This window comes from Agrobacterium sp. NPDC058088, assembly GCF_042885035.1.
Lineage (GTDB): Bacteria > Pseudomonadota > Alphaproteobacteria > Rhizobiales > Rhizobiaceae > Agrobacterium.
In genome coordinates this window covers 1-57,671 of the sequence record NZ_JBHVSU010000012.1, presented here as the reverse complement: position 1 = coordinate 57,671, position 57,671 = coordinate 1, and the positions used below count along the sequence as shown (strand labels likewise).

At 59.6% G+C, this 57,671-nt stretch carries 50 protein-coding genes (1 of these 50 running past the window's edge); 31 read left to right on the top strand and 19 right to left on the bottom strand.

The window, feature by feature from the left end:
• The 3 genes from proP to ACFVTJ_RS22775 form a co-directional block, all read right to left on the bottom strand.
• Positions 1-528, bottom strand: partial view of a glycine betaine/L-proline transporter ProP gene (proP, locus tag ACFVTJ_RS22785; protein ID WP_386910846.1) — the 5' portion only. Its footprint begins 993 nt before the window's first position; only the first 528 of its 1,521 coding nucleotides appear in the window; the start codon lies at positions 526-528; its stop codon lies beyond the left edge, outside the window.
• A 159-nt stretch (positions 529-687) separates the two neighbouring features.
• On the bottom strand, positions 688-984 hold the full coding sequence (locus ACFVTJ_RS22780) for a PRC-barrel domain-containing protein (protein ID WP_386910845.1): 297 nt from the start codon (positions 982-984) through the stop codon (positions 688-690).
• Between the two features lie 154 nt (positions 985-1,138).
• Positions 1,139-3,082 (bottom strand): putative bifunctional diguanylate cyclase/phosphodiesterase, encoded by a 1,944-nt coding sequence (locus ACFVTJ_RS22775; RefSeq protein ID WP_386910844.1) that lies wholly within the window; start codon positions 3,080-3,082, stop codon positions 1,139-1,141.
• 260 nt (positions 3,083-3,342) lie between these two features.
• Between ACFVTJ_RS22775 and ACFVTJ_RS22770 the strand changes: the two genes are divergently transcribed.
• Positions 3,343-5,013, top strand: a complete 1,671-nt coding sequence (locus ACFVTJ_RS22770) for a metallophosphoesterase family protein (protein WP_386910843.1) — start codon at positions 3,343-3,345, stop codon at positions 5,011-5,013.
• 107 nt (positions 5,014-5,120) lie between these two features.
• On the opposite strand, the gene ACFVTJ_RS22765 is transcribed toward ACFVTJ_RS22770, so the two are convergent.
• Positions 5,121-6,680, bottom strand: a complete 1,560-nt coding sequence (locus ACFVTJ_RS22765) for a TerC family protein (RefSeq protein WP_386910842.1) — start codon at positions 6,678-6,680, stop codon at positions 5,121-5,123.
• Between the two features lie 376 nt (positions 6,681-7,056).
• Positions 7,057-8,073: a DUF1402 family protein gene (locus tag ACFVTJ_RS22760; RefSeq protein WP_386910841.1), complete on the bottom strand. Its 1,017-nt coding sequence runs from the start codon at positions 8,071-8,073 to the stop codon at positions 7,057-7,059.
• A 210-nt stretch (positions 8,074-8,283) separates the two neighbouring features.
• Between ACFVTJ_RS22760 and ACFVTJ_RS22755 the strand changes: the two genes are divergently transcribed.
• Complete coding sequence (locus ACFVTJ_RS22755) at positions 8,284-8,955, top strand: transglutaminase-like cysteine peptidase (RefSeq protein WP_386910840.1); 672 nt, start codon at positions 8,284-8,286, stop codon at positions 8,953-8,955.
• Positions 8,956-9,016: 61 nt separating this feature from the next.
• Here the strand turns inward: ACFVTJ_RS22755 and ACFVTJ_RS22750 are convergent, their stop codons facing one another.
• The 6 genes from ACFVTJ_RS22750 to ACFVTJ_RS22725 all read right to left on the bottom strand — a co-directional run bounded on the left by ACFVTJ_RS22750 (position 9,017) and on the right by ACFVTJ_RS22725 (position 15,182).
• Entirely contained in the window at positions 9,017-10,102 is a 1,086-nt protein-coding gene (locus ACFVTJ_RS22750) for an ABC transporter ATP-binding protein (protein ID WP_386910839.1), read from the bottom strand.
• A complete protein-coding gene (locus ACFVTJ_RS22745; protein ID WP_386910838.1) occupies positions 10,099-10,926 on the bottom strand; it encodes a carbohydrate ABC transporter permease in 828 nt (275 codons plus the stop codon). The genes ACFVTJ_RS22750 and ACFVTJ_RS22745 overlap by 4 nt, the downstream gene beginning before the upstream one ends.
• Entirely contained in the window at positions 10,923-11,825 is a 903-nt protein-coding gene (locus tag ACFVTJ_RS22740; protein ID WP_386910837.1) for a carbohydrate ABC transporter permease, read from the bottom strand. The genes ACFVTJ_RS22745 and ACFVTJ_RS22740 overlap by 4 nt, the downstream gene beginning before the upstream one ends.
• A 112-nt stretch (positions 11,826-11,937) precedes the next feature.
• Entirely contained in the window at positions 11,938-13,170 is a 1,233-nt protein-coding gene (locus tag ACFVTJ_RS22735) for an ABC transporter substrate-binding protein (protein ID WP_386910836.1), read from the bottom strand.
• A 62-nt stretch (positions 13,171-13,232) separates the two neighbouring features.
• Positions 13,233-14,135 carry a sugar phosphate isomerase/epimerase family protein gene (locus ACFVTJ_RS22730; RefSeq protein WP_386910835.1) on the bottom strand — a complete coding sequence of 301 codons (903 nt, stop codon included), beginning with the start codon at positions 14,133-14,135 and terminating at the stop codon, positions 13,233-13,235.
• Between the two features lie 12 nt (positions 14,136-14,147).
• Positions 14,148-15,182, bottom strand: coding sequence for a Gfo/Idh/MocA family protein (locus tag ACFVTJ_RS22725; RefSeq protein WP_386910834.1), 1,035 nt, complete (start codon positions 15,180-15,182; stop codon positions 14,148-14,150).
• Positions 15,183-15,321: 139 nt separating this feature from the next.
• On the opposite strand from ACFVTJ_RS22725, the gene ACFVTJ_RS22720 reads away from it, so the two are divergent.
• Positions 15,322-16,356, top strand: a complete 1,035-nt coding sequence (locus tag ACFVTJ_RS22720) for a LacI family DNA-binding transcriptional regulator (RefSeq protein ID WP_386910833.1) — start codon at positions 15,322-15,324, stop codon at positions 16,354-16,356.
• A gap of 18 nt (positions 16,357-16,374) precedes the next feature.
• Here ACFVTJ_RS22720 and ACFVTJ_RS22715 read toward each other — a convergent pair whose 3' ends face one another.
• The 4 genes from ACFVTJ_RS22715 to ACFVTJ_RS22700 form a co-directional block, all read right to left on the bottom strand.
• Positions 16,375-17,253 carry a hypothetical protein gene (locus ACFVTJ_RS22715; RefSeq protein WP_386910832.1) on the bottom strand — a complete coding sequence of 293 codons (879 nt, stop codon included), beginning with the start codon at positions 17,251-17,253 and terminating at the stop codon, positions 16,375-16,377.
• A 203-nt stretch (positions 17,254-17,456) separates the two neighbouring features.
• A complete protein-coding gene (locus ACFVTJ_RS22710) occupies positions 17,457-17,852 on the bottom strand; it encodes a cupin domain-containing protein (RefSeq protein ID WP_386910831.1) in 396 nt (131 codons plus the stop codon).
• Between the two features lie 357 nt (positions 17,853-18,209).
• Positions 18,210-18,926, bottom strand: coding sequence for a 4'-phosphopantetheinyl transferase (locus ACFVTJ_RS22705; protein WP_386910830.1), 717 nt, complete (start codon positions 18,924-18,926; stop codon positions 18,210-18,212).
• A gap of 304 nt (positions 18,927-19,230) precedes the next feature.
• A complete protein-coding gene (locus ACFVTJ_RS22700) occupies positions 19,231-20,418 on the bottom strand; it encodes an acyl-CoA dehydrogenase (protein WP_386910829.1) in 1,188 nt (395 codons plus the stop codon).
• A gap of 96 nt (positions 20,419-20,514) precedes the next feature.
• Between ACFVTJ_RS22700 and ACFVTJ_RS22695 the strand changes: the two genes are divergently transcribed.
• From ACFVTJ_RS22695 to cml, 9 genes are all read left to right on the top strand, one after another.
• Entirely contained in the window at positions 20,515-21,435 is a 921-nt protein-coding gene (locus tag ACFVTJ_RS22695; protein ID WP_386910828.1) for a LysR family transcriptional regulator, read from the top strand.
• Positions 21,436-21,569: 134 nt separating this feature from the next.
• Positions 21,570-22,631 carry a LacI family DNA-binding transcriptional regulator gene (locus tag ACFVTJ_RS22690; RefSeq protein ID WP_386910827.1) on the top strand — a complete coding sequence of 354 codons (1,062 nt, stop codon included), beginning with the start codon at positions 21,570-21,572 and terminating at the stop codon, positions 22,629-22,631.
• Positions 22,628-23,650, top strand: coding sequence for an ABC transporter substrate-binding protein (locus ACFVTJ_RS22685; RefSeq protein WP_386910826.1), 1,023 nt, complete (start codon positions 22,628-22,630; stop codon positions 23,648-23,650). The genes ACFVTJ_RS22690 and ACFVTJ_RS22685 overlap by 4 nt, the downstream gene beginning before the upstream one ends.
• A gap of 384 nt (positions 23,651-24,034) precedes the next feature.
• Positions 24,035-24,862: an ABC transporter permease gene (locus tag ACFVTJ_RS22680; RefSeq protein WP_386910825.1), complete on the top strand. Its 828-nt coding sequence runs from the start codon at positions 24,035-24,037 to the stop codon at positions 24,860-24,862.
• On the top strand, positions 24,859-25,638 hold the full coding sequence (locus ACFVTJ_RS22675) for an ABC transporter permease (RefSeq protein ID WP_006315562.1): 780 nt from the start codon (positions 24,859-24,861) through the stop codon (positions 25,636-25,638). The genes ACFVTJ_RS22680 and ACFVTJ_RS22675 overlap by 4 nt, the downstream gene beginning before the upstream one ends.
• Entirely contained in the window at positions 25,631-26,656 is a 1,026-nt protein-coding gene (locus tag ACFVTJ_RS22670) for an ABC transporter ATP-binding protein (protein WP_386910824.1), read from the top strand. The genes ACFVTJ_RS22675 and ACFVTJ_RS22670 overlap by 8 nt, the downstream gene beginning before the upstream one ends.
• A gap of 2 nt (positions 26,657-26,658) precedes the next feature.
• The gene (locus ACFVTJ_RS22665; protein ID WP_386910823.1) at positions 26,659-27,579 is read left to right on the top strand and encodes a nucleoside hydrolase; all 921 of its coding nucleotides are present in this window, start codon (positions 26,659-26,661) and stop codon (positions 27,577-27,579) included.
• Positions 27,576-29,369, top strand: a complete 1,794-nt coding sequence (locus ACFVTJ_RS22660) for an adenine deaminase (protein ID WP_386910822.1) — start codon at positions 27,576-27,578, stop codon at positions 29,367-29,369. The genes ACFVTJ_RS22665 and ACFVTJ_RS22660 overlap by 4 nt, the downstream gene beginning before the upstream one ends.
• 213 nt (positions 29,370-29,582) lie before the next feature.
• Positions 29,583-30,773 carry a CmlA/FloR family chloramphenicol efflux MFS transporter gene (cml, locus tag ACFVTJ_RS22655; protein ID WP_386910821.1) on the top strand — a complete coding sequence of 397 codons (1,191 nt, stop codon included), beginning with the start codon at positions 29,583-29,585 and terminating at the stop codon, positions 30,771-30,773.
• Between the two features lie 73 nt (positions 30,774-30,846).
• Here the strand turns inward: cml and ACFVTJ_RS22650 are convergent, their stop codons facing one another.
• Complete coding sequence (locus ACFVTJ_RS22650) at positions 30,847-32,019, bottom strand: M20 aminoacylase family protein (RefSeq protein ID WP_386910820.1); 1,173 nt, start codon at positions 32,017-32,019, stop codon at positions 30,847-30,849.
• Positions 32,020-32,230: 211 nt separating this feature from the next.
• On the opposite strand from ACFVTJ_RS22650, the gene ACFVTJ_RS22645 reads away from it, so the two are divergent.
• From ACFVTJ_RS22645 to ACFVTJ_RS22580, 14 genes are all read left to right on the top strand, one after another.
• Positions 32,231-32,941, top strand: a complete 711-nt coding sequence (locus ACFVTJ_RS22645; RefSeq protein WP_386910819.1) for a phosphoribosyltransferase — start codon at positions 32,231-32,233, stop codon at positions 32,939-32,941.
• A 205-nt stretch (positions 32,942-33,146) separates the two neighbouring features.
• Positions 33,147-34,202 (top strand): dipeptidase, encoded by a 1,056-nt coding sequence (locus tag ACFVTJ_RS22640; RefSeq protein ID WP_386910818.1) that lies wholly within the window; start codon positions 33,147-33,149, stop codon positions 34,200-34,202.
• A 50-nt stretch (positions 34,203-34,252) separates the two neighbouring features.
• Positions 34,253-35,893, top strand: coding sequence for an ABC transporter substrate-binding protein (locus ACFVTJ_RS22635; protein ID WP_386910817.1), 1,641 nt, complete (start codon positions 34,253-34,255; stop codon positions 35,891-35,893).
• A gap of 18 nt (positions 35,894-35,911) precedes the next feature.
• Positions 35,912-36,979 carry an ABC transporter permease gene (locus ACFVTJ_RS22630; RefSeq protein WP_386910816.1) on the top strand — a complete coding sequence of 356 codons (1,068 nt, stop codon included), beginning with the start codon at positions 35,912-35,914 and terminating at the stop codon, positions 36,977-36,979.
• Positions 36,976-37,908, top strand: coding sequence for an ABC transporter permease (locus ACFVTJ_RS22625; RefSeq protein ID WP_004445289.1), 933 nt, complete (start codon positions 36,976-36,978; stop codon positions 37,906-37,908). Before ACFVTJ_RS22630 ends, ACFVTJ_RS22625 begins: the two co-directional genes overlap by 4 nt.
• Entirely contained in the window at positions 37,905-38,741 is an 837-nt protein-coding gene (locus ACFVTJ_RS22620; RefSeq protein WP_386910815.1) for an ABC transporter ATP-binding protein, read from the top strand. Before ACFVTJ_RS22625 ends, ACFVTJ_RS22620 begins: the two co-directional genes overlap by 4 nt.
• Positions 38,738-39,487 carry an ABC transporter ATP-binding protein gene (locus tag ACFVTJ_RS22615; protein WP_386910814.1) on the top strand — a complete coding sequence of 250 codons (750 nt, stop codon included), beginning with the start codon at positions 38,738-38,740 and terminating at the stop codon, positions 39,485-39,487. Before ACFVTJ_RS22620 ends, ACFVTJ_RS22615 begins: the two co-directional genes overlap by 4 nt.
• Before the next feature lie 159 nt (positions 39,488-39,646).
• Positions 39,647-40,549, top strand: a complete 903-nt coding sequence (locus ACFVTJ_RS22610; protein WP_209091430.1) for a LysR family transcriptional regulator — start codon at positions 39,647-39,649, stop codon at positions 40,547-40,549.
• A gap of 186 nt (positions 40,550-40,735) precedes the next feature.
• On the top strand, positions 40,736-42,271 hold the full coding sequence (locus tag ACFVTJ_RS22605) for an ABC transporter substrate-binding protein (RefSeq protein WP_386910813.1): 1,536 nt from the start codon (positions 40,736-40,738) through the stop codon (positions 42,269-42,271).
• A 247-nt stretch (positions 42,272-42,518) separates the two neighbouring features.
• Entirely contained in the window at positions 42,519-43,469 is a 951-nt protein-coding gene (locus ACFVTJ_RS22600) for an ABC transporter permease (protein ID WP_386910812.1), read from the top strand.
• On the top strand, positions 43,466-44,287 hold the full coding sequence (locus ACFVTJ_RS22595; RefSeq protein ID WP_386910811.1) for an ABC transporter permease: 822 nt from the start codon (positions 43,466-43,468) through the stop codon (positions 44,285-44,287). Before ACFVTJ_RS22600 ends, ACFVTJ_RS22595 begins: the two co-directional genes overlap by 4 nt.
• 53 nt (positions 44,288-44,340) lie before the next feature.
• The gene (locus ACFVTJ_RS22590) at positions 44,341-45,735 is read left to right on the top strand and encodes an amidase (protein ID WP_386910810.1); all 1,395 of its coding nucleotides are present in this window, start codon (positions 44,341-44,343) and stop codon (positions 45,733-45,735) included.
• Positions 45,736-45,832: 97 nt separating this feature from the next.
• A complete protein-coding gene (locus ACFVTJ_RS22585) occupies positions 45,833-46,399 on the top strand; it encodes a DJ-1/PfpI family protein (protein ID WP_386910809.1) in 567 nt (188 codons plus the stop codon).
• Positions 46,400-46,470: 71 nt separating this feature from the next.
• Entirely contained in the window at positions 46,471-46,821 is a 351-nt protein-coding gene (locus tag ACFVTJ_RS22580) for a ribbon-helix-helix domain-containing protein (protein ID WP_386910808.1), read from the top strand.
• Positions 46,822-46,966: 145 nt separating this feature from the next.
• Here ACFVTJ_RS22580 and ACFVTJ_RS22575 read toward each other — a convergent pair whose 3' ends face one another.
• From ACFVTJ_RS22575 to ACFVTJ_RS22565, 3 genes are all read right to left on the bottom strand, one after another.
• Entirely contained in the window at positions 46,967-47,887 is a 921-nt protein-coding gene (locus ACFVTJ_RS22575; protein WP_386910807.1) for an ABC transporter permease, read from the bottom strand.
• On the bottom strand, positions 47,880-48,890 hold the full coding sequence (locus ACFVTJ_RS22570) for an ABC transporter permease (RefSeq protein WP_386910806.1): 1,011 nt from the start codon (positions 48,888-48,890) through the stop codon (positions 47,880-47,882). Before ACFVTJ_RS22570 ends, ACFVTJ_RS22575 begins: the two co-directional genes overlap by 8 nt.
• A gap of 140 nt (positions 48,891-49,030) precedes the next feature.
• Positions 49,031-50,740 (bottom strand): peptide ABC transporter substrate-binding protein, encoded by a 1,710-nt coding sequence (locus ACFVTJ_RS22565; RefSeq protein ID WP_386910805.1) that lies wholly within the window; start codon positions 50,738-50,740, stop codon positions 49,031-49,033.
• A 305-nt stretch (positions 50,741-51,045) separates the two neighbouring features.
• Between ACFVTJ_RS22565 and ACFVTJ_RS22560 the strand changes: the two genes are divergently transcribed.
• From ACFVTJ_RS22560 to ACFVTJ_RS22540, 5 genes are all read left to right on the top strand, one after another.
• The gene (locus ACFVTJ_RS22560; RefSeq protein WP_386910804.1) at positions 51,046-52,209 is read left to right on the top strand and encodes a M20 aminoacylase family protein; all 1,164 of its coding nucleotides are present in this window, start codon (positions 51,046-51,048) and stop codon (positions 52,207-52,209) included.
• 47 nt (positions 52,210-52,256) lie between these two features.
• Positions 52,257-54,107 carry an ABC transporter ATP-binding protein gene (locus ACFVTJ_RS22555; protein ID WP_386910803.1) on the top strand — a complete coding sequence of 617 codons (1,851 nt, stop codon included), beginning with the start codon at positions 52,257-52,259 and terminating at the stop codon, positions 54,105-54,107.
• 306 nt (positions 54,108-54,413) lie between these two features.
• Positions 54,414-55,367 (top strand): sugar-binding transcriptional regulator, encoded by a 954-nt coding sequence (locus tag ACFVTJ_RS22550; RefSeq protein WP_386910802.1) that lies wholly within the window; start codon positions 54,414-54,416, stop codon positions 55,365-55,367.
• A gap of 144 nt (positions 55,368-55,511) precedes the next feature.
• Positions 55,512-56,825, top strand: coding sequence for an ABC transporter substrate-binding protein (locus ACFVTJ_RS22545; protein WP_386910801.1), 1,314 nt, complete (start codon positions 55,512-55,514; stop codon positions 56,823-56,825).
• Between the two features lie 166 nt (positions 56,826-56,991).
• The coding region (locus ACFVTJ_RS22540) for a carbohydrate ABC transporter permease (RefSeq protein ID WP_386910067.1) at positions 56,992-57,671 on the top strand (680 nt) is incomplete at its 3' end.

Sequence of the window (57,671 nt, the reverse complement as noted above, 5' to 3'; positions counted from 1 at the left end):
GAATCCGGCGATCGAGCCGAAGTCCAGCCAGCTGCCGAGGTAACCGCGTTTGCGGTCCGGCGCATATTCCGCCACGAAGATGGCCGCGCCCGTATATTCGCCGCCGACGGAAAAGCCTTGGGCAAGCTTGCAGAGCAGCAAGAGGATGGGCGCCCAGATGCCGATTGTCGCATAACCCGGAATGAGGCCGATGCAGAAGGTGCTGGCCGCCATGATGATGATGGTAAGGGAGAGGACCTTCTGCCGCCCGAACTTGTCACCCATCGCACCGAAGAAGACGCCACCTAGCGGACGAATAAGAAACGGCACCGAAAAAGTCGCCAGTGCTGCAACCGTCTGAACAGCGGGAGCAGCCTCGGGAAAAAAGACCTTGCCGACAGCGTAAGCCACAAAACCGTAAACGCCGAAGTCGAACCACTCCATGGCATTGCCGAGGGCGGCTGCCGTCACGGCTTTTTTGACCTTCTCGTCGTCGATGACGGTCACGTCGTCAATGCTCAGCGGGCTGGCCTGAATCTGACTGTTCAATTATTGTCCCCTTGAATGGCGCACAACCAATTATTGCGCCATGAAAATGCCTGACGGGCGCAAGGGTTCCATTTGCCGGCGGAGGGGAGGGAAAGGCAGCGACGCATATAACAAACGCCCGGCGGATGCCGGGCGCTTGCGAAGTTTGGTGCGATGGGGTCAGTGATGATGCTCGGGCATCTCTTTCAGCTGATCCTTCGTCCAGGTGGTCACAGCGTGGACGTCGCCGTCTTCATCGCGCATGAAATCGAGGTCGCTGAGCGGGACTGCGACCGGCTTTGCGCCGATGCCCAGAAAGCCGCCGACATCGATGATCGCAGTGCTGCCGGCTCCAACACCGTGAACGTGGTCGACCTTGCCGACCTTATGGTCGTCCGCGCCGTAAACCGTTGCCCCTTCGAGCACCGAGGGGGTGAGTTCCGTCTCAACCAGGCGTACGTGATTGGTGTGGTCCATTGTTCTTCCTCCTGTCTTGGGTTGCACAAGACAAACTCCCGCACTGCAAAACCGTTCCATCCAATATTGTGGCTGGTGAACACAGGTTATTTATCATCAGTGCATCTTCGAGGTCCGCGCATGAGCGCTACGACGAAGGGCGTGGTCAGCCTGTTCACGCACGCTTTTCACGCGTCTGCTGCGACAGAAACGCCGCCACATCCCACTCACGAAGCGGGGGCGCATAAATATAGCCCTGCACCAGTGTGGCGCCGAGGCCTTTGAGCGTGGCAAGTTCTGCTGATGTCTCCACCCCTTCGACCACGCATTCCAGTTCCATGTCCCGGCTGAGGGCAAGAAGCGATTTCACGATTTTGTAGCTGGCCGGTTTTTCGTGCAGATCCGTGACGAAGCTGCGGTCGATCTTGATCTTGGTCAGCGGCAAGGCGTGCAGCCGGGTGAGGCTGGAATAACCGGTGCCGAAATCATCGAGTGAAATGCCGCAGCCGAGATGGCGCAGCATGTCGACCGATTGCCTCACCTGTTCGAAATCATGGGCAAAAGCCGTCTCGGTGATTTCAAGATCGAGACGCCGGGCGTCGAAACTGCTGGTTTCGATGATACCGATCAGGGATAGAACGCCTTCGTGGGAGTTGAGGTCCTGGGCCGAAAGATTGAAGGAAAGGCGCAGGGAAGGATCCCATGTCGATGCCGAGGCCAGCGCCATCCTCAGAAGCGGCCGCGTCAGCGAGCCCACGATACCGGCCCGTTCCGCGATGCCGAAGAATTGCGCGGGCGGCACATGCCCTAGAACCGGACTGTGCCAGCGCGCCAGCGCTTCAAACCCGGCCGTTTTTCCATCGCGTATATCGACGATCGGCTGGAACACGACCGAAAGTTCGTTTTTCATCTCGCTCTGCTTGAGCAGATGCTCGATGCGGGCTTCGATATTGATCTGCTTTTCGTGTTCCGCATCGAAGAGAACGGCATCGCCGCGCCGGTTTTTCTTGGCATGGTAAAGGGCATAATCCGCCCTGTCGAAAAGCTGCTCGAGCGTGGAGGCGAGGTGTGGAAAGACCGCTATTCCCATCGACGCGGAGACATGCACGGTTCCTTCCGGCATATGGTAAGGCGCCCTCAACGCTTCGGAAATCGCATTGGCGTTTGCGACGAGTTGCCGGTCATCAGGTATGATCGGGGCGACGATGGCAAATTCGTCACCGCCCAGTCGAAAGGCCTTGCTGGCTTTCAGATTCGCGGTGAGACGCTTGCTGACACTGATCAGCAGGCGGTCTCCCACCGAGTGCCCGTAGAGATCGTTGACCGGCTTGAAACCATCGAGATCGATGACACCTAACGCCAGCCGGGTGCCGTTGTTTTCGGCCTTTTCGAGCTCGGCCGCCAGATGAGCGAAAAAGGCGCGGCGGTTGGGCAGTCCCGTCAGGCTGTCCATATTGGCAAGCAGCAGGTTTTCGTTGCTGAGCGCCTCCGTGCGCTGCTGTGAAAGGACCATGCGCTCGAAATTGCGGTAATTGGTCAGCAGGATGGACATCATGCCGGCGCAGACCAGTAGTACGTTGATGGCGATGGCAATGAATGTCGGCTGCCGTGACGCCATAAAAAAGATGATGAAAGCGCCATTGACGATGACCGCCACCAAAAAGGCGGCGGACCGCACATACATCAGACAGAAGATGCAGGAAATGACGGTGATCGCCATGTAGAAGGCGACATGGGATTGCGTATAGGCATCTCCATGCGGCACCAGCAAAAAAGACCAGAGCGTGAAGGCGAGGGCGATGCCTGCGGCCAGACGGTTCGTGCGGCGAAGGGCGGCGAGTGCGACCTCCGGCCGGGGATCGATACCGCGTGTCCTCCACCAGAAAGCCATCCGAAGTGTGCAGCCGACGGTTAAAACGACGGGAACGCCAACGGTGAGCCAAAGCGGCGCCAATTGCATATGCGTGATGGCAAGCGCCCATGTGCTTGAGAGCAAAATGAAATACATCATCGGCATCTGCCGGGTGAAGGCTCTGTACTGCGCTTTCAGAAGGTCGGGATTGTCGGACCGGACGGATACGAAGTCGAGCAGTTTTTGTACGGCGATCAGTATTTTCATCTGTGACTCGTCAAATACGGGGCGTCACCAGTAGCATAGGTCCTGTTACATCATTGGAAATACATAGGGTTAACCTCTAGACAAGCGTATCAACCGCAAGATGCAGCTGCGTATATTCGCAACATGCCGCCATTGTTGCCTTTCGATGCTTTTTCGGCAGAAACTGGCTGACAATGTGGTTAGGCTTGAAAACTTGAAAACATGAAACGCGCCGCTCCGACAATTATCTTCAACTGACCAAGCAGAAAGACTGCTCTATCATGCTGACACCTGTGCTTCCCTCCGTTGCCGTCATCGCTGACGCACATTTTCATGACACGGCCGCGGATTTCGGATTTCCCGGTATCGAGATCGATGGTCAGCGCATGACAATGCGCAGCTGGTCGGAAACGCGCGACTCCACCCGGGTTTTTAACGAGAGCACTCACGCGCTGCATGCGGCGCTGGAAGAGGTGCGGCTGCGCGGCATTCGTCATGTGGTGCTGTTGGGCGATTATACCGATGACGGCCAACGCGCGACGGCGCAGACATTGAAAGGCATTCTGGAGCGTCATCGCGATGCCCATGGCACTGCCTTTTATGCGTTGCCCGGAAACCACGATATTTTCGGGCCGTGCGGCCGGCATCAAACCAAGGAGTTCCTGGCGGAGAATGGCGAGCGCCTCTCCGTCTCGAGCGACGCGAAGCGGGCGGGAGAACGGGTCGTTATCAGCGACCGCATGTATTGCGAGGGTTATCCGGAAGGTCTCGGCCCCATGGCGGCCTTCGGTTATTTCCGGCAGCCGGATTACCTGCATTGGGAAACACCCTTCGGCCTTTCCGATGCGCCGCAGGACCGGCTTTACGAGGTGCGCTCACCCGACGGCCACAATGTCTATACTCTGATGGATGCGTCCTATCTGGTCGAACCGGAGCCGGGCCTTTGGCTGATGATGATCGACGCCAATATTTTCGAACCGCGCGACGGCAGCTTTGGACGAGGTGAGGAGGCGGCCTTCATCGACAGCACCGCCGGCGGCTGGAACGCGCTTCTGCGCTGCAAGCCCTTTATTCTCGACTGGATCGCCGATGTACGCGGCAGGGCAGGGGCGCTCGGCAAGACATTGCTCGGCTTTTCCCACTATCCGGCGCTCGATCCCTTCGATGGTGCAATCGGTGTGGAAAGCGCCCTGTTCGGCGCAACCACCGCCGTGCGGCGCATGCCGTGCAAGGCGGTGGAGGATGCACTGATAAAGGCCGGGCTTGCCGTACATTTCAGCGGCCACCTGCATGTGGAAGGGGTTACACGGCGTGGGGAGGAGGAGAAGTCACTCACCAATATCGCCGTCCCGTCGCTGGTTGCTTTCCCGCCAGCCTTCAAGGTCGTCCACTCCTCGCGTCAGGAAGTCGCCGTGGAGACGGTGGAGATGGCCCATCTGCCGGTGAATGGCCGCATCTGCCGTGGGTACGTGCAGGAAATGGCGTCTGCCGGAGAAGCGCAGGACCCGGCCTTTGCGGCGCGCGATTATGGCGGCTTTCTGCGCGATCACCAGCGGGCATTGATCACACATCGTTATTTCCCCCGGGAATGGGATGCGGAAATCGTTAGGGCAATGGCCGGTAAAACGGTGCGGGATGTCGCCGGCCTGCTCGGAGAAAAGAGAATTGCCTCCGACCATGCGGATATGCCGATGATCGAGCTTATCACCGACTGGTATTGCCTGCGTCAGGGCGTGGGTCTGGCCCTGCCGCATATCGAGCCACAGCGGCTTGCCCTTTACCGGATGCTGGCGCGGCGTCATGGCCGCCAGGCTGATCGCCATGATGGTTCCGTTGAAGGTTTTCTAGAAATCTTCTTTGGTGCTCTCGGCCTGTTTCTTGATCGCGCCGAAGCAAGTCCGCGGCGCGTGGAGCTTTCGCTTGCGCGGCAAGATGAGCCCGTTTCCGTGTGAAACAGGGCCCGCAAGAACGCATTTTTGAGCGCGTGGCCACCGGACCAGAAAACGACCTCGATGGCTTCGATGGGAGGCGCGTCTGCCGGCCGCCTCCCATGATTAAGTCATTCCTCGGCAAGGCTGGTATTCCAGACCCGGATCTTTTCGATGTTTCTGTCTGAGCAGGAAACGATCTCGAACTCGAACCCGTCGCCGGAAACGCGTTCGCCGACTTCGGGAAGGCGGCTGAGGCGCCAGAGGATGTAGCCGGCAACAGTGGAATAACGGTCGGCATCATCGACCAGATCGATATCGAGGAGATAGGATACGCGTCTGACGTCGACCGTGCCGTCAAGCAGCCATGAGCCGTCCGCGGCCGGCCCCGAAATCTGCGATTCCTCGCCCTCGTCCGGGAACTCGCCTGCAATCGCTTCAAGAATATCCGTGGGCGTGGCGATACCTTGAAGCGTGCCGTATTCGTCGATGATGACGGCCATCTGGAGTGGCGATGTGCGCAGCTGTTCCATGACCTGCAACGCCGTGGCGCTTTCGTGCACCACAAGGGGTTCGCGCAGCGAGCGCTCAAGATTCAGTTTTCCGTCATGCAGAAGATCGCGCAGCAGATCCCTTGTTGCGGCGACACCCAGGAAGGAGTCCAGCTTGCCCTGTGCCAGCATTAGGCGGGAATGGTCGAGTTCCAGCAGACGTTGTCTCAGCGTGTCGTGGTCGGCGTCGATATCCAGCCAGTCGATCTCCGTTCGCGGCGTCATGATGGAGACGACGGGGCGTTCGGCAAGTGTGAGCACACCGCGGATCATGTCTTTCTCTTCCGATTTGAACAGATCGCTTTGCGCTGCCTGCGCGGCGATGAGGTCGGCGGTTTCGCCAAGGGATGGCTGTTCACCGACCCGGCCGCCCAGAAGCCGCAAAATGGCGTCGGAGGTGCGCTCACGCATATCACCGGCGGTGATGCGCTTTTCCCGGTTGCGCCGGCCGAGCTGGTTTGCCGCCTCGATGAGCACGGAAAAGCCGATGGCGGCATAAAGATAACCTTTGGGCAGATGGAAGCCGAAACCCTCGACGATCAGGCTGAAACCGATCATGAGGAGAAAACCGAGGCATAGAATGACCACGGTCGGGTGTTTCGACACGAAGGCCATCAGCGGCCGCGATGCCGCCATCATCACGGCCATGGCCACGCAGACGGCGGTGACCATCACCCAGAGATTATTGACCATGCCGACGGCGGTGATGACGCTGTCGAGCGAGAAGACGGCGTCGAGGACGACGATCTGCACGATAACCTGCCAGAAGACCGCATGAACCACCTTGCCCTGCTTCGGCTTCTGGTCACCTTCCAGCCGTTCGTGCAGTTCCATCGTTCCCTTGGCAAGAAGAAACGCGCCGCCGAGGATGAGGATGAGATCACGCCCCGAGAAGGAAAAATCGGCGACGGTGAAAAGCGGTCGCGTCAGCGTGACGATCCATGAGATCGAAAACAGGAGCAGGAGGCGCATGATGAGCGCGAGTGACAGGCCGACGATCCGCGCCCGGTGCCGCTGGTGCGGCGGCAGCTTGTCGGCAAGGATCGCGATAAAGACGAGATTGTCGATGCCGAGGACGACTTCGAGAACGATAAGGGTGACGAGGCCGATCCAGATGTTCGGATCTGCAAGGAATTCCATGTTCAGGAGCCTTTATGGGAATGGGTGCAAACGCGCAAAGCCCCGGATTGAGCATCCGAGGCTGGAAGTCGTCGCGTTGAGGAAAACAAGAAAATCCGAGGCTGGCTTTGCGTTGTGCAAGCCAGCCTCGTTCGGTGTCGACTACCGTCTGTACTGTCGCCTTCGTCAGGCATGGGGATGGTTTATCCTACCGTCAGTAAAATCTTGTGGTGGTCCAACTAGCAAATTTCCGGGAGTTGGAAAAGCGGTTTTCGCTTTTTTGCTGCCGAAAAGGGGGCGCTATCGCAATCTAGGCGCGTAAAATGGTGTTATTTGCTGAAATGACCTGAGCTTACGCAATCCGGGCGATTGCCGGCCTTTCGGCGGCAAAAAGTCCCTATTGCTTTTTCCCGCCAATATCAGAGGTCGTCCGCTGGTCGATGGCCTTGCCGTCTAGAATGCCTTTCAGGGTGTCGAGGCGGTCGTTGATCAGCCATCCATAATAGTTTTCCACCGGCAGCAGCTTTTTTGCACCTGCGTCCACGGCGGTTCGCAGGCGTTCGGCGCGGCGTCTTGGCTGGCCGACATTGTAGAGCGTGGCGGTAATGCCCGGGTTTCCGGAAATGTCGAAGCCCTTTTCCCGGTAAGCGTCGATGGAATCCCTGATGATGGCGGCGATGTAGATGATGCTACGATCGGGATCCATGACGTCGCGGTAGATGTCTTTCGGCCTGTCCGACGACAATTTCGGCAGGCCACTTGTCTTGTTCACGAGATCGGTGACCTGCAGCGCCGTCAACGGGCTGATCTGCCCAAGCCCGAAAGTCTGCCCCGCGTAAAAGGGCTGGAAGAAGGCCCGCTGGAAGGAGATCGCCTCATAGCTCGCGCCATCCACAACCTTGCCACGGAAGCTCTGGTCCCAGACGCTATCGCGGCAACTCCATTGTTGCGAGGTGGTGGCCAGTGCCTCGCAGGAGCGGAACTCCGGCCGCTGGAGAAATGTTTTCAGCGCAACGCCGTTATAGCTGAACTTGATATCGAGTTCGGCATAGGAAATGGCTTTGATGTAGTAAGTCTGCATGCGATCCACGGCCGAGACGTTGAACGTATGTTCCCCGACGATGGCGCCAACGATGTGGATCGGATCGATGCCATAGGCCGCGCCAGCCTTCTTGATCTTGCCCACGAGGCCAGGCTCAGTGTTCAGGAGATCGACCGTCTTGCGGAATTTTTCCTCATAGGTGGTGGAGAACGCTTTGGTTCTCATGGCCGAGGCCTGCGGTATCTCGGGCTGTTCTGTCGAGCGGTTGCCGGGTGGTACGATCACCATTTGCTGGGCCGCGGCATAAGAAGGGAGAATGGCCAGCGCCAGAAGGATGGCGGCCGCGCGGGTAGACTTCGCAAACAGGCTCATACAGCGTTCTCTATGATGGGGATCGTGTTGCGGTGAAGGCTCCTTCATAGGCAGGCCGCCCGCGCGTGGCAAGTTGCCGCCGCTCACTTTACCGTTGTTGCCCCTTCTCAAGCCATTCGCGCGGGAATTATCGGGGTCGTTAAAAGTCGAACATTTTGTTTCATGTGAACTCAAGCGGCCAAGGATAGCTCATGTCGTCAGGAGACGAACATGACCCATCTCATCAAATCGCTGCAAGCATGTTTCATTCTGACTGTCGTGGCTCTGGCCGCGCCGGCGCAGGCCTCTCCATCGATGCAGACGGGCCGGGTCACCTCACAGCCCATCGGGCATTACGACTTCTGTCAGCGGCATTCGGCTGAGTGTCAGCCGGTAAAGTCCATGCCGCCGCTCAATCTCACGCCTGATCTCTGGGCAACCATCGTCTCGGTCAACAACGCCGTCAATGTCGAGATCGATCAGCGAACCGACATGGAAGTGTGGGGTTACGAGGATTATTGGGAATATCCCTATAACGGCGCCGGCGATTGTGAAGATCTGGCGCTGGAGAAGCGCAGGCGCCTGATCCAGGCCGGCTTCGACGTTTCTGACCTGCTGATGACAGTGGTGCGGGACGAGAAGGGGGAGGGCCACGCCATTCTGACAGTCAGGACGGACAGGGGAGATTTCATCCTCGACAATATGCAGGCGAAGGTTTTGCGTTGGGATGAAACGCCCTACACCTATCTGAAACGCCAATCCACCGAGCATGCCGGTCGCTGGGTAGATATTGAAGGGCCCGCTGCTCCGGCGATTGCAGCCCGCGAGGTTGGCCGGGCTACCGCCACCTCAACGTCGGCAACAGCGCGCCGCAGCTTGTTTGATATTTTCAAATCACGCTAAAGCGACAAGCGCGGGCCGCCCTTACGCGGCCCGCAAGTACATACTTCCTAGGGGTAATGTCTTACCGGTTACCGAGACCGACGCCGGTTTCCTTATCGAAGAGGTGCATGTCGGCCGGGTTGATGTCGAGGCCGATGACCTCGCCGGACTTGACGGCGCTGCGTCCCTGCACCGCGATAACCAGCTCGGTGGTGGTGCCAAGGGTGAGGAAGGTGGCCGAGCCGGTCGTTTCCACGGCAGACACAGGCTGCGTCAACGCTGCATCCTGCGCTCCCGTGGGCCGGATATGCTCCGGCCGGATGCCGACGATCACATGTTTGCCGGGTGGCAGGGAAGCCGGAGCCCCGATCGACTGCGGCGGCTCTCCTTCGCCGAACTGCAACAGAAGCGACGCGCCGTCCGCGCTGACCACGGCCGGAATGAAATTCATCGCCGGTGAGCCGATGAAACCCGCGACGAAACGATTGACGGGGCGGTCGTATAGTTCGAGCGGCGTGCCCTGCTGTTCGATCACGCCATCGCGCATGACGACGACATGGTCGGCCATGGTCATTGCCTCGATCTGGTCATGGGTGACATAGACCGAAGTAGCATGCAGGCGATCGTGCAGAGCGCGGATTTCCTTGCGCATATGGACGCGCAGGGCGGCATCGAGGTTGGAAAGCGGCTCATCGAACAGGAAGGCTTGCGGATTGCGGATGATCGCCCGGCTCATGGCTACACGCTGGCGTTGGCCGCCGGAGAGTTCGCGCGGATAACGTTTCATCAGCTTTGAAAGTCCCGTCGTGGCGGCAACCTCTTCCGCCGCCTTTCGGGCTTCCGCCTTGGCGACGCCGCGCATGCGCAGCGAATAGGTGAGGTTTTCCTCCACCGTCATATGCGGATAGAGCGCGTAGGACTGGAACACCATCGCCACATCGCGCTTGCGCGGCGGCACGCCGTTCATGAGCGTGCCGGCTATGCGCATGTCGCCCGCCGATATGGTTTCCAGCCCGGCGAGCGAACGCAAAAGGGTGGACTTGCCGCAGCCGGAGGGGCCGACAAGTGCGACGAAGGTGCCTTTCTTGATGGAGAGGTCGATGTTTTTCAGGGCATGGAAGGCGCCATAATATTTGTTGACGCCGGATAGTTCGATCTGAAGGGTCATTTGAGCGCTCCTGATGTCAGGCCGGACACGATGCGGCGCTGCAAGAGAATGAAGAGGGCGAGAATGGGCGTCACATACATGGTCGCATAGGCCATGATGTTGTTCCATTCGCTGGTATTGGGGCCCATGAAGGAATTGAGGCCGACGCTGGCGGGCTGCAGTTCCGCCGCCTGGATCATCGATTTCGAATAAACGAACTCACCGAAGGCCTGCATGAAGATGAGAATGGCGCTGACGAGGATGCCGTTTCTGGCAAGCGGCAGGACGATATTGAAAAACGCGCCGACGCGGGAGTTACCGTCCACAAGTGCGGCCTCTTCCAGCTCCTGCGGCACCGCCATGAAGGTGGCACGCACCAGCACGACGAAGAAGGGCATGCTTTTGGCCGCAATGGCGAGGATGACCGACAGGCGTGGATAATCCAGAAGCCCGAATTGCGAGAAGCCGACGAATATCGGCGTGATCATCAATGATGCCGGCAGGACCTGCAGCATGAGGATGAGGAACAGGCCGATATCCACCCAGACATTGCGATACCGCGCCAGAACATAAGCGCAGCCGACACCGAGAATGGTGATCAGGAACACTGCGCTGGAGGCGATCAGCACCGAATTCCAGAGGTAACGCCCCATGTTGCGGCTTTCCCACACATAAGCATAGGTCTGCCATTGCGGGTCGCCGGGCCAGAAGGCGGGGGGGCTGGCGAACATTTCCGAACCGCTTTTGAGCGAGGTCAGATACATCCAGTACAGCGGAAAGAGGTAGATGATCGCGAGAATGATGGCGATGACCAGCATCAGCCGGTTTCTGTTCGTGATGCTCATCCGCGCACCTCATGCCGTGTCGAGCGCACATAAACGACCGAAGCCAGCATCACGAAAACGATCATGATGACCGATATCGTTGCGCCCCTGGCGAAATCATACTGCCGGAAGGAAAGATCCCAGGCCCAGTATTGCGCCACGTTGGAGCTGTTGTTCGGCCCGCCATCGGTAATGGCGGCGAAGAGATCGAATTGCTGCAAGGTGAAGATCAGGCCGAGCGAGACGATCGCGCCGATGGTGGAACGCATCATCGGCAGGGTGATGGTGTAGAAGCGCTGCCAGGCGCTGGCGCCATCCAGTTCCGCAGCCTCGTAGAGATCGCCGGGAATGGAGGCGAGGCCGACCGACAACAGGATCATGTTGAAGGAGGTGCCGAGCCAGATATTGGCGATGACGACCGCCCAGAGTGAAAAGTTGGCGTCCGATCGCCAGAAAATGTTGCCTGAGATCAGGCCGCTTTCCCGCAGGAAGAAATTAAGCACGCCGAAATCGCCCGAAAGGATCCAGTTCCAGATCGCGCCAACGACAAGGCCGGGCATGACCCATGAGACGAGGAAAAGGCCGCGCAACCAGGTTGCGCCCGGAAAATTCACCCAGAAGAACAGCGCCAGGCCAAAGCCGATGGCGAATTGCCCGGCAATGGAGGCGACGACGAAGGTCACGGTGTTCATCAGGATCGGCAGGGTTTCGGGCTGCCGGAACAGGTCGACATAGTTCTTGAAACCGACGAACGGGCGCACGAAGGTGCCCAGGCTGAACATGTCGACTTCCTGAAAACTCATGACGATGTTGTAGATGAGCGGCAGCCCTGCCATGACGAACAGGAACCCCAAGGGAAAGGCGACAAGGACGATATCGAAACCGCGACCGTCACTGACGCTGGAAAACAGTTTTTTCATGAAACATCCTCACAAGCTCCAGTCGGGGCCGCCGCCGCTTGTCGCGACAGGCAGCCCCACCGGGAGGAACCTTTGGATGGAGGCAGGAAGACCTACCGCCCGCCCGGATAGATCAGCCTTCGACCAGCTTTATCTTTTCAGCGGCCTGATCAAGTGCAGCCTTCGGCGTCATCTGACCCGACAGTGCACCCTGGATGGCGTCCTGAATGGCCTTGGAAATCTTCGGCCATTCCGGCGAAGGGCCACGCGGCTGGGCATATTTCAGCTGCTCGACAAAGGTCTTGAGCGCTTCGTCCTTCAGCGCGTTGCCGGTCGGCGGAACCGGAATATCGGAACGCGCCGGCAATTGGCCGAAATTCTTGAACATGTCCTTGTCCTGCGAGGCGAAGAACTCGATTGCCTTGAAGGCTTCGGCCGGGTGTTTGGTCTTGGAGAAAATCGCCCAGTTATAGTCGCCCATGGCCGAAGAGCGCGGCGCGTCCGGTGTCGGAACCGGCAGCAGCGCCACGCCCCAATCAAACTTGGCGTCCTTCAGCATGCGGTCGATTTCCCAGGGACCTGATATCGCCATGGCCGCGTTGCCGGCGTTGAAGGTGGCGGTGGAGTCCCACTGGCTACGTGTCAGCGTATCCGGCGATGCCAGCTTCTCGTCGAGCAGGGTTTTCCATGTTTCAAGTGCCTTCACCGCGCCATCGGTATTGATGTGCCTGTAGGTCGCGCCTGCCATCTGCGCCCAGGGCAGGAACTGGAAGGTGCCTTCCTCGTTGGCCTTGGCGCTGAAGCTGATGCCGTAGACATTCTTGGCGGGGTTGGTGAGCTTGCGGGCAGCGTCCACCAGTTCGTCCCAGGTCTGCGGCGGTTTTGCCGCATCGAGACCGGCGGCCTTGAACAGGTCCTTGTTGTAATAAAGCGCGATCGTATTCGTCGCTTTCGGAACGCCGAAATATTTGCCATCCCACGTCGCCGATTTCAGCGGACCCGGAAAATAGTTTTCCGTCTTGATGACATCCGACTTCGCGATCATGTCCGTCACGTCGAGAAACGCGCCGCGTGAGGCGAACATGGCGTGGTTGGGGTTGTCGATGGCGATGATGTCGGGCGCATTGCCGGTCGAGTAGGCGCGCATGGATTCGCTCACCACATCATCGAACTGCAATTGCCGGTATTCGATCTTGATACCGTTGTTGAGCGCGTTGAACTCCTTGATGAGGTTCGGCGCCGGCTGGATGTCCCGGTCCAGCGACCACAGCGTCAACGTCACATCCTCTGCCTGCGCTGCAATGGTGCTGGCGGACACGCCCGCTAGCAAAAAGGCGCCGGCCATCATGTATTTCGCGATACCCATAATCTCCTCCTCTTGGTTATCGTCTCTGCAATCTCTGGAAACCTTCTCCCGAAAGGTTTCCGTTATGTCGGGTCGACGACGAAATCGCCGCCGCGGCATTTTTTCAGATAGTTCAGGCCATGAACCTGCCCCGTCATCTCAAGCGCATCGCGATAGACGGGGTCATGCCAGCCTTCGATGTCGATCGAGCCGGACCACCCGGCGAGGCGCAGTTCGGAAATAATGTCCGTCCAGTTGCTGTCACCGAAGCCCGGCGTGCGCATGAAAACGAACTTCTCCTTGCCGAAAATGCCGTGCTCGCGGATGACGTCCCAGCGGATGGTCGCGTCCTTGCCGTGCACGTGGAAAATCTTGTCCGCCCATTTGCGGATCTGCGGCAGCGGGTCGATGAGATAGACCATCTGGTGGCAGGGTTCCCACTCGATGCCGATGTTCTCGTCCGGCGTTTCGTTGAACATTATCTCCCACGCGTCTGGGTTATGGGCAATGTTCCAGTCGCCGGTCTGCCAGTTGCCGTCCATGGCGCAGTTTTCAAAGGCGATCTTTATGCCCTTGTCGGCAGCGCGCTTGGCAAGCTCGCTCCATATCTCTTTGTACCGCGGCAGGCTTTCCGGCAGCGGTTTGCCGCGCAGGCGGCCGGTGAAACCCGCAACGCAGGTGGCGCCGAAATGATGTGCGTTGTCGATGCAGTCTTTCCAGCCCTGAAGGGTATCCAGATCGATCGCCGTTTCTTCCAGCGGATTACCGAACATGCCGAGCGTGCCGATGGTGATGTCGCGGTCGCCGATAGCGTCAAGGCAGCGCTTGCCAAGCTCGGCAAGGTCCTGACCGTTGGTCGTCTGCCAGAAGAACGGCTCGAAGCTTTCAAAGCCGAGATCGGCGATCTGGCCGATGCGCTCAGCCGCCTGTCCCTTGCTGGCGCTGACCATGGTGCCGATGCGGATGGATGTTGCCGGATTGCTCACGTCTTTCAGTCCTTATGCTGCAATGGAAACACGCTGGCCGAGGCGGGCGCTTTCAATCGCACCGATCACCATGGCAAGGCTGTTGATGTTGTCGAAAGAGGCCGTTTCCGGCATCTCGCCCGTGCGGATGGACTCAAGAAACGAGAGAATGACGCTGGCATGGCCGCGCGTATCCTTCTCGGAAACGTCTTCGGAAACGTTTACGGCCCTAAATCCACGCAGAAGCCCCTGGTCGTCACCGGCCACGGAGGCGGAGAAATTGTCTTCGCCGTCCCAGACGATCATGCCCTTGGAACCGATCAGCCGCCAGCGTGCTTCCCAGCTGGTCCGCTCGCCTTCGGCGCACCACGAACCGCGATAGGTGAAGACGACATCATTCGAGAACTCGAAAATGGCGTTGGCGCTCGCCCCATGGGCATACCAGGAGCCGGCCGGGTTCTTCTCCACACAGAAGACGGAGAGGGGCTTTTCATTAGCGACGAAACGGGCGGCATCGAAGGTGTGGATCGCCATGTCGAGAAGCAGGACGTTCTTCATTTCTTCACGGAAGCCGCCGAAATGCGGACCGAGGAAGAAATCGCAGTGGATGGCCGTCAAATCACCGATGATGCCGTCTTCCAGTGCACGGCGCAGACGCCGGATACCGGCAATAAACCGCCGATTTTGTACCACGGCATGAATTTTGCCGGCTTTTTTTGCCAGTTCTACCAGCGTCGCTGCTTCCTCCATCGAGGCGGCAAGCGGTTTTTCGCTGAGCACATGGCACCCGGCCGCGAGACCGGCTTCCACCACGGCAAAGCGCGCCTGGGGGATGACGATGTCAAAAAGAATGTCGGCTTTCGTTTCGGCAAGAACCGCGCGAAGATCGGTGCCGATGACCGCGTCGGTAAGGGCGAATTCTTCGGCAAGCGCGCGGGCCGTGTTCTCGTTCAGATCCACCAGGCCGACGATCTTGATCGCGCCAGCGATGTCTGGCGTCGATTGAATGGCGCGCAACCAGCCTTTGGCCATGGCTCCGCATCCGCATAAAACGGCATTAAAAGTCATCTCATCTCCCCGGGCTCTTTTGCAAACTCCTATTTGCGCAGAGCGTCGTAAACGTTTACGAGACTATGACGATGATGTTAGATATGTCAAGACCGTTAAGGGGCGCGTGGTTTGCGCGCCGGGCCTGGGAGGGGAGTGCATGAAAGGAATCCGTCAGCTTGCCGATTATCTCGAGATATCGATAGGCACCGTTTCCCGTGCCCTGAACGGCAAGCCCGATGTGAACGAAGAGACGCGGCGGCGTGTTCTGGAAGCAGCGGAAAAGCTGGGTTATGTCGCCAACCAGTCCGGCCGTAGCCTGCGGCAGGGCACCACGAATGTCATCGGCCTGATGACAGGCAGCGACGCGCAGACCGTTGAAAACTCCGACAACTTCTTCTTAGGCGTGACGGATGGTCTGCAAAGCGTGTTTTCCGGACATAATCTCGATCTCATCGTTCTGCCCTGCCCGGGGGAAGAGGACCCGGATGAATATCTGAAGCGAATGGTGGCGCGGCGCATGGTGGATGCGATGATCATTTCCGCCACCCGGCGCACCGACAAGCGCGTGGATTTCCTGAAGCAGACCCGCCTGCCTTTCGTGTCGCTCGGCCGCACGGCCTCGAGCGACAATCACGCCTGGATCGATCTCGATTTCGAAGGCGTCGCGAAAAACGCCGTGGATCGTCTTGTCGCCGCCGGGCATCGTTCGATCGCGGTTGCAGCGCCCGACAGCGATATCAATCTCGGCTACGTTTTTCTGGAGGGATACAGGCGTGCGCTGGAAGACAACGGCATCGCCTACGATTCCTCTCTGGTCATCCGGGCGAAATCGAGCGAGCAGGGCGGTTATCACGCCGCCAGCGAATGGCTGCAGATGCGTCCCCGGCCGACGGCGATCGTGCTGATCTACGAGCTGATGGCGGTCGGTCTTTATCGCAGGCTTGCGGAAGCTGGCCTGAAACCGGGGCGCGACCTCGCCGTCATCGGTTTCCGCGATGGTCCGCGCGGCCAGTTTCTGGAGCCCCGCCTCACCAGTTTCCGCATGTCTCTGCACGACCTCGGCGTGACGGTGGCCCAGACGTTACTGTCGACCATGCCGGCCTATGCGCCTTTTTATCCCGATCAGGCCCGCCATTACGTATGGCCCATGCTTCTGGTGCCCGGCGAGAGCGATCCGCCCCCCGCCCCGTAGCCATCGTAGCGCAGGACGTCAAAGCTTAAAGCCGTCAATGCTCATGACGCCGAAAGGATTGAATTTATACTCGTCTTCTTCGTACCGCTCGTCGTCGGTAAGGGTTGCGCGACGGTCCTTCAGGGTGGTTTCAACGCCGTCACGCGCCATTTGCCCGGCGATATCATCCATCAAGGCGGCGATCTTTAATTGCTCGGCGTTCGTTGATGGCTGATCTTCGTCTTTTTTGATGAAGCGCACCCGCACATCGGGCAAGCCGATCAGGTGAAACCCAATGCTGGTCATACCTTCGGCATCATCTCCTATGGGGCGGCGTGCGAAAGCCAGACGGCAGGTTCTGGCAAGCGCCATTCCATCATCGGCAGCAACTTCGCCACGCGACTGCTCGTAGAGCTGCTTCCAGCGCCTTGCTCCATGGGCGACGCCCGCACTTTCGCCTTTCACGGCGACAGCGCCGTTATCGAGCATATGCTGCACAAATCTGAGGGCGTTTACGGATGTCTTGACGGCTGTTTCTGCATCCATGGACGGGCCGAGCACATAAAGGACCGAGCCGTGTCCGGCCACCGCTTCTTCATCCTCCGACTGGTAGGCTTCCGGTTCGACGCGGTCCCAGCAGACATTGAAGGAACGTTGCATCCGGTCGTCCGGCTCATTCTGCGAGTAGTCTTCATCCAGGCTGAAATCCCCCGCAAAATCATCGACCGCGGCGCTGGCGCTCTTCTGGAGCGCCGCGAGGCCATTTTTTCCGCCGAGAAAACAAAGGACGTGTCGCGGCTGGTAGCTGGAGCGGGATACGGCGAAGGCAGGCGCCTTGCTTGATGCTGCGCTAAAAGATGGCCTTGCCAGCACAAGGCCGCCCAGAAATGCGAGAACTCCACGACGCTCTGAATTCATCCGACAACCCCGGTTTCCATCAACAGGATGACGGGTTTCTATACCCGGGCATGCAATTCAGGCTAGATGGCGTTCGGTATTTTCTGGCGTCGCAGTTCGCAAACCCGTCTCCTGCCTGATGGCATCGAGCCACCGGTGCAAACGCCGCGTCGTCTCGCTCGCTGCGTTACGGGCCATCCATCCGCCAGATCGGACGAGCGGCTTCATGCACCATATTGCTCATCCGTCACATGTTCCATCCAGTCCACCACCTTGCCGTCTTTCACCTCCTGAAGCGCAATATGGGTCATGGCGATATTGGGGGCGGCGCCATGCCAATGTCTCTCGCCCGGTGCGAACCAGACGATATCGCCGGGGCGAATCTCCTCCACCGGTCCACCCTCACGCTGCGCGCGGCCAAGGCCGGATACCACGATCAGGGTCTGGCCAAGGGGATGGGTGTGCCAGGCGGTGCGGGCGCCGGGTTCAAAGGTAACCTGGGCGCCCTGCACCCGCTCGGCATCGAAGGGGTTGAAGAGCGGATCAATGCGGACCATGCCGGTAAACCAGCCCTCCGGGCCTTTGGCGGATGCCCGTGTTCCCGAGCGCAATATTTCCATGGTCATTCTCCTGACGAGTCTCGTGCGGCGATTTGATGCGGGAATTCCTCTCTTGTCCACAGGGGAGTGAAAAGCCGATTGAACGGCCGACTATGGTAGGCACCGATTCCGGCAGGACCGTGCCGGAGGAAACGCAACGATCAACAGGTGCCGACAGTGTCCGCGAATATCGGGGCAATCAGGCCCGGCCGGCTTTCTCGATGAACCTGCGCACCAGCGGCAGATGGCGCCTTTCGGCAAGGCATGTCGCATATTCGTGGATGAGTTCGGTGGCGTCGCTGAGGCTTCGAGCTCCGAGGTGAAGGCGACATCGGCGTGAAATATGAGATCACAGGACCAGAATCGACAGATTTTCTCTTAATGCGTGAGAAGGACGCGGGTAAGCAGAAGGCCTTCGAAATGGCCAAAGCGGAAAGGAATATCCGTTCCTTTTCGCCATTTGCCGTTCAGGTCGGCGCTCAGTCGCAGGGCTCCCGAACCATTCTCATCGTAAGCGGACAATTCTGCCGCCTCGAAAAAGAAAAGCCGTCTGACCGTTGGATAAAGCGCCTTGAACAGGCTCTCCTTGGCCGAAAAAACCAACCCGGTCATGAATGGATCGATGACGTTGCCGAGGCTGTGAAGCTCATGTGCCGTCAGGGCCTGCGTTGCGATATCGTCGGCTTCCTCTTCGCTCAAAAGCTTCTCTATATCGATGCCGATGCCGAGAAACCGGCTGCCAACGCCGGCAAGGGCAATCGCCCGGTCGCCGCTGTGGGAAATCGCGCCGACCACGCCTTCAGGCCAGATCGGCGCACGATCTTCTCCCATCCCGGGAAATATTGCCTGCCCGGTGAGGCGGCGTATGGCTTCTGCGGCGCATCTGCGTCCCGCCAGAAACTCTGCCTTGCGTTTGGGCACCGCCCGCAGAAGCTGTGGCGGCAGGGAAGCGGCCATATCAGCGGCGGCTCCGCTGTCGGGACCGTAACGAAGGGTGAGGCAATGGCATTCGCCACTTTTATCCGGCCAGGGCCAGACGGCCTCCGGTGCATCGTCGAAAGCGGTTTCGTGGTGAGATGCCGGAACGATCACCATACTCTTTCCCTTGTTTTACCGGCCGATTCCGGCCGCAAACATCGCGCCGTCAGCCAGTGCCGGCTGCATCATCACCTGGCCAGCGTGACAGGAGGCGAGAAACAGCATCCTATCGGCCATATCATCCGGTCTTGCAATCCCCTTGCCAGGCGCGGGGAGCCTGGCGCTTCACGGTGCAGGCACAATTCGGGTCTCTTCAGCGAACCGGACTTTCGTTTGGGCATCCGAACTCGAAAAAAACAAAAGGCCTTCGAAGTGATCTCCGAAGGCCTGTTTTCTTGACGTAAACGATACGGGTAAGACCTCAGAAAAACGCCTGAATGCCCGTCTGCGCCCGGCCGAGGATCAGCGCGTGGACGTCGTGCGTGCCCTCATAGGTGTTGACCGTTTCCAGGTTCTGGGCATGGCGCATGACGTGATATTCGATCTGGATGCCGTTGCCGCCATGCATGTCGCGGGCCTGGCGAGCGATATCCAACGCCTTGCCACAATTGTTGCGCTTGACGATGGAGATCATTTCCGGCGCCATTTTATGCTCGTCCATCAGTCGGCCGACGCGCAGCGAAGCCTGAAGGCCAAGCGCGATTTCCGTCTGCATGTCAGCGAGCTTCTTCTGGTAAAGCTGTGTGCCGGCGAGCGGCTTGCCGAACTGCTTTCGGTCGAGGCCATATTGGCGGGCGCGGAACCAGCAATCTTCCGCAGCCCCCATTACGCCCCAGGAAATGCCGTAGCGGGCGCGGTTGAGGCAGCCGAACGGGCCTTTGAGCCCGGAGACATTCGGCAGCAGCGCGTCTTCGCCGACTTCCACGCCATCCATGACGATTTCGCCTGTTATGGAAGCGCGCAGCGAAAGCTTGCCGCCGATCTTGGGGGCGGAAAGGCCCTTCATGCCCTTTTCCAGCACGAAGCCGCGGATCTCATTGCCATGGGCTTCCGATTTCGCCCAGACCACGAAGACATCGGCGATCGGTGCGTTGGAAATCCACATTTTCGAACCGCGCAGGCGATAACCGCCCTCTATTTTCTCGGCGCGGGTCTTCATGCCACCCGGATCGGAGCCGGCATCCGGTTCGGTGAGGCCGAAACAGCCGATCAGCTCGCCGGAGACGAGGCCCGGCAGGTATTTCTTCTTCTGCTCATCCGAGCCGTAAGCGAAGATCGGGTGAATGACGAGCGAGGATTGCACGCTCATCATCGAGCGGTAACCGCTGTCGATCCGCTCCACCTCGCGGGCAACGAGACCATAGGCCACGTAGCTGGCATTGGCCGCGCCATATTCTTCCGGCAGGGTGACGCCAAGCAGGCCGGTGCGGCCCATCAGGCGGAAGAGTTCCGGCTCGGTGGTTTCGGAAAGATAGGCTTCCGAGATGCGCGGCAGCAGTTCGGATTTGCCGAAGGCCTCGGCACTGTCGCGGATCATCCGCTCATCATCGGTCAGTTGGTCTTCCAGCAGAAAAGGATCCTGCCAATTGAATGCTGCGCGTTCGCTCACTGTGTGCCTCCGGATTTGCTGGCCGGATTATTCGTATCCGAGCCCACGCGCGCAAGCCATGTTTACTCATTTTTGCATTACCTATAGTAATAGGTCATGACATCTCTCAGCCGCAAACTCCTGCCCTCCACCAGTGCGCTCGCCGCTTTCGATTCCGTTGCCCGGCTTGGCAGTTTTTCCGCTGCCGCCGATGAGCTGGCGCTAACGCAGGGCGCGATCAGCCGGCAGGTTATGTCACTGGAGGAACAGCTTGGGGTACGCCTTTTCGATCGCGGTGCGCGTGGCGTGGCGCTGACGGTGGAAGGCCGCACTTACGCAAAGTCCATCGCCTCGGCGCTTGGCGAAATACGCTCCGCCTCGCTGCAGATCATGACCAAAACGCATGGCAATACGCTGAACCTCGCCATGTTGCCCACCTTCGGCACGCGTTGGCTTTTGCCGCGCATCCCGGATTTTGTGGCGAACCATCCCGAGATCACCATCAATTTCGCCACCCGTATCGGCCAGTTTGATTTTGAGCGCGAGCAGCTGGATATGGCGATCCATATCGGCCAGGCCGATTGGCCGGGGGCGGAGAGCACCTTTCTCATGCATGAAATGGTCGCGCCGGTGTGCAGCCCGCAATTCCTCAGCGCCCACCCGGTGGAAAGGGGCGAGGATATAGCCGCCCTGCCGTTGCTGCACATGGCTTCGCGGCCAGGGGCTTGGGGACACTGGTTCGAAAGCCTGGGCCTGTCACTCGCTCTGCCGCAGGGCATGCGGTTCGAGCAGTTCTCCAGCGTGGCGCAGGCCTGTATCGCCGGGCTTGGCGTTGCGCTGATGCCGCTGTTCCTGATCGACAACGAGCTGAAATCCAAGCAGCTGGTCAAAGCCTTCGATCATCAGGCGAAAAGCCCCAGTTCCTATTATGCGGTGGCGCCGCTTTCGCGCGCCAATCACGTTCCGGTCGTCCTGTTTCGGGATTGGCTGGTGCGCCAGGTAGAGGCTTACCGCGCTGCCAGCACCCAGGCCCTATAAAAATAATCGCTCTTTTTTCGGGCATTTAACCTTCGTGCCCAGCTTTTCGCCGTAATTCGGCAGCGCAGGACTCGACAGCAGCCCGCGCCTCGCTTATCCTGATTAAACGTTTAATCAGCCTTCCCGGATCCTTTATGGCGTCGCCACGGCCTGCCACCAATCTGAGCGCGATAGCAGCGGCACTCGGCGTGTCGGTGGCAACGGTGTCCAATGCGCTATCCGGCAAGGGCCGCGTTTCACCCGATCTGGTGGAGCGTATCCGCAAGACGGCAAGCGAACTGGGTTACGTGCCGAGTTCCGCGGGCAGGGCGCTGCGCACCGGCAGATCGGGCGTTCTGGGGCTGGTACTGCCCGATATCGCCAACCCTCTCTTCCCGCAGATTGCCCAGGCCATTGAAAAGGCGGCCGTTACTGCTGGTTACGGCGTGCTGATCGCGGATGCGCGCGGCGAGATCGCCATGCAGACGGATGCCATCAACCGGCTGATCGAGCGCGGGGTGGATGGCATGGTGATCGTTCCACGCCGCGGCACGCGCATCTCCGATGTCGATTGCCCGGTCGCCGTCATCGACAGCCCGTCGACTCCAGGCAATACCGTCGCCGCCGACCATTGGGATGGCGGACGGCAGGTGGGTGACTATCTGGCAGGGCTTGGCCACCGCAAGGTGGTGCTGGTGGGTAAGAACCGCGATTCCAATGTGCAAAACGACCGTCTCGGTGGCATTCGTGATGGTCTCGGCAAGGCCTGTGTGACCCGGACGCTCTGGATCGATAGCCTCGAGGAGGCTGATGGTGCCGGCTGCCGGCTCGGACTTGCCGATCTGGTGGCGGAAGGTTTCACCGCCTTCGCCGCTATTTCCGACCTGCATGCACTGCGGGCGCTGACCGAATTGCAGCGCGAGGGCATCGAGGTGCCAGAGAAGGCAAGCGTCACCGGTTTCGACGATCTCATCTTTTCTGGCGTGGTCACGCCGCCGCTCACGACAATGCGCATGGATATGGGCCGCATAGCTGATCTCGCCGTGGCTGCCCTGCTGCGTGCGATAGAGGGCGCCACTGAAAATGGCATTGCCAGCGAAGTGACGGCGGATATTTCGAAAGTACCGATGGCGCTGATCATGCGCGGTTCCACCGGCAAGGCAAAGCATGATGCAATTGAAGCCAAAAAAACCACAGCAGGAGAACTCACACCATGAAAAAGATCATTCTTGCATCGGGCGCCGCCCTGATGCTGACGATGGGGGCCGCTGAGGCGCAGGACAAGACGCTGACGATATCGGTCTATGCCTTCGCGCAGGATGAATTCAAGGAACTGGTCTATACGCCGTTTGAGCAGAAATGCGGCTGCAAGCTGGTGGTCGAGACTGGCAACAGCGTCGAGCGTCTGGCCAAGATGGAGGCCAACAAGGCCAATCCGGTGGTCGATCTCGCCATCGTCTCCATGGCCGATGCGCTTTCGGCCACCCGCAAGGATCTGATCCAGAAAATCGACGCCTCCAAGGTTCCGAATATCGAAAACCTCTATGACATCGCCAAGGATCCGAATGGCGATGGCATGAGCGTCGGTGTCAATTTCTACGCCACTTCAATCGTTTACCGCACCGACAAGATGAAGATCGACAGCTGGGCCGATCTTTTGAAGGACGGCATTGTCGACCACGTCGCCTTCCCGAATGTCACCACCAATCAGGGCCCGCCGGCGCTTTACATGCTGGGCAAGGCCATCGGCAAAGATACGCCTGATCTTGCCGGTGCCATCGAGGCTGTCGGCGAAAAGAAGGACGAGATCGTCACTTTCTACGTCAAATCCTCGCAGCTGGTGCAGCTGATGCAGCAGGAAGAAATCTGGGCAGCGCCGATTGGCCGCTTCTCCTGGGCGCCCTTCACCAAGCTCGACCTGCCGCTTGCCTGGGCAACGCCCAAGGAAGGCCAGACCGGCGGAATGAACGTTCTTGTTGTGCCGAAGGGCACGAAGAACGAGGACCTTGCGCTGCAATTCATGGATTTCTGGCTCTCGACCGACGTTCAGAAGGCGCTCGCCGAAAAGCTGGTGGACAGCCCAACCAACAGGCAAGTCAAGGTCTCCGACGCGGTGGCGAACAACATCACCTATGGCGACGAAACCGCAAAGAGCCTGCAGCTCATTCCTTCCGACGTGACGCTTGATAACCGCGACAAGTGGCTGTCGGAGTGGAATGCCAAGGTCGGCCAGTAAGTAATTTCACCGTTTGGAATGGGGCATCGAAACGTCCGTGAGGACGGCTCCATTCCCGGAAAAGCGGTTCGGTCGTCCCCTGACCGCTTTTCCACCCTTTTGATCGTAGGCCGGCGCGCCTAGTGAACCCAATGGCACCAAGCTCAATGATTTCGTGTTTTGGCCCACCCTACACTCCCTCATTCCTGTGCTTGTCACAGGAATCCAGCCGACACGCGTCTGCGTGGCGGGATGAGTCTTTTCAGCCCAAAGACTTGGGCTGGCTGGATTCCTGTGACAAGCACAGGAATGAGGGAGGTGGTGATCGGCCTCAACTCTTGCTGCATTCGCCAAACTCCAACCACAGCCGGCGCACACCGTCGCTGCCGTTCAGGGAATAAACCCATGTTTCAGAACCGGGCCGAAGCGCTGGCGCTTGCCTTGCCCGCCGCGATTTTCGCGGCGGCGGTCTTTCTTGTGCCGGTCTTCATGCTTCTGTCGGAGGGCTTTCGCACCGCTGACGGCTGGACATTATCGGCCTATGCCGCCTTCTTTTCCGATCCGCTGAACCAGACGGTTTTCCTGCGTACGCTGAAGCTCGGCGCGCTTGTCACCGTCGTTTCGGCGGTGGTGGGCTATGCGGCGGCTTTCGCCATCGTTAACCTCTCGCAGGGAACGAAGGGCCATGTGGTCAATCTCGTCGTACTGCCGCTGATGATTTCGCCGGTTGCCCGCACCTATGCCTGGATCGTCATCCTCGGCAGAACCGGCATCGTTAATCAGGCGCTGCAGGCGGTCGGCTTAAGCGATGCGCCGATCCGCCTCCTGTTTTCCGAAACGGCCGTCTTCATCGGCCTTCTGCAACTCTTCCTGCCATTGATGATCATCTCGCTCATCAGCGCCTTGGAAAACATGCCGAAGGATACGATCGCGGCCGCCCGCGTGCTCGGCGCAAACTGGTTTCAGGTATTCTGGAAGGTCATTTTGCCGCTCACCAAGGAAGGATTGGTCGTCGGCGGTACGCTGGTCTTTACCGGTTCGCTCACGGCCTATATCACGCCTGCCATTCTCGGCGGTTCGAAGGTGTTGATGCTGGAAACCCTGCTTTACCAGCAGGTCACGGTTTCCAACAATTTCGTCGCCGCCAGCGTCATCGCCTTCATCCTGATCGTCATGAGCTTTGCCGCCAATATCCTCTTGAAGCGCATCGCCACCGCGAGGAACAAGAAATGACCCGGCAGCTCTTTATTCCGCTCACATTGCTGCTAGTCGTCGGTTTCCTGATCGGGCCGTTCCTCATCATCGTCGCGGCCTCGTTTTCGGCCGGCGATACGCTCGCCTTTCCGCCGCAGGGCTTTTCGCTGAAGTGGATCGCCAAGGTCTTCACGGTGGAAAGTTTTCGCGAAAGCTTTGCGATGTCGATGTTCCTCGCCATAGGCGGCACGTTTACGGCGCTCATTCTCGGCATTCCGGCTTCCTACGCCATGTCGCGCTACAAACTGCCCTTCGCAGAAACCGTACGCACGATCGTTTCCGCGCCGATCATAGTGCCAGGCATCATCGTGGGTCTCGCGCTGCTGCGTTATTTCGTCGTGCCTTTCGGCATCGGCATCACGCTTGCTTTGTTCCTGGCCCACACCGCGCTCATCCTGCCCTATGCGGTGCGCGTGGTGTCAGCCAGCCTCAACAATCTGCGCTCCGATATCGAGGAGGCGGCGGTGCTGCTCGGCTCGTCGCGTCTTGGCGCATTTTTCCGCGTTGTGCTGCCGAATATCCGCGGCGGCATCCTGTCGGCCTTCATTCTTGGTTTCGTGACGAGTTTCAACCAGGTGCCGGTGTCGCTGTTTCTGTCCGGCCCCGGTGTGCGCACGCTGCCCATCGACATGCTGGGCTATATGGAAATCGTCTTCGATCCTTCCGTGGCCGCCCTTTCCTCGCTGCTCGCTTTCCTTTCCATCGGCATCGTCTTCATGGCCGAACGTTTCCTGGGGTTCTCCCGTTATGTCTGACGCAAACTATCTTTCGCTCCAAAAAATCTCGCTCGCCTATGGCGGCAATGTCGCCGTCAAGGATCTCGATCTCGATATCCGCAAGGGCGAATTGCTCGCGCTTCTCGGACCATCAGGCTGCGGCAAGACTACGACGATGCGCGCCATTGCCGGGCTGATGCCGGTGGCGGGTGGGCGTATCGATCTCGATGGCGCGGATATTACCCGCGTTGCGGCCAACAAGCGCGCCGTCGGGCTGGTGTTCCAGTCCTACGCGCTCTTTCCGCATCTGACTGTCTATGAAAACGTCGCCTTCGGGCTGAAACTCAAGGGTATGAGCGGCCAGGCGCTGGAGGACAAGGTCGCCTCCGGCCTGAAATCCGTCGGACTTTCCAATTTCGCCTCCCGCAAGCCCGCAGAGCTTTCAGGCGGCCAGCAGCAGCGCGTGGCATTGGCCCGCTCGATGGTCATGGAGCCGAAAGTGTTGCTTCTCGATGAGCCGCTCTCCAATCTCGATGCCCGCCTGCGCCTTGAAATGCGCACCGAGTTGCAGCGCGTGCAGAAGGAAACCGGCGTGACGATGATTTTCGTCACCCATGACCAGATCGAGGCGCTCGCGCTTGCCGACCGCATTGTCGTCATGAAGGGTGGCAAGATTGAGCAGATCGGCACGCCGGAAGAAATTTATAACGCACCGGTTTCGTCCTTCGTGGCTGACTTCGTCGGATTCGAAAACATCTTCGCGCTGGAAGGCGGCGCGCTGAAAACCGCCAACGGCACAACACCGCTTCCCGGACCAGTCCGTTCAGCATCTGGACTGGCCTGGCGGCCGCGCATGGTTACCCTCGGTTCAGGCCCTTTTGAGGGAACCGTGCGCGGTACATCCTTTGCCGGGAACACCCGCGAATATCTGCTTGATACACCGCTCGGCCCCATCAAGGCGGAAACCGAAGCGACCCTTGCCGCCCACGCCATCGGTGATACGCTCGCCTTCGACCTGCCGGTCGACAAAGCGGCAAGCCTCAAGGTGTTCAACTGACCATGGGTGTATGGATCGATACCGATATGGGCTTTGACGATATCGCCGCCATCATGGTGGTGCAGTCGTCCGGTCTTGCGATTGACGGCATCTCGCTGGTCTTCGGCAATGCGACGCTGGAGGCGGTCTGCGGTAACGCCGCCGGTGCCGTCGCCGCTTTTGGCTGGTCGATGCCGATCCATCAGGGCCGCGCCATGCCGGTCCTCGGCGCGCTTGAAACCGCCCAGTCGATCCTCGGGGATAGCGGCATTCCGACCGCCGGCCAAAGCCTCCCGGATGCGCCGGCTCTGCCGAAAAGCGATGCCTTTGCAGCACTTTGCAACTGGCTGGAAGAGGAGGGCGAAAAGCGTATTCTCGCGCTCGGCCCCCTCACCAATATCGCCGCCCTGTGTCTCGCGCGCCCCGATCTTGCCGCCGGAATTTCCGACCTCACCTGGATGGGTGGCGGGCTTACTAGCGGCAACCACACGGCATCGGCCGAATTCAACGCCTTTGCCGATCCCGAGGCGCTGGCCATCGTTCTTTCCCACGGCCTGCCGCTGCGCATGGTCGACCTTGACGCCTGCCGCAAGGTCACGGCCTCGCCCGCCGATGTGCTGCCGATCCGCAATGCCGGTGGCAGGAATGCCGGCCTGATCGCCGATCTGCTTGATGGTTTCATCGGCATCGCCACCAGCCGTGGCAGACCCGCCATGGCGCTTTACGATCCCGTCGCCGCAGTCGGCTTCACCTCCGATCATCTTGGCTGGCAGCAGGCGCGCATCGATGTCGAACTCCATGCCTCGCTGACACGGGGAAGAACCGTGGTCGAGACACGCGCGGAAAAGGTGACCGATTTTAACGCCCGGTTTGCCGCGACCGTCAATGCCGAGGCTGCGAAGGTGGCCGTATTGGAAGCATTGCGCCGGGAGGCCGCCCGATGAGTGCGCAGTTCCCGACACGACAGCCAACCGATCTCAACGACGAGGCGCTGCGCACCCGCGCCGTTGCCGCCGCGCGGGGCGATCAGCCTTTTGATATTCTCATCAACGGTGGAACGCTGGTGGATGTCGTGACCGGCGAGCTTCGCGCCGCCGATATCGGCATTGTCGGCGCGCTGATCGCCAGCGTGCACGAACCGGCAAGTCGCAAAGATGCGGTCAAGATCATCGATGCGGGCGGGGCCTATGTCTCGCCGGGGCTGATCGACACGCATATGCATATCGAAAGCTCGATGATCACGCCGGCCGCCTATGCGGCGGCGGTGGTCGCCCGTGGCGTCACCACCATCGTCTGGGACCCGCATGAATTCAGCAATGTCCATGGTGTGGAAGGCGTGCGCTGGGCGGCGAAGTCTATCGAAAACCTGCCGCTGCGCGCCATTCTGCTCGCGCCGTCTTCCGTGCCGTCTGCACCCGGTCTGGAATCCAGCGGGGCGGATTTCGATGCTGCCATTCTCGCCGATATCCTGTCGTGGCCGCAGATTGGCGGCGTTGCGGAAATCATGAACATGCGCGGCGTCATTGAACGCGATCCGCGCATGAGCGGCATCGTGCAGGCCGGGCTTGTCTCGCAAAAGCTGCTCTGTGGCCATGCGCGTGGCCTGAAAGATGAGGATCTCAACGCCTTCATGGCGGCGGGCGTCTCCTCCGATCACGAGCTTGTCTCCGCTGAAGACCTTATGGCGAAGCTTAGGGCGGGGCTCACCATCGAGTTGCGCGGCTCGCATGACCATCTGCTGCCGGAATTCGTGGAAGCGTTGAATGCGCTGGGCCACCTGCCGCAGACGGTGACGCTCTGTACCGACGATGTTTTCCCCGACGATCTGCTGAAGGGCGGCGGCCTTGACGATGTGGTGCGCCGTCTTGTCGGTTACGGTCTGAGGCCCGAATGGGCGTTGCGTGCCGCCACCCTCAATGCCGCGCAACGGCTCTGCCGCCCCGATCTCGGCCTGATCGCTGCCGGTCGCCGTGCCGATATCGCCGTCTTCGAGGATTTGAGCGGCTTTTCAGCCCGTCATGTTCTCGCCAATGGCCAAGCCGTTGCGGCAGGTGGCCTTATGCTCGCCGATGTCCGGACCTGCGATGCGACAGCCCTCGAAGGCTCGATGAAGCTGCCGCTGCGCAAGGCCGATGATTTCCGGGTCGCCTCGCAAGGGGCAAAGGTCCGCCTCGCCACCATCGATCGCCCGCGTTTTACGCAGTGGGGCGAGGTGGAGGCCGACGTGAAAGACGGTTTCGTCGTTCCGCCTGAGGGTGCGACGATGATTTCCGTTACCCACCGTCACGGCAAGGCCGAGCCCGTCACGAAAACCGGCTTCCTCACCGGCTGGGGATGCTGGAACGGCGCCTTTGCCACCACCGTCTCGCATGACAGCCACAACCTCACCGTCTTCGGTGGCAATGCCGAAGACATGGCGCTGGCCGCCAATGCGGTGATAACGGCGGGTGGCGGCATGGCCGTCGCCTCTGATGGAAAGGTGGCTGCGCTTCTTCCCCTGCCGCTCTCCGGCCTCGTTTCCGATGCGCCGCTTGAAGAGGTGGCGAAGGCTTTTGAGGCATTGCGCGAAGCCGTGGGCAAGGTCGTTGAATGGCAGCCGCCCTATCTGGTCTTTAAGGCCTGTTTCGGCGCCACGCTCGCCTGCAATATCGGTCCGCACCAGACGGATATGGGCATTGCCGATGTTTTGTCGGGGAAGGTGATGGAAAGCCCTGTTATTGCGGTGCTAGGGTAAGCCAGAGCCGGACGTTGCCAAAAAATCGGTATATTGCTAAATCCAACCCCTGTTTACCTGCTGCTTTATATGGATGTTGAACATGGGTGCCTCGAAGTCATCAGATAAATAAGCCGCAACGACGATATTTCGTTGTTGCGGCGTTCTGTCGAGCATTCCCTGTTCCATCGGGCAGACGCCGCCAAATGTCCTCATTTGAGCGGATCAATTCTCATGTCTATTCAAACTCCCGTTTGGGGGAGATCGCTATTTGCGGCAATGCTGCTCATGGCTCCCTTTGATATTCTCGCCTCGCTGGCGATGGATATTTACCTGCCCGTTGTCCCCATAATGCCGGAAGCTCTCGGCACAACGCCGGTCATCATCCAGCTGACCCTCACCGTTTACATGGTGATGCTCGGCCTTGGCCAAATGGTGTTCGGCCCCATCTCGGACCGCATTGGCCGTCGGCCGGTTTTACTCGGCGGCGCCTTGCTGTTTATCGTGGCCTCGTTCTGCCTTGCGGCCGTGACAACGGCGAGTGCCTTCATCGTTTTCCGGTTTCTTCAGGCGGCGGGTGCGGCGGCGGCATTGGTTGCCACTTTCGCCACCGTTCGCGATGTCTATGCGGATCGGCCAGAAGCAACGACGATATATGGTACGTTCAGTTCCATTCTGGCATTCGTCCCGGCGCTCGGCCCGATTGTCGGAGCGGTCATCGCCAATGGATTGGGCTGGCGTGCCATTTTCGTAACCTTAGGCGTGGCAGCTCTCATTGCCATGGTTGCCGCCATGATCAACTGGAGCGAAACCCGACCCGTGACGGAAGAGATTTCGCGCCCATCACCCTTGCGCATGCTGGGCAGCGGTCGCTTCTGGACCTATACGCTTGGCTTCAGTGCTGCGATGGGGACGTTTTTCGTATTCTTCTCCACCGCTCCGCGCGTCATGATCGGCAGGGCAGGTCTCTCCGAGGTGGAGTTCAGCCTGGCTTTCGCAACGGTGGCAATCGCCATGTTCGTCACCACCCGTTTTGCGAAGTTTTTCGTCGCCAGATGGCGGGTGCAGGGCAGTCTCGTCAGGGGCATGTCCCTGTTGCTGGTGGGGGCGTTTCTGTTCGCGGCCGGTGAAGTCGCGGCAGGTCCGTCATTTCTGACGTTCATCGTGCCGATGTGGGTCATGGCGGTCGGGATCGTTTTTACAGTCTCTGTCACCGCCAATGGCGCGCTGGAGGAGTTCGGGCATATGGCGGGAACCGCCGTCGCCTTCTATTTCTGCATTCAAAGTCTGTGTGTGGGAATAGCGGGCACGCTGGCGGTTGTCGTCCTGCCGGGTGATACGGCATGGCCGGTGATCGCCTATGCGTCGGCCATGGCCTGCCTTGTCCTGACGGCACTGTATTTGCTGAACCGCCGGAACATCTGAGAAAAAAACCGGGCGGTGCGTCTGTCGCTGCCCGGCTTTTCACATTCGGGAATGCAGAAAACGGCTTACCGCCTTACCCTGCCGCCAGTTCTTGCTCCACCAGCGTTGCCCAGAAGGCGACGCCAGGAACGAGTGCCGCATCGTTGAAGTCGTAGGAGGTGTTGTGGTGCAGCGCGCCGTCCACCGCCGGACCGTTGCCGAGCCAGACGTAACAGCCGGGAGCTTCGCCTGCAAAGAACGCGAAGTCGTCGCCCGCCGTCGAGGGCGGGAAGGTGGTGCGTGCCTTGTTTCCAAACACGGTCTTGGCGGCGCGGAGCGCCCGTTTCGTTGCATCGGCATCGTTGATGACGGGCGGGATGCGGCGGATGAACTCATAACTTGCTTCGATGCCGAACATCGCCGCCGTGCCCTTGGCGAGCCGGCCAATTTCCGCTTCCAGCTGGTTGCGCACCTCAGGTGCATAGGCGCGGGCCGTACCGCCGATCTCGACCAGATCGGGAATGACGTTGAGCGCCTTGGGGTCGCCCGCCTGCACCGAGCAGGCGCTGACGACGGCAGGTTGCAGCGGATCAACCACCCGGCCGACGATGCTTTGCAGCGAGGAGAGGAAGGTGCCCGCCGCCGTCACCGGGTCGCGGCCGAGATGCGGCTTGGCGCCATGGGTGCCGATGCCCCTGAAAGTGACGCGCCAACTATCGGAAGAGGCGAGCTGCGGACCTTCTACCACCGCCATTTCGTCAATGCCCAGCCCCGGCATGTTGTGCAGGCCATAGACCGCATCGCAGTGAAACAGGTCGAAAAGACCGTCCTCGACCATTTTTTTCGCGCCGCCGCGGCCTTCTTCGGCCGGTTGGAAGATGAAGTGCACGGTGCCGGAAAAATCACGGGTGCTGGCAAGATAACGCGCAGCACCGAGCAGCAGGGCGGTGTGGCCATCATGGCCGCAGGCATGCATCTTGCCGGGAAATTTCGATTTATAGGGTCTTTCGGCAAGTTCGGGCATGGCCAGCGCATCCATGTCGGCACGAAGGCCGATGCTGCGCGTGCCGTTGCCCACCTGCAACGTGCCGACGACGCCGGTGCCGCCGAGACCGCGATGCACCTTCAGCCCGGCGCGCTCGAGAAGATCGGCGACGATGGCGCTCGTTCTCTCCTCTTCGAACCCCAGTTCCGGATGCGCGTGCAGATCATGACGGAGTTCCGTCAGGAATGGCAGGTCCTCGCCGATCCGGTCCAGCAGTCTCATGGGAAGCTTGTCCTTGAATGTGGGAAAAACCCGCGTCATAGGTGGGTTTGTCCAAATGCCTGTTGCTATTTTCTCTTCTACCGGAAAAAGCCAATGAAATGAACCCGCAGCGTCTCTGTGGTTGTTAAAATGACAAATGTGCCGAACGGGATTGGTGTGGCGGAAACAATGTTCGCCTTGCTGCGCCATCCCGGTCCTGAAAGGAGAACCGATGCCGTCACCAGCATCGCCCGCCATCGCCCAGTCCCCCGCCGCGCCGCACGAGTTCTGGCAGGACATGCTTCCGCCCGGCACCTTTGGAACGGCAGGTCCACATTCCACCTTCTTTCCGGCGGAACTGGATGATGGAAGGCAGATCTGCCTGCCCATCCGGCCGCTTGCGGATGGTAAGCATGCGCTGGCATCGCTTATCGTCAATCAGGCTTCCTTCGAGGTGCTGGAGGCGCTGGCGGCTGATCTCGCCGCCCGGCTCGCGCCCTTTAGCCCGGATATCGTGATCGGCCTGCCAACGCTAGGCCTGACGCTCGCCGCCGCCGTTGCCCGCCATCTCGGTCACTCCCGTTACGTGCCGCTCGGTACTTCGCGCAAGTTCTGGTATCTGGATGAGCTGTCGGTGCCGATGTCCTCCATCACCACAAGGCAAGAAAAACGGCTTTATATCGATCCGCGTATGCTGCCCTTGATCGAGGGCCGGCGGGTGGCGCTGGTGGATGATGTCATCTCCAGCGGTAGTTCCATCATATCAGGCCTTTCGCTTCTCGCCGCCTCTGGCATCCGGCCGGTGGTGATCGGCGCAGCCATGCTGCAATCGGATCGCTGGCGGGAAAAAATCGCCGCTTTCGGCCCGGAATGGCCGGAGCGAGTGAGGGGCGTTTTCACCACGCCGCTACTGACAAAAGCGGAAGGCGGCTGGCGCGCTTGACGAAGCGCAGGTTCCGGCAAAAGGCAAGTGGTGATAATTTCACCGGTGCCTAATTTCCGTCTTGCGAAGCTCCGGGAGATCGTCCTAAGATCATCTTCGACAGACAATAGCGGTCGGCGAATAATGCGCCGGTTTGCTTTCGCGCGGTGTCATCCCGGCGTCTGCCCGTCCGTTTTGTTCTTTCCGATGACTGGAATTTCTTCCCATGCATGCAGTGTTTGACGGTCATAATGATGTGCTGCTTCGGTTGTGGCGCAACAGCAAGGCCGGTGCCGATCCCGTGGCCGAATTCAAGAACGGCACGCGCGAAGGTCATATCGATGGTCCGCGCGCACGGGCGGGTGGTCTCGGCGGCGGCATCTGCGCCATTTATATTCCCTCCGGCGATCTGATCCTGCAGGAACCTAACGCGCAAGGCCATTATGACACGCCGCTCGCTGCGCCGCTGGAGCGCTTGCCTTCCCTCGATATTGCCATGGAAAAGGCGGCGATTGCGCTGAGGCTCGATCGCGCCGGTGCCTGGCGGCTCTGCCGCTCCACGGCTGACATCCGCAAGGCCTTTGCCGAGGATATCTTCGCTGCCGTACTGCACATGGAAGGCTGCGAGGCGATCGGCGCCGATCTCGACGCGCTGGAAGTATTCTATGCCGCCGGCCTGCGCTCGATCGGCCCGGTGTGGAGTCGGCACAATATTTTCGGCCATGGCGTTCCCTTCTCTTTCCCCATGTCGCCCGATACGGCCCCCGGTCTTACCGATGCCGGGTTTGCGCTGGTGAAGGAATGCAATCGCCTCGGCATTCTCATTGATCTCGCCCATATCACCGAAAAAGGCTTCTGGGATGTGGCGAAGACCACCAACCAGCCGCTGATCGCCAGCCATTCCAATGCGCATGCGCTCACTCCGGTCGCCCGTAATCTCACCGACAAGCAGATGGATGCTATCAAGGAAAGCGGCGGGCTGGTCGGCCTCAACTACGCCGTGACCATGCTGCGTGCCGATGCGCGTGATATCGCCGATACGCCGCTCTCAGATATGGTGCGCCACATCGACTATATGGTCGAGCGTATGGGGATCGATTGTGTGGCGCTCGGGTCGGATTTCGACGGCGCGACGGTACCGGTTGGTATTGCTGATGCCAGCGGCAACCACAATCTGGTTGCGGCGCTGAAATCGGCGGGCTACGGTGATGGAGAACTTGCTAAAATATGCCGGGAAAACTGGCTGCGCGTTTTGTCTGAGGCCTGGCACGAAGCGGCCTGATAAACAGTTTAAGCGAACCAAATCAATCTCATAACAAAAGGGGAGATCCTATGATCAAATCGCTCAACAAATCCATGCGTATCCTTAGCACCAGCGCTGCTCTGTCGCTGATGATGCTGTCTGCGCCGCATGCTTTTGCAGCCACGCCGGCCGATACGCTGGTGGAAGGTTTCGCCATCGACGACATCATCACGCTCGATCCGGGTGAGGCTTTCGAACTCTCCGCTGCGGAAGTTACCGGCAACACCTATAGCAAGCTGGTTTCCATCGATCTCAACGATACCTCCAAGGTCGTCGGTGATCTCGCCGAAAGCTGGACGACCTCCGAGGATGGCCTGACCTATACGTTCAAGCTGAAATCCGGGCTGAAATTCGCCTCCGGCAATCCGGTCACGGCTGATGACGTTGCCTTCTCCTTCGAACGCGCCGTCAAGCTCGACAAGTCGCCCGCATTCCTTTTGACGCAGTTCGGCCTCAAGGGTGACAACGTCACCGAAAAGGCGAAGGCAACAGACGCGAGCACCTTCGTTCTGACGGTTGATAAGCCCTACGCGCCGAGCTTCGTGCTGAACGTGCTCACCGCAACCGTCGCTTCGGTGGTTGACAAGAAGTTCGTCACCGAAAAGGCGAAGTCGGTCACGCCGAGCGCCGATTACAAATACGACACGGATTTCGGCAACGAGTTCCTGAAGACCGGTTATGCCGGTTCCGGCCCCTACAAAATCCTTGGCTGGAAGGCCAACGAAGCCGTCATTCTGGAGGCCAACCCAAACTATTACGGTGAGAAGCCGAAGCTGAAGCGCGTCGTCTATCGCCATATGAAGGAAAGCTCCGGCCAGCGTCTCGCGCTTGAAAACGGCGATATCGATGTTGCCCGTAACCTTGAGCCCGGCGACATGGAAGCCGTTTCCAAGAAGGAAGGCCTTGCCGTCACCTCCGCGCCCAAGGGCACCGTTTATTATTTCAGCCTCAACCAGAAGAACGAGAACCTGAAGAAGCCCGAAGTCGTCGAAGCCTTCAAATATCTCGTTGACTACGACGCGATCGGCGCGACCATCATCAAGGGCATCGGCGAAGTCCACCAGACCTTCCTGCCGAAGGGCCAGCTGGGCGCGCTCGATGAGAACCCCTACAAGCTCGACGTCGCCAAGGCCAAGGAACTTCTCGCCAAGGCCGGCCTGAAGGACGGCTTCACGGTGACCATGGATGTTCGCAACACCCAACCGGTGACGGGCATTGCCGAAAGCGTGCAGCAGACGCTGGCACAGGCCGGCATCAAGCTCGAAATCATCCCCGGCGACGGTAAGCAGACGCTGACCAAATATCGCGCCCGCACGCATGACATCTACATCGGCCAGTGGGGTTCGGACTACTTCGACCCGAACTCGAATGCGGAAACCTTCACCATCAACTACGACAATTCGGATGAAGGCAAGAACAAGACGCTGGCCTGGCGCAACGCCTGGGACGTTCCTGAGCTGACCAAGGAAACGCAATCGGCGCTTCTGGAAAAGGACAATGCCAAGCGCGCGGCGATCTACCAGAACCTGCAGAAGGAAGTCCTGGCGAAGGGTCCCTTCGTCATCATCTTCCAGCAGACGGAAGTGGCGGGTTATTCCGCCAAGCTCAAGGGCCTGAAGCTCGGACCGAGCTTCGACACCAACTACGTCTATCCGATCTCCAAGGAATGATCCGGAAGGATCGGTCTCTTGAGCATCGTTGAAGCAAACAGCCGGGCGAGGCAGGGCAAACGCCGTGCCAACGCCCGCGCGAAGGCCATTCTCGGCTTCGTCGTCACCGTCATCACCACCTTTCTGGGGCTGATGGCGGTCACATTTTTCATTGGCCGCGTGGTGCCGATCGATCCCGCACTAGCGATCGTCGGCGACCGCGCGCCTGCGCATGTGGTCGAGCGCGTCCGTGAGCAGCTCGGCCTCAACCTGCCGCTCTGGCAGCAGTTTTTCATCTATCTGAAGCAGGCGCTTTCGGGTGATTTCGGCACCTCCGTCCTCACCACCAATCCTGTGATGGAGGATATCAAGCGGGTGTTCCCGGCGACGATCGAACTTGCCACGATCGGCACGATCATCGGCGCCGTCTTCGGCATTCCGCTCGGTGTTCTCGCGGCCGTCAAGCGCGGCAGCTTTGCCGATCAGGTGGTGCGTGTCATCGGCCTCATCGGCTATTCCGTGCCGATCTTCTGGCTCGGCCTGCTGGCGTTGCTGGTGTTTTACGCCCGGCTGCAATGGGTGGCCTATCCCGGGCGAATGGATATCGTCTATGAATTCACCTTCACGCCGGTCACGGGCTTCTTCCTGATCGACGCGCTCTGGCAACGGCAATGGGACGTGTTGTGGGATCTCTTCCGCCACATCATCCTTCCGGCCTCTCTGCTCGGTTATTTCTCGCTGGCCTATATCAGCCGCATGACGCGCTCCTTCATGCTGAACGAGCTCGCCCAGGAATATGTCGTTGCGGCCCGCGCCAAGGGGCTTTCGGAAACGCGTATCATCTGGTTCCACGCACTGCGCAATGCCGCGGTGCCGCTGGTAACCGTGATTGCGCTCTCCTATGCCGGCCTGCTGGAAGGTTCGGTGTTGACCGAAACCATCTTCGCCTGGCCGGGGCTTGGGCTCTACATCACCAATTCCCTGCAGAATGCGGATATGAACGCCGTTCTCGGCGGCACGATCGTGATCGGCGCCATCTTCGTCGGCATCAATCTCTTCTCCGATCTGCTTTACCGGACGCTCGATCCAAGGACGCGCAGCCGATGACGATTTCGACCGATACACTCAAACCCTATAGCCGCGAATGGCTGCTTTCCGACCGGCCGGCCTCGCGCAGGCAGGCAAGGCTTGGCCGCGCCTATGTCATCTGGCGGCGCTTTTCGGAAAACCGGCTGGCGCTGCTCGGCCTTGGCATCATCATCGCGCTGCTGTTCGTGGCGATTTTTGCCAATGTGCTCGCGCCACATAACCCGGTGCAGGGCGATCTGCGCAATGCCCGGCTTCTGCCGCCCGGCACTGCCGGTTATCTGCTTGGAACCGACGATCAGGGCCGTGATATTCTCTCGCGCCTCATCCACGGTTCGCGGCTGACCCTGTTTGTCGTGCTGTTGGTGGCCATCATCGCCGCACCCATCGGGCTCATCGTCGGCACCGTTTCGGGTTATGCCGGCGGCTGGGTGGATGCAGTCCTGATGCGCATCACCGATATCTTCCTCGCCTTCCCCAAACTGGTTCTTGCGTTGGCACTGGTTGCGGCGCTGGGGCCGGGTATTGAAAATGCGGTACTCGCCATCGCGGTCACCTCATGGCCGCCCTATGCGCGCATCGCGCGTGCCGAAACCATGACCTTCCGCAATTCCGATTTCATCGCGGCCGTGAAGCTCATGGGCGCCTCGCCCTTCCGCATTGTGCTCAAACACGTCATGCCGCTTTGCATGTCGTCGCTGATCGTGCGTGTCACGCTCGATATGGCGGGCATCATCCTGACCGCCGCAGGCCTCGGCTTCCTTGGTCTTGGCGCACAGCCGCCGCTGCCGGAATGGGGCGCCATGATCGCGTCGGGCCGACGCTTCATTCTCGATCAATGGTGGGTGGCTGCCATGCCGGGTATTGCGATCCTGATCGTCAGCCTCGGTTTCAACCTTTTAGGCGACGGTCTGCGCGATGCGCTTGATCCCAAGGAGGCGGGCCAATGAGTGCGTATCTTCTGACGGTTGAGAACCTGCGCGTTTCCTTCCCAACCCGCACCGGGTTGGTGGAGGCGGTGCGTGGCGTATCCTTCACGCTGGGGCGCGAGCGCCTCGGCATCGTCGGCGAATCCGGCTCCGGAAAGTCGCAGACTGGCCGCGCCATCATGGGTCTGACGCCGAAAAATGCCCGGATCGAGGCCGATACGCTGCGTTTCGGCGATATCGACCTGCTCAAGGCATCGGCAAAAGAGCGACGGCTCATGCGCGGCAAGCGTATGGCCATGATCCTGCAGGATCCGAAATATTCGCTGAACCCGGTCATGACAATCGGCCGCCAGATCATGGAAACGCTGCGTACCCACGAAAAGATTGGCTCCGGCGAAGCGCGCCAGCGCACGCTTGCCATGCTTGAAGCCGTGCAGATCCGTGACCCCGAACGGGTCTTCGATCTCTATCCGCATGAGGTTTCCGGCGGCATGGGCCAGCGCGTCATGATCGCCATGATGCTGGTCTGCGGCCCGGAATTGCTAATCGCCGACGAACCGACCTCGGCGCTCGATGTGACGGTGCAGCTGGAAGTGCTCGACATTCTCGACAAGCTGGTGCGCGATCGTGGGATGGGGCTGATCTTCGTCAGCCACGATCTCCGGCTCGTCTCCTCCTTCTGCGACCGTGTTCTCGTCATGTATGCCGGCAAGGTGGTGGAGGAGCTTGCTTCCGCCAACCTCAAGGAAGCGAAACATCCCTATACGCAGGGCCTGTTGAACTGTCTGCCGCAGATCGGCGGCCATCGGCATCCGCTGCCCGTTCTGGAACGCAAGCCGGAGTGGCGCGCATGAGCACAGTTCTTTCCATCAGAGACATGGTGGTGGATTTCGACGGTTACATCGCGCTCGACAGCGTCAGCCTCGATGTTGCCGAGGGTGAATCCTTCGGTATCGTCGGTGAATCCGGTTCCGGCAAGTCGACCCTTCTACGCGCCATCGCCGGACTCAACCATTTCGATGAAGGCTCACTGATGGTGGCGGGGCGCTCCTATTCCGGCAGGCACCGCGACAAGAGCTTTTACCGCGATGTGCAGATGGTGTTTCAGGACCCATACGGTTCGCTGCACCCGCGGCAAACGGTGGATGCGTTGCTGCTCGAGCCGCTCGTCATCCACGGTCTCGACAATCGCGAACAGCGCATTGCCCGCGCTCTGGATGAAGTCGGCCTCGGTTCTGGTTTCCGCTTCCGTTATTCACACCAGCTGTCCGGCGGACAGCGCCAGCGCATTGCCATTGCCCGTGCGCTGATCGTTGAACCAAAGATCCTGCTGCTCGATGAGCCGACCTCGGCGCTCGATGCGTCCATTCAAGCCGAAATCCTGAACCTTCTCGAACAGGCCCGGAAGGATCGTAACCTCACCTTCGTCATGGTCAGCCACGATCTCGGCGTCATCAGCCACATGTGCGACCGCCTGGCGGTGATGAAAAGCGGCAAGGTGGTGGAAATGCTGGAGGCCGAGGCGCTGGAAAGCCGCGAATTCAGCGCGGATTATACGAGGCAGCTGCTGGTGGCTAGCGAGGGTTTCAAGCGCGCGTAATAGCGTGAGGGTGCGGGCCGTTTCTTCTCTCTGAGGGGGAGAAGAAACAAGCGGCGAGCTTTGCTTTCACGAGCGATGTTTCCGGGTGAAGTATTCTCTCGCGACGCTGCGATGATATGGTGAGCCGCACACCAGCCCACCCGAACAAGGTACCACCCCATGCAACTGCGCGCCCTGATGTATTTCGACGAACTCGTCCGCACCAATTCCATGCGCGCCGCAGCGGAAAACCTGAATGTGGCGCCGACCGCGGTGAGCCGGCAGATCGAAAATCTCGAATATTATTTCGGCTCGCCCCTGGTGGAGCGTTCCAGCCGTGGCGTGAAGCTGACGGCGGCGGGTGAGCTGCTCGCCGCCCGTGCGGGCAAAACGCTGCGCGAACTCGACCACGTGCACCAGCTGATCGATGATCTGAAGGGCCTGCAGCGTGGTCGGGTGACCATTTACGCCAATGGCGCGACGGTCGCGAACCTTCTGGCACCGGTGCTGGCGCAGTTCAGTCTCAAATACCCCAAGCTCCGTTTCGAGGTGCATATTACCAGTGCACGCCAGGCCCTGGAGGCGCTGGGCGCTGCCGAAGCGGACCTGGTCGTCAGCCTCTTCGCTCCAAAGGTTGCCGGAGTAAAGGTGCGTTCGCGAACCCGCATCAATTACGATGTGATCTTTCCCGCCGGCCACGCGCTTGCTGGTCAACCGGAGGTCTCTCTGAAGGAGCTGGCCGGGCTGCCGCTTGCCCTGCCGGACAAGAGTTTTGCCGCGCGGCAGGCTTTCGATACGCTTTTTGCCGAGGCTGATATCGAACTTGACCCCGTTTTCATCACCAGTTCGCTGGAAATGCTGAAAGAGCTGGTGCTGGGCCACGCCGCCGCCACGCTTTTGCCGGCGCTTTCGGTGGCGCGTGAAATCCGCAGCGGGCAGATGGTCGCCGTTCCGCTCTCCGGCAAAAAGGGTATCCATACCCAGATCGACCTCTGTGTGGCGCCGGACAGGCAACTATCCTTCGCCGCTTCCAAGCTCGCGGATTTCATCGAGCGCTTCATGCGTGAGGTGACGGCAGGCTGAGCAGAGACGCTCCCCGTATTTCATCCCGAAAGGTTGATTTCCATCCGCATTCCCGTGTAGCGATTTCAGCTACACGGAGCACACAAAAATCATGATTGTGTGTGCGCCTGCAACATGACACTGTTTTTGCAACGGGTGGTCTTTGGAAGGGCAAAAATGCCCCGGCCGCCAGACAGGGGACTAAGGATGCCACGTACCTATCTTTCGCAGGCGGCAAAGCTTTCGCGCCGTACCGCGCTGACGCTTGCTCTCGGCACGGCGCTCTGGCTGCCGCTTTCGGTTGCGGAGGCGCAAGCCGCGCCGAAAACCGCCTTGACGCTTGGCATGACGGTGGAGCCGACCGGTCTCGATCCGACCATTGCCGCTCCCGTCGCCATCGGCCAGGTCACCTGGCAGAATATTTTCGAAGGTCTCGTCACCATCGACAGCAAGGGCAAGGTGAAGCCGCAGCTTGCCGAACGCTGGGAGATTTCCCCTGACGGCAAAAGCTACACCTTCAAGCTGCGCAAGGGTGTCACCTTCCATGACGGCGAGGCGTTCGATTCCTCTGTCGCGAAGTTTTCGCTCGACAGGGCGCGAGGAGAAGGCTCCGTCAACCCGCAGAAACGCTTCTTCACCTCCATCGACACGATCGAGGCGCCGGACGCCGAAACGCTGGTGTTGAAGCTGAAGCAGCCGGCGGGCAGCCTTCTTTATTGGCTCGGCTGGCCAGCCTCGGTCATGGTGGCGCCGAAAAGCGCTGAGAACAATCGTACGACGCCAGTCGGCACCGGTCCGTTCAAATTCGTGAACTGGGCCAAGGGCGACAAGGTCGAGTTGCAGAAGAACGACGCCTATTGGGACAAAGCCGTGGCGGTGAAGCTTGAAAAGGCGACATTCCGCTTCGTCGCCGATCCGCAGGCGCAGGCAGCGGCACTGAAGTCGGGCGATATCGATGCCTTCCCCGAATTCGGCGCGCCTGAGCTGATGACCTCGTTTGACGGCGATAAACGCCTTGGTACCTTCGTCGGCAATACCGAACTGAAGGTCGTGGCCGGCATGAACAGCGCCCGCAAACCCTTCAGCGACAAGCGCGTACGCCAGGCGTTGATGATGGCGGTGGATCGCGGCACTGTCATCGAAGGTGCATGGTCCGGTTACGGCACGGCCATCGGTAGTCACTATACGCCGAATGATCGCGGATACGTGGATACGACTGGCGTTCATCCCTATGATGTCGACAAGGCCAGGGCGCTGCTTGCCGAAGCGGGGTATGCCGACGGTTTCAGCTTCACCATCAAGGCCCCGCAGATGGCCTATGCCCAACGCACCTCGCAAATCCTGCAGGCGATGCTGGCCGAAATCGGTGTCACCATGACCATCGAGACCACCGAGTTTCCGGCCAAATGGGTGGCGGATGTTTTGAAGGGTGCGGATTACGACATGACCATCGTCGCCCATGCCGAGCCGATGGATATCGATATCTACTCCCGTGATCCCTATTATTTTAACTACAAGAACCCGGCCTTCAACGAGGTCATCGCCAGCGTCGAAAAGACGGCGGATGCCGGTGAGCAGGAAAAGCTTTATGGCGACGCACAGAAAATCCTCGCCGAAGATGTGCCGGCGCTGTTCCTGTTCGTGATGCCGAAGCTTGGGGTCTGGGACAGGAAGGTGAAGGGGCTGTGGGAAAACGAGCCCATTCCCTCGAATGTGCTGACGGATGTGCATTGGGAAGAATAGGGTTTGTTGTGAGGTGTAGGGCGCAGTTTCCCCATCCACCTCATTCCTGTGCTTGTCACAGGAATCCAGCCAGCCCAAGTCCTTGGGCTGAAAGGAGTCTCTCCGCCGCGCGGACGCGCGTCGGCTGGATGCCTGTGACATCCTCGGGCTTGTTCCGGGGAACAGGGATCAGGGAAGAGTGTGCGGGGATGACAAAAAATCTCTCCACAATATCCGGCTACAAAACGACGCAAGGAGAAGATGCCAGATGTTAGCCGTCCTCATCCGGCGTCTCGTAAGCCTCGTCATCACGCTGTTTGCCGTCTCCCTCATCATCTATCTTGTCATGGGCTTGCTGCCGGGTGATCCGGCCGCCATCATGCTCGGCACGTCGGCGAGCCCGGATACGCTGGCGGCGCTGCAAAAGCAGATGGGTCTCGATCAGCCGCTGCTGCTGCGCTACATCCACTGGCTTGCTGGCGTCTTCCGCGGCGATCTCGGGCAATCCTATACCTATGGCGTGCCCGTGGCGGGCCTGATCATCGAGCGGCTGGCCGTCACGCTGCCGCTTGCGCTGCTTGCCGTCTGCCTGTCCGTTGCCATCGCCATTCCGCTCGGCGTGGCGGCGGCGAAGAACCGCAACGGGGCGGTGGATTTCGCGGCCGGGCTGTTTTCCCATGTGGGCATTGCCGTGCCGGGCTTCTGGGTCGGGCTGCTGCTGATCATCGTTTTTTCCACCACGCTCGGCTGGATGCCATCAGGCGGGTTTCCCGGCTGGAGCCCAAGCTTTTCGGCAGGTCTCATGGCGCTAGTTCTGCCGGCAATCGCTCTGGCACTGTCGCAGGCCGGCGTTCTCACCCGCGTCTGCCGTTCCGCCGTGCTTGAGGTGATGAACGAGGATTTCGTGCGCACCGCCCGGGCCAAGGGCCTGAGCGAGCGGGTGGCGCTGTGGCGGCATGCGGTGCCGAACGCGATGATCCCCGTCGTCACCATGATCGGCCTGCAATTCACCTTCCTCATTGCGGGTGCGGTGCTGGTGGAAAATGTCTTCAACCTGCCGGGCCTCGGCCGGCTTGCCTATCAGGCACTGACGCAACGGGATATCGTCGTGATGCAATCCGTCGTGCTGTTCTTCTCGGCGCTGGTCATCATCATGAATTTCGTGGTCGATATAGCCTATCTCTTTATCGACCCGAGACTGCGGGCAGGTGCGCGATGATGCGATTTATCCGCCGTCGCCCGGCTTTCGTTATCGGTATCGCCGTCACCGCCTTCCTCGTCGCCGTTGCCTTTTTGTCGCTGGTCTGGACGCCGGTTTCCCCCACCAAGATGCAGATCGTGCAAAAGCTGAAATCGCCTTTCGTTTATGGCGGTCTCGGCACGGATCATTTCGGCCGCGATGTGCTCTCCATGCTGATGGCCGGTGCGTGGAACTCGCTCTCCACTGCCATTGCCGCCGTCGCCATCGGCGCCTTTATCGGCACTGCGATCGGCGTCACGGTCGCGGCGCTGCGCGGCTTTACCGAAACCGTCGTCATGCGCGTCTGCGACATCATCTTCGCCGTGCCGCCGATCCTGTCGGCCATGATGCTCGGTGCTTTCATCGGTACAGGGCGCTTTACCGCCATCATCGCCATCGCCACCTTCATGGTGCCGGTCTTTGCGCGACTGACGCTGGGGGCGGCCTTACAAATCTGGGCGCGGGAATACATCACCGCCGCCACCAGCATCGGCCAGAACCGCGCCAAGATCACGCTGTTCCATATCGTGCCGAATATTTCCAACCAGATCATCGTGCAGGTGACGATCCAGCTCGGCCTTGCGATATTGACGGAGGCAGGCCTTTCCTTCCTCGGTCTCGGCATGCCGCCGCCCGCCGCTACCTGGGGACGAATGCTGGCGGATGCACAGACCTATCTCGGCGCGGCGCCCTGGCTTGCCATCATGCCCGGCCTTGCCATTGCGCTCGCCGTCTTCGGCCTCAACCTCCTCGGTGATGGCCTGCGTGATCTGCTCGACCCGCGTGATACCAGCTGATCGCTTCAAGCCGATATCGCCGCAATTTCCTGTTTTTATGACGAGACGATGCCATGACCGATCTCATAGACCTCAACACGCTCGAAATCCTGGCGCTTTACCGGGAAAGAAAGCTGTCGCCTTCGGAATACTGGCAGGCGGTGGAAACGCGCATCGAGGCTTTCGAGCCTGTCGTGAACGCGCTTTATGCCTATGACCCGGAAGATGCCCGCAGACAGGCAACCGCCTCGACGCAGCGCTGGCACAGCGGCGAAACGCTCGGCCCGCTCGATGGGCTTCCGGTCTCGCTGAAGGAACTCATCGCCACGAAAGGCCACCCGGTGCCCCTCGGCACAAAGGCGGTGGAGCTTGTGCCGGCGCTGGAGGACGCACCGGTTGCTGCCCGTTGCCGGGAAGACGGTGCGATCCTCTATGCCAAGACGACCTGCCCGGATTACGGCATGCTATCCTCCGGCCTTTCCAGCTTCCACAAGCTTAGCCGCAACCCGTGGGACCCGAGCCAGAATCCTGGCGGCTCCAGCGCCGGCGCGGCTTCGGCGGGCGCTGCGGGTTACGGCACGCTGCATGTCGGCACGGATATTGGCGGCTCAGTGCGGCTGCCGGCCGGGTGGACCGGGCTTTTCGGCTTCAAGCCGAGCCAGGGCCGCATCCCGGTCGATCCCTATTACACCGGCCGCTGCGCCGGGCCGATGACCCGTACCGTTGCCGACGCCGCTTATGCCATGGCAACGCTCTCCCGCCCGGATTGGCGGGACGGTACGTCGCTGCCACCCAACACAATCGACTGGATGGATCTAAATATCGATGTAAAGGGCCTGAAGATCGGCCTGATGCTGGATGCCGGCTGCGGCCTTCCTGTGGATGAAGAGGTGCGTGACGCGGTCGTGGCGGCAGCGAAGCTGTTCGAACAGGCGGGCGCCATCATCATTCCCGTTGAGCCGGTGCTGACACGGGATATGCTGGATGGGCTGGATGACTTCTGGCGGGCGAAATTCTGGGGCGACATGGTGGCGCTGAGCGCGGATCGTCGTGCCGTGATCCTTCCCTATATTCACGAATGGGCGGAAAAGGGCGCTGATGTTTCCGGCGCGCGTGCCGTTTTCGGCTTCAACCAGACCATGGAAATGCGAAAGGCCTGCGGACGGTTGATGCAGTCGGTGGATGCGGTGATTTCACCGACCAACCCCATCGTCTCCTATCCGGCCGACTGGGCATCGCCTACCAACGATCCCGCACGCCCCTTCGAACATATCGCCTTTACCGTGCCGTGGAACATGTCGGAACAGCCGGCCTCCTCCATCAATTGCGGTTTCTCGGCATCCGGTATGCCCATCGGATTGCAGATTGTCGGCCCGCGTTATGAGGACCTGTTTGTGCTCCGGCTTTCGAAAGCGTTCGAGAATTGGGGCGGTGGTGTCCGGCGCTGGCCGGAGCCGCCGGCCGGCTGATATCACCTTTGTCCGGCATGTAGTATTGCCATAATACCCTCATCTCGATCCCACCTGTTAGGGTGCCCAAAGGCATTCGAAAACGGGAGGAGCAGACATGCCGAAGAAGATTTTGATGATCACCGGCGATTTTGCCGAGGATTACGAGACCATGGTGCCGTTCCAGACCTTGGCTGCTGTCGGCCACACGGTGCACGCCGTCTGCCCCGGCAAAAAGGCGGGCCAGACCATCGCCACGGCCATCCACGATTTCGAGGGCGACCAGACCTACTCGGAAAAACGTGGCCATAATTTCGCGCTCAACGCCACCTTCGCCGATATCAAACCGGCGGATTACGATGCGCTGGTCATTCCGGGCGGCCGTGCGCCGGAATATCTGCGGCTGAACGCCGATGTGCTCGTGGCGGTGCGGTATTTCTTCGAGGCCGACAAGCCTGTTGCGGCCGTCTGCCACGGCGCGCAATTGCTGGCGGCGGCCGGCGTCCTTAAAGGCCGCACCTGTTCCGCCTATCCGGCTTGCCGCCCAGAGGTGGAACTGGCCGGCGGCACCTACGCGGATATTGCGATTGATGCTGCGGTGACGGACGGGAAGCTGGTGACGGCGCCCGCGTGGCCCGCCCATCCGGCTTGGCTGTCGCAATTCCTGGCCGTGCTTGCTAAATGAGACCTGTGGAACGGGGCTTTTGCCAGCCCCGTTTTCCGCCTATCTTTTGAGGCGTGGTGAGGGAGGAAACCATGTGCAAGCTTTTCATCAAGGCAGACCCGGTGCTCTGGGAAAGCCATACGCGGTCGCTCCGGATCGATGGCATGGTCACAAGTGTGCGGCTTGAGAACTTCTTCTGGACGACGCTGGACGAGATCGCGCGCCGCGATGGCATGAACAGCGTGCAGCTGATCGCCAAGCTTTACAATGAATCGATCGACGCCGGACACGATCTCGGCAATTTCACCTCGTTCCTAAGGGTCTGCTGCGGGCGTTATCTCGCGCTTCAGCTTTCCGGCGATATTCCGGCGCGGACAGATATTCCGATTGCGGCGCTGGATGCGGACCGCATTCTGGATGCTGAAAAGGTGAATTATCACTAGATGGTCCAGTATACTCGACGTCATCCTCGGGCTTGTCCCGAGGATCTGCCGACGCATCGTTTTTTTCAGACGTGATTAGATCCTCGGGTCAAGCCCGAGGATGACGTGGAGAGGTTCGAGGGTTCCCCCTCTTTCGCATATCGCCTTAGCTCTTCAACGCCCGCGGATCGAGCGCATCGCGCACGGCGTCGCCGATGTAATTGACGCTCAGAACCGTCAGCGAAATCGCCAGCCCCGGCCATAACACGCGCGACGGTGTCAGTTGCAGGAAATTCGCCCCGTCGAACAGCAGTCGTCCCCAGGTCGGGAAATCGGAGGGAAAACCGAGGCCGAGGAAGGAGAGGGCGGATTCGGTGATGATGGCAGATGCGATGCCGAGCGTGGCGGAGACCATGATCGAGCTCAGCACGTTCGGGAGAATATGCCGCAGGATGATGCGGTATTCGCGCATGCCGCTCGATTTCGCCGCCGTGATGAACTCCTGGCTTTTGATCGTCAGCACATCACCGCGAACGATGCGGGCCGTGTGCATCCAGCTGGTGATCCCGATCACGAAGACTATGAGGATGAAGATGCCGGTTTCCGGCCCGAACGCCGCCCGCAAGGTGTCGCGGAACAGCATCAGGATCACGAGCAACAGCGGCAGCAGCGGCAGAGCCAGGAACAGGTCCGTCAACCGCATCAGCGGTCCGTCAAGCCTGCGGAAATAGCCTGACAGCACCCCCACCAGCGTGCCGAGAAACAGCGCCAGAAGCATGGCGGTGATGCCGACGGCAAGCGAAATGCGTCCGCCAGCCAAAACCTGTGCCAGCATGTCCTTGCCGAGATTATCGGTGCCGAAGGGATGCGCCAGCGACGGCCATTGATTGCGTTCCCTGACGTTGATGGCGTTGGGTGCGACAGTGTGAATATAAGGGCCGACATAGACCGCAAGCAGAATGAAGATGAAGACGACAAGTCCGGCCACGCCGCCCTTATGGACGCGGAACTGTTTCCAGATATCGGCGAGGGCTGATTTGACGGGCGTGGCCGCAACCGTCGGCGCTGCGATGGTGGCGTCAGTCATAGCGGATCCTCGGGTCGAGAATGCCGTACAGCACGTCGGCAATCAGGTTGAAGAGCACGATCAGCACCGCGAAGATGAATGTCAGCGTCTGCACCAGCGGAATATCCGCCCCCTGAACAGCCGTTATCAGCAATTGACCAAGGCCGTTCACGCGGAAAATCTGCTCGGTGATGATAGCGCCGGAAAAGATCGTCGGTACGCCGAGTGCGATGACGGTCACGACAGGGATCAGGCTGTTGCGCAGAACGTGAACCAGCAGAACGGATTTTTCCTTAACGCCCTTGGCGCGCGCGGTACGAACATAGTCCTGATGCAGATTGTCGAGCATGGAGGCGCGCACGAAACGGCTGATCTGCGAGACGTTGTAGAGTGTCAGCACCAGAACCGGCAGGAACATCTGCTTCACCTGCGCCACGAAGCTCGCCCAATCCCTTACCTGGAGATTGGTATCGTAGACCGAGGGGAACCATTGCAGATATGAGCTGAAAATGACGACCAGCAACACGCCCGTAAAGAAAGTCGGCACGGAATAACCGACCATGGAGATGAAGGTGCCGATCTGATCGAAGATCGAATATTGCTTATAGGCGGAGATGACCCCGATCGGGATCGCCAGAAGCGCGCCGAAGAGATAGGCGAGGCCGACGACCCAGAGCGTCTGCGGCATGCGTTGAATGACGAGATCGACCACGGGACTGCGTGTCGCCCACGAGAGAACCCGCGTGCGGCTGCCATCGCCAATTTGCCAGCCGGTGAGCTTTTCCAGGAGGTTCAGCGGTTCGTTGATGAAGAACTGCTGCAGCCACATGAGGTAACGGATGAAGAAGGGCTCGTTAAGGCCAAGCGACGCGCGGATCTGTTCGCGCACCTCAGGTGGAATGGTCAGCGGCAGATCGCCGGTCGGATCGTTTGGCGCGAGATCAAGCAGCGCGAAGATGACGAAGCTGATGACGAGCAACGTCGGTACGGCAAAGGCAAGCCGTCGGAGCGTAAAGGTAAACATCTGAAACTCTCCAGACCCGGAGCGTGGCGCGACGAAAATAGAGAGCTTTCCGCAACGACGCTGCAACCGTGTCTTCAGATCATGGTCCAGGGGGCATGCAAAAGGCCGGCCCCTGCAAGAGAGGCCGGCGCATCTGCCTGTTACTTCTTGCGGGACCAGTCCGCGACGTTCCAGAGTTCCGAATCCCATGCATTCATGCGAACGCCTTCGAGCGTCAGCGAATGCGAGGAGATGTTACCGCGGTGGATGAGCGGAATGTGCGCGCCTTCCTCCGTCAGCATGTCGTTCAGCTGCTTGGCGATTTCGCCGCGCTTGGCGAAATCCGTCGTCTTGGACAGGACGCTCACCAGCTTGTCGAATTCCGGGTTGCAGTAGCGCGGAATATTCTGTCCCTGCCAGCCATTCGAGGGGGCGGGAATCTTGTCGCACAGCCACTCTGCCAGATATTTTTCCGGGTCGGTGCCGTCGAAATTGTTGGTGTACATTTCAACGTCGGCGTAAAACTTCTGGAACGTGTCCGGGCTTGCCGGATCACCGCCGAAGAAGACGGAGGCGCTGACGTTACGCAATTCGGAAGCAACGCCAATCTGCGACCACATGTCCTTCACCAGTTCCTGCGCCGCCTGGCGAACGGAGTTGGTGGAGGTTTGATAGAGGAAGGAAAGCTTCACGCCGTTCTTGGCGCGGATGCCGTCTGCGCCCTTTACCCAGCCTGCATCGTCAAGCAGCTTGTTGGCGCCTTCAATATCCTGCTTCAGGCACCAGCTGTCATTCTTGGTGGAAGCGACGGCTGCAGGCGCCGGCACAATGTTGCAGGTCGGTTTGCCCGCTTCGCCATAACCGGCTTCGTCGATGATGTCGCGGTCGATGGCGAGCGAGAGGGCGCGACGGACGGCCGGGTCGGACAAGGCCGGATGGGGACCGGCTTCCTTGGTGGAGCGCTTGTCTCCCAGAGCGGGATCGGGGTTGTACCAATTGAGGTTGATGCGCTCGACCTGGGTGCCGAAGGCGGTTTCCAGCTTGCCCTTGCCGGCGGCGACCATGGTTGCCAGAATTTCCGGCTCCACCTGCATGTTCCAGGCATAGTCGAATTCACCGGTCTCAAGAACGGCGCGCGCAGCGGAAGCCGCGTCACCGCCGCCCTTCAGCGTTACCGTGGCGAAGGCGGGCTTGGCCGGGTCGCGATAATTGGGGTTGGCCACGTAGCTGATGACGTCGTTCGGCTTGAAATCCTTGACCACGAAGGGTCCGGTGCCGATGGGGCCGAAATTGGCGGATGTGCAACCGGGGGCGGCAGCACCAACGCATTTTTCGAATTGCTTCTTCTGAATGACGGGCGATTGCGCGCCTACGAAGGCGGAATAGGGATAGGGCTTCGGTTCCGTGAAGCTGACCTTCACGGTGTTGGCATCAATGGCTTCGACGTTCTTGACGCCCTCATATTGCGCTGCCTGCGCGCAACCGCCATCAGGCGCCGTGCAATATTTCCAGGTGAACACGACATCATCGGCTGTGAACGGTGTGCCATCGGACCATTTGACATCGTTTTTCAGCTTCCAGGTCATGCTGAGAAGGTCTTTGGCGACGCCGCCATTCTCGACAGTTGGAATCTCGCTCACCAGCGTCGGAACCAACTCCCCCTTTTCGTCATAGCGCGCGAGTGGTTCGATGACCACGGAGGAGCTGTAGATTTCTTTCGTACCACCCGAAAGATAGGGATTGAGCGTCGATACGGCCTGCCAGAACAGGATTTTCAACTCGCCGTCACTGCCGCGCTCGGCATGGGCGGCAGACCCTGCCAACGCCATAGCCGCCACCGTGCTGGCAAAGAGAATGCTGCGCTTCGTCATTATGGTTTTCCCCTTTTTGGATTTTATCTGTTTGAATGTTTGACGCTTTTCCCGTCGTCATCTGCAAGGTCTTTTGTTGTAAGTATTTGACTTTGCTGAGGAATAGTCCTCCATTCAACGTGATGCTATTGTCAGTTTTTTTGAAAAGCAAGTCCAAAAGTCGTATTGATGAACAAAATTTGAGCCGCTCGACCTTTGGCCTATTTTTCGCTCACCTATTAAAATTCATGCTTGCAAAAGCGGAAATTCCAAACGCAATATGTCGTCCGACAACCCGGCGGGGAACAAAAAAAGGGAAAAACAGAATGCCGATATTGAACCGTGTGGCTGAAATGCAGGAAGACGTTGCCGGCTGGAGACGCCATCTGCATGAGCACCCGGAACTTCTCTATGATGTCTTCGAGACCTCGAAATTCGTAGCGGAGAAGCTGAAATCCTTCGGCTGTGACGTGGTGGAAACCGGCATTGGCAAGACCGGCGTCGTCGGCATCATCAAGGGTCGGCACGGAGATGGCCCGACCATCGGTTTCCGCTCCGACATGGATGCGCTGCCGATCCTTGAGACGAGCGGCAAGTCTTGGGCTTCGAAGACGCCCGGCAAGGCCCATTCCTGCGGCCATGACGGGCACACGGCAATGCTTCTGGGTGCGGCGCAATATCTGGCCGAGACCCGCAATTTCAAAGGCTCGGTGGCCGTGATCTTCCAGCCGGCGGAAGAGGGGGGCGCGGGAGCGCTCGCCATGTTGAACGACGGCATGATGGAGAAATTCGGCATCTCGCAGGTCTATGGCATGCATAATGAGCCGGGCATTCCTGTCGGCCAGTTCGCCATCCGCAAGGGTTCCACCATGGCGGCCGCGGATAGCTTTGAGATCGTCATCACCGGCAAGGGCAGCCATGCGGCGGCTCCCCACCTTTCCGTCGATCCCGTTCTGACCTCGGCCTATATCATCATCGCGCTTCAATCCATCGTCTCGCGCGAGACGGACCCGTTGAAATCACTGGTCGTCACCGTCGCCACCACCCATGGCGGCACGGCCTCCAACGTCATTCCCGGTTCGGTAAAGCTGACGGGAACGGTGCGAACTTTGCTGCCGGAAACCCGCGATTTCGCCGAAAAGCGACTGAAGGAAGTGGCGACGGCCACGGCCATGGCACATGGCGCAACGGCAGAGGTCAAATACGATCGCGGTTATCCCGTCACCTTCAACCACAGTGACGAGACAGAGTTTGCGACCGGTGTGGCGATGGGCGTCGCAGGCGCTAATGCTGTCAACACCAATCCCAACCCGCATATGGGGGCGGAGGATTTCTCCTATATGCTGGAAGCGCGCCCCGGCGCCTTCATCTTCATCGGTAACGGCGATACCGCAGGGCTTCACAACGCGGCCTATGACTTTAACGACGACGCGCTGCCTTACGGCATCAGCTACTGGGTTTCGATGGCCGAAACCGCACTTGCTGCATAAGACATCCGGCGGCCTCATGGCCGCCTTCTGCTTTTTTGGAGATCGGCATGCTTTTGGCAGCAACGTCCATGGAACAGACCGGCGGTTCGGTATCCCCGGTTCTGTCGGTTCAAAACCTTACCACATCCTTCCGTGTCGATGGCGGCTGGAAATCCGTTGTGCGCAATATGAGTTTCGACATTGCGCCGCGTGAGACGGTGGCAATCGTCGGCGAGAGCGGCTCGGGAAAGAGCGTGACGTCGCTGTCCATCATGCGGCTGCTCGACAGAAAGACGAGCCGTATCGAAGGCAAGGTCATGCTCGGTGGACGCGACCTGCTGGCGCTGCAGGAAGAGGATATGCGCAAGGTTCGCGGCAAGGACATTTCGATGATCTTCCAGGAGCCGATGACGAGCCTCAACCCCATCTTTCCGATCGGCAAGCAAATCGCCGAGGCGTTGACCGTGCATCAGGATATTTCCTCGTCCGCCGCGAAGGCCGAGGTTATCCGCCTACTCGAAAAGGTTCGTATTCCCCATGCAAAAAACCGGTTCGACGATTATCCGCACCAGTTTTCCGGTGGCATGCGCCAACGTGTAATGATCGCCATGGCGTTGGCCTCCAAACCGAAACTGCTGATCGCCGACGAACCGACAACGGCGCTTGACGTCACCATTCAGGGCCAGATCCTCGACCTCATCAAGCAATTGCAGGAAGAGGAGGGCATGTCTGTTCTGTTCATCACCCATGATATGGGCGTGGTGGCAGAAGTGTCTGATCGCACCATTGTCATGTTCCGCGGCGATGTGGTGGAAACCGGGACGACGGACGATATTTTCCATCGCGGTCAGCATCCTTACACACGTGCGCTCCTGTCTGCGGTGCCGAAGCTTGGCTCAATGAGGTCACGGGTGCTGCCCGCCCGCTTCCCGATCATCGACATCAAAACTGGTGAAAGCCAACCGGTAATCGAAGTGAAAGACACGGTTAGCGGTGGCAAGACCCCGATTCTCTCGGTCAAGGACCTGACGACGCGTTTTGATATTCGCTCTGGTCTTCTCGGTCGCAAATCCGGCGCTGTCCATGCGGTGGAGAAAGTCTCCTTCGATCTGGCCGAAGGCGAAACACTGTCGTTGGTTGGCGAATCCGGCTGCGGTAAGTCCACCACGGGCCGTTCGATCACCCGGCTGATAGAGCCAACATCGGGCAATGTCGTGCTTGATGGGTATGAGGTGCTGAAGCTCGACAAAATGACGCTGCGGACGATGCGCCGGAGCGTACAGATGATCTTTCAGGATCCGTTCGCCAGCCTCGACCCTCGTATGAGTGTCGGCACGGCAATTATGGAGCCTTTCGTGGAGCATCGCCTTGGAAGCAAGCAGCAGGCGCGCGAAAAAGCCGCGGACCTGATGGAAAAGGTCGGCCTCAGCCCGGATATGATGCGGCGGTTCCCGCATGAATTTTCCGGCGGCCAGCGTCAACGTATCGCCATTGCCCGCTCTTTGATGCTCGATCCCAAAGTTATCGTCGCCGATGAGGCGGTATCGGCGCTCGATGTGTCGATCAAGGCGCAGGTGTGCAATCTTTTGCTCGACCTGCAGCAGAACCTCAATCTGGCCTTCCTGTTCATCAGCCACGATATGGCTGTGGTGGAGCGCGTCAGCCACCGTGTCGCGGTGATGTATCTCGGTGAGATCGTCGAAATCGGCCCGCGCGCCGCCGTCTTCGACAATCCGCAGCACCCCTATACGAAGAAGCTGATGTCCGCCGTTCCCGTACCCGATCCCGCACGCCGGCAAATCAGGCGCAACATGGCGACGGATGAGATCAAAAGCCCTATCCGGCCGGTGGACTATGTGCCGCCTGCGCGGCATTATCGCGAGGTATCTGCTGGGCATTTGGTGCAGGAAGCGGCGTGATAAAAACGCATGCGTCGGACTGCGTGATAGGCAATGGAACGAGCGGGGACCGCGTATTCCTTCTCCCCGTCGGGGAGAAGGTCGCGGCAGCGGGATGAGGGCGCTTGCTCTCCGCATATCGCTGGCGTTGCCCCCTCGTCCGACCCTTCGGGCCACCTTCTCCCCGGCCGGGGAGAAGCAATGCGCCGCCTCATCGGGCCAAGCAATTTCAGTCCCCCGAACACTTTCCGCCGTCACCGCCGTTTGACAGCCGCCGCCAAAAAATGCCAGCAAATGCTGAAAGCATAATTCTGAAAGGGCGGCGGCATGGCCAGACGAAACGACGCACATGGACGGCTGGATGATGCGGCCCGCGCCGGCTGGCTTTATTATGTCGCCGGTCGCACGCAGGACGAGATTGCCGCCGCCATGAGCATTTCCAGGCAGTCGGCGCAGCGGCTGGTGTCGCTGGCTGTTGCCGAGCGGCTGATCAAGGTCCGGCTCGACCACCCCATTGCCGCCTGTCTCGAAAAGGCCGAGCGGCTGAAAGAGAAATTCGACCTTCGATATATCGAGGTGGTGCCGAGCGATCCCGCCGGTGTGTCCTCGACCGTCGGCATTGCCGAAGCGGGCGCGGCGGAAATCGAGCGCTGGCTGAAAAATGCCGATCCCATCGTGCTCGCCATCGGTACCGGCCGCACCTTGAAGGCTGCCGTAGATCAGTTGCCGCCGATGGAGTGCCCGCAGCACCGCATCGTGTCGCTGACCGGTAATATCGGCCCTGATGGATCGGCCGCCTATTACAACGTCATCTTCAGCATGGCCGATGCCATCAAGGCGCGGCATTTTCCGATGCCGTTGCCGGTGCTCTGTTCGTCAGCGGAGGAGCGGGAACTGTTGCATGATCAATCCATGGTTCGCTCCACGCTGGCGCTCGGTGCTGCCGCCAATGTCACCTTCGTTGGTGTCGGAGAACTCGGCGAAAACGCACCGCTCTGCGTTGATGGTTTTCTCGGTGTCGATGAGATGAAGGCGCTGATGGCGAGCGGTGCTGTCGGTGAAATCTGCGGCTGGATATATGACGCGGGAGGTCGCATTCTCGAGCACTCCGTCAACGAGCGTGTCGCCTCCGTTCCCATTCCCTCACGAGGCACCTGCACCGTCATCGGCATGGCGCAGGGCGCGCGCAAGAACGCATCGATTCTGGCGGCGCTACGGGGTGGTCTTTTGAACGGCCTCATCACCGACGAGGCGACAAGCGAATATTTGCTCACTCACTGAGCAAAAATTAATTCAGCAAAATCATATGCTTGATTTTTCTCTGTGCGTCGCAGCACAGGATGTTGCTTGACATTTTTGCTTTCAAGGTGAGTAAATGCCCCAGAGCAAAGCGAATGCTCATCATTTTTCTTCTGGGAGGAAGATATGACATTGAAGACCATTTTGCTGGGCGCATGCTCGGCACTCGCCTTTTCGACCCTTGCTTCCGCCGAAACGCTGACCATCGCGACCGTGAACAACGGCGACATGATCCGCATGCAGGGCCTGACCTCCGACTTCACGGCAAAGAACCCGGACATCAAGGTCGAATGGGTTACGCTTGAAGAAAACGTCCTGCGTGAACGCGTGACGACTGACATCGCCACCAATGGCGGCCAATACGACATCATGACCATCGGCAACTACGAAGTTCCGATCTGGGCCAAGCAGGGCTGGTTGCTGCCGCTCGAAAAGCTCGGCGACAAATATGACGTGGACGACATTCTGCCGGCGATCCGTGGCGGCCTTTCCGCTGACGGCAAGCTCTACGCAGCGCCTTTCTACGGCGAATCCGCCATGATCATGTATCGCAAGGACCTGTTTGAAAAAGCCGGCCTGAAGATGCCTGATAACCCGACCTGGGAATTCATCGGCGACGCGGCCCGCAAGATTACCGACCGCAAGGCCGATATCAACGGCATCTGCCTGCGTGGCAAGGCCGGCTGGGGCGAAAACATGGCCTTCATCAGCGCGCTCACCAACTCCTTCGGTGGCCGCTGGTTTGATGAAAACTGGAAGCCGCAATTCGATCAGCCGGAATGGAAGAGCTCGCTGCAGTTCTACGTTGATCTGACGAAGGATGCCGGCCCGTCCGGTGCCTCCTCCAACGGCTTCAACGAAAACCTGACGCTGTTCCAGCAGGGCAAATGCGGCATGTGGATCGATGCCACGGTGGCAGCCTCCTTCGTGTCCAACCCGAAGGATTCCACCGTTGCCGACAAGGTCGGTTATGCACTCTTCCCGACCCATGGCGAGCTGAAGAACCACGGCAACTGGCTGTGGTCCTGGAACCTTGCGATCCCGAAGAGCTCGCAGAAGGCTGAAGCTGCGGAAAAGTTCATCTCCTGGGCAACCAGCAAGGATTACACCGCACTCGTCGCTTCCAAGGAAGGCTGGGCAAACGTGCCTCCGGGCACCCGCACCTCGCTTTACAAGAACGCCGACTATGAAAAGGCCGCCGCCTTCGCCAAGCCGACGCTTGCCGCCATGGATGCCGCCGACATCACCAAGCCGACTGTAAAGCCTGTGCCTTACACCGGTGGGCAGTTCGTGGCGATCCCTGAATTCCAGGCGCTCGGCACCACGGTTGGTCAGCTGTTCTCGGCGGTCGTTGCCGGCCAGTCCAGCGTCGATGATGCGCTTGCCAGCGCCCAGTCGACCGCGACACGCGAAATGACCCGCGCCGGTTACATCAAGTAATCCTCCCGAAGATCGCTGTCCGGCGCCAATGCCGGGCAGCGAGACTACGGGCTGAAGACCGCCATGCGGCTTCGATAGCTTTCAAATCAAAACAAGAATGAGCCGGTTCTTCCGGATATGCCGGGCGCATCTCATGATGCCCGAGCCCAAGGGGAGGTGAGTGCAAATGGCAACGCGAAACACAAGCGGTCTTGCGCGGGTGATGCTTGCGCCTTCGGTTCTGCTGCTTCTGGTCTGGATGATCGTGCCTCTGGCGATGACCCTGTGGTTCTCGTTCCAGAATTACAATCTCCTGAACCCCGCCAATGTCAGCTTTGCCGGCCTGTTCAATTATCAGTATTTCTACACCGACCCCGCTTTCTTCCAGTCGATCTGGAACACGCTTCTGATCGTCGGCGGGGTGCTGCTGATCACCGTCATCGGCGGCATAGCCATTGCGTTGTTGCTCGACAACGACATTTTCGGCCAGGGCATCGTGCGCATCATGATCATCTCGCCCTTCTTCGTCATGCCGCCGGTGGCAGCACTGGTGTGGAAGAACATGATCATGCATCCCGGCTATGGGGTGCTCGCCGATCTCTCGCGCTTCTTCGGTTTCCAGCCGGTCGACTGGTTCGCCCAGTTTCCGCTGCTGTCCATCATCATCATCGTTGCCTGGCAATGGTTGCCTTTTGCGACGCTGATCCTCTTGACCGCGCTGCAATCGCTCGATGGCGAGCAGAAGGAAGCGGCCGAGATGGATGGCGCCAATTTCGTCAACCGCTTCATCTATCTGACGCTGCCACATCTTTCCCGGGCCATCACGGTCGTCATCCTCATCCAGACGATCTTCCTGCTCGGCGTCTA

Bases quoted from the DNA above. Each gene is read 5' to 3' on its own strand.
- ACFVTJ_RS22750 (WP_386910839.1), bottom strand. From the start codon at position 10,102: ATGACCCTTCAGATCGAACTATCCGGCGTCAACAAATATTATGGCGCC.
- ACFVTJ_RS22665 (WP_386910823.1), top strand. From the start codon at position 26,659: ATGGGTGTATGGATCGATACCGATATGGGCTTTGACGATATCGCCGCC.
- ACFVTJ_RS22590 (WP_386910810.1), top strand. From the start codon at position 44,341: ATGACCGATCTCATAGACCTCAACACGCTCGAAATCCTGGCGCTTTAC.
- ACFVTJ_RS22715 (WP_386910832.1), bottom strand. From the start codon at position 17,253: ATGAATTCAGAGCGTCGTGGAGTTCTCGCATTTCTGGGCGGCCTTGTG.
- ACFVTJ_RS22680 (WP_386910825.1), top strand. From the start codon at position 24,035: ATGTTTCAGAACCGGGCCGAAGCGCTGGCGCTTGCCTTGCCCGCCGCG.
- ACFVTJ_RS22605 (WP_386910813.1), top strand. From the start codon at position 40,736: ATGCCACGTACCTATCTTTCGCAGGCGGCAAAGCTTTCGCGCCGTACC.
- ACFVTJ_RS22760 (WP_386910841.1), bottom strand. From the start codon at position 8,073: ATGAGCCTGTTTGCGAAGTCTACCCGCGCGGCCGCCATCCTTCTGGCG.
- cml (WP_386910821.1), top strand. From the start codon at position 29,583: ATGTCTATTCAAACTCCCGTTTGGGGGAGATCGCTATTTGCGGCAATG.
- ACFVTJ_RS22570 (WP_386910806.1), bottom strand. From the start codon at position 48,890: ATGTTTACCTTTACGCTCCGACGGCTTGCCTTTGCCGTACCGACGTTG.
- ACFVTJ_RS22580 (WP_386910808.1), top strand. From the start codon at position 46,471: ATGTGCAAGCTTTTCATCAAGGCAGACCCGGTGCTCTGGGAAAGCCAT.
- ACFVTJ_RS22775 (WP_386910844.1), bottom strand. From the start codon at position 3,082: ATGAAAATACTGATCGCCGTACAAAAACTGCTCGACTTCGTATCCGTC.
- ACFVTJ_RS22720 (WP_386910833.1), top strand. From the start codon at position 15,322: ATGAAAGGAATCCGTCAGCTTGCCGATTATCTCGAGATATCGATAGGC.
- ACFVTJ_RS22705 (WP_386910830.1), bottom strand. From the start codon at position 18,926: ATGGTGATCGTTCCGGCATCTCACCACGAAACCGCTTTCGACGATGCA.
- ACFVTJ_RS22765 (WP_386910842.1), bottom strand. From the start codon at position 6,680: ATGGAATTCCTTGCAGATCCGAACATCTGGATCGGCCTCGTCACCCTT.
- ACFVTJ_RS22675 (WP_006315562.1), top strand. From the start codon at position 24,859: ATGACCCGGCAGCTCTTTATTCCGCTCACATTGCTGCTAGTCGTCGGT.
- ACFVTJ_RS22560 (WP_386910804.1), top strand. From the start codon at position 51,046: ATGCCGATATTGAACCGTGTGGCTGAAATGCAGGAAGACGTTGCCGGC.
- ACFVTJ_RS22695 (WP_386910828.1), top strand. From the start codon at position 20,515: ATGACATCTCTCAGCCGCAAACTCCTGCCCTCCACCAGTGCGCTCGCC.
- ACFVTJ_RS22595 (WP_386910811.1), top strand. From the start codon at position 43,466: ATGATGCGATTTATCCGCCGTCGCCCGGCTTTCGTTATCGGTATCGCC.
- ACFVTJ_RS22615 (WP_386910814.1), top strand. From the start codon at position 38,738: ATGAGCACAGTTCTTTCCATCAGAGACATGGTGGTGGATTTCGACGGT.
- ACFVTJ_RS22600 (WP_386910812.1), top strand. From the start codon at position 42,519: ATGTTAGCCGTCCTCATCCGGCGTCTCGTAAGCCTCGTCATCACGCTG.
- ACFVTJ_RS22745 (WP_386910838.1), bottom strand. From the start codon at position 10,926: ATGAGCATCACGAACAGAAACCGGCTGATGCTGGTCATCGCCATCATT.
- ACFVTJ_RS22755 (WP_386910840.1), top strand. From the start codon at position 8,284: ATGACCCATCTCATCAAATCGCTGCAAGCATGTTTCATTCTGACTGTC.
- ACFVTJ_RS22780 (WP_386910845.1), bottom strand. From the start codon at position 984: ATGGACCACACCAATCACGTACGCCTGGTTGAGACGGAACTCACCCCC.
- ACFVTJ_RS22555 (WP_386910803.1), top strand. From the start codon at position 52,257: ATGCTTTTGGCAGCAACGTCCATGGAACAGACCGGCGGTTCGGTATCC.
- ACFVTJ_RS22635 (WP_386910817.1), top strand. From the start codon at position 34,253: ATGATCAAATCGCTCAACAAATCCATGCGTATCCTTAGCACCAGCGCT.
- ACFVTJ_RS22575 (WP_386910807.1), bottom strand. From the start codon at position 47,887: ATGACTGACGCCACCATCGCAGCGCCGACGGTTGCGGCCACGCCCGTC.
- ACFVTJ_RS22610 (WP_209091430.1), top strand. From the start codon at position 39,647: ATGCAACTGCGCGCCCTGATGTATTTCGACGAACTCGTCCGCACCAAT.
- ACFVTJ_RS22725 (WP_386910834.1), bottom strand. From the start codon at position 15,182: ATGACTTTTAATGCCGTTTTATGCGGATGCGGAGCCATGGCCAAAGGC.
- ACFVTJ_RS22650 (WP_386910820.1), bottom strand. From the start codon at position 32,019: ATGAGACTGCTGGACCGGATCGGCGAGGACCTGCCATTCCTGACGGAA.
- ACFVTJ_RS22740 (WP_386910837.1), bottom strand. From the start codon at position 11,825: ATGAAAAAACTGTTTTCCAGCGTCAGTGACGGTCGCGGTTTCGATATC.
- ACFVTJ_RS22645 (WP_386910819.1), top strand. From the start codon at position 32,231: ATGCCGTCACCAGCATCGCCCGCCATCGCCCAGTCCCCCGCCGCGCCG.
- ACFVTJ_RS22685 (WP_386910826.1), top strand. From the start codon at position 22,628: ATGAAAAAGATCATTCTTGCATCGGGCGCCGCCCTGATGCTGACGATG.
- ACFVTJ_RS22625 (WP_004445289.1), top strand. From the start codon at position 36,976: ATGACGATTTCGACCGATACACTCAAACCCTATAGCCGCGAATGGCTG.
- ACFVTJ_RS22585 (WP_386910809.1), top strand. From the start codon at position 45,833: ATGCCGAAGAAGATTTTGATGATCACCGGCGATTTTGCCGAGGATTAC.
- ACFVTJ_RS22550 (WP_386910802.1), top strand. From the start codon at position 54,414: ATGGCCAGACGAAACGACGCACATGGACGGCTGGATGATGCGGCCCGC.
- ACFVTJ_RS22770 (WP_386910843.1), top strand. From the start codon at position 3,343: ATGCTGACACCTGTGCTTCCCTCCGTTGCCGTCATCGCTGACGCACAT.
- ACFVTJ_RS22660 (WP_386910822.1), top strand. From the start codon at position 27,576: ATGAGTGCGCAGTTCCCGACACGACAGCCAACCGATCTCAACGACGAG.
- ACFVTJ_RS22640 (WP_386910818.1), top strand. From the start codon at position 33,147: ATGCATGCAGTGTTTGACGGTCATAATGATGTGCTGCTTCGGTTGTGG.
- ACFVTJ_RS22565 (WP_386910805.1), bottom strand. From the start codon at position 50,740: ATGACGAAGCGCAGCATTCTCTTTGCCAGCACGGTGGCGGCTATGGCG.
- ACFVTJ_RS22620 (WP_386910815.1), top strand. From the start codon at position 37,905: ATGAGTGCGTATCTTCTGACGGTTGAGAACCTGCGCGTTTCCTTCCCA.
- ACFVTJ_RS22670 (WP_386910824.1), top strand. From the start codon at position 25,631: ATGTCTGACGCAAACTATCTTTCGCTCCAAAAAATCTCGCTCGCCTAT.
- ACFVTJ_RS22545 (WP_386910801.1), top strand. From the start codon at position 55,512: ATGACATTGAAGACCATTTTGCTGGGCGCATGCTCGGCACTCGCCTTT.
- ACFVTJ_RS22690 (WP_386910827.1), top strand. From the start codon at position 21,570: ATGGCGTCGCCACGGCCTGCCACCAATCTGAGCGCGATAGCAGCGGCA.
- ACFVTJ_RS22735 (WP_386910836.1), bottom strand. From the start codon at position 13,170: ATGGGTATCGCGAAATACATGATGGCCGGCGCCTTTTTGCTAGCGGGC.
- ACFVTJ_RS22710 (WP_386910831.1), bottom strand. From the start codon at position 17,852: ATGGAAATATTGCGCTCGGGAACACGGGCATCCGCCAAAGGCCCGGAG.